The organism is Streptomyces sp. NPDC048434 (genome assembly GCF_043200375.1).
GTDB lineage: Bacteria > Actinomycetota > Actinomycetes > Streptomycetales > Streptomycetaceae > Streptomyces.
On record NZ_JBICXQ010000021.1, the window covers coordinates 115344 to 172742 of the forward strand.

47 protein-coding genes and 1 pseudogene (2 of these 48 running past the window's edge) are annotated in these 57399 nt (G+C 71.5%); 30 read left to right on the forward strand and 18 right to left on the reverse strand.

The features are described 5' to 3' along the window. Both ACGFWI_RS24500 and map read right to left on the reverse strand, forming a co-directional pair. Positions 1-308: the start of a heme oxygenase (biliverdin-producing) gene (locus tag ACGFWI_RS24500; protein WP_393908147.1), read on the reverse strand. The gene continues 373 nt to the left of window position 1, outside the view; only the first 308 of its 681 coding nucleotides appear in the window; it begins with the start codon at positions 306-308; its stop codon lies beyond the left edge, outside the window. 175 nt (positions 309-483) lie between these two features. Next, entirely contained in the window at positions 484-1341 is an 858-nt protein-coding gene (map, locus tag ACGFWI_RS24505; RefSeq protein WP_393908148.1) for a type I methionyl aminopeptidase, read from the reverse strand. Between the two features lie 65 nt (positions 1342-1406). On the opposite strand from map, the gene ACGFWI_RS24510 reads away from it, so the two are divergent. Continuing rightward, complete coding sequence (locus tag ACGFWI_RS24510) at positions 1407-1643, forward strand: hypothetical protein (protein ID WP_393908149.1); 237 nt, start codon at positions 1407-1409, stop codon at positions 1641-1643. A gap of 95 nt (positions 1644-1738) precedes the next feature. On the opposite strand, the gene ACGFWI_RS24515 is transcribed toward ACGFWI_RS24510, so the two are convergent. The 3 genes from ACGFWI_RS24515 to ACGFWI_RS24525 form a co-directional block, all read right to left on the reverse strand. Then, positions 1739-3019 (reverse strand): MFS transporter, encoded by a 1281-nt coding sequence (locus ACGFWI_RS24515; protein ID WP_393908191.1) that lies wholly within the window; start codon positions 3017-3019, stop codon positions 1739-1741. A gap of 229 nt (positions 3020-3248) precedes the next feature. Further along, positions 3249-3878 carry a hypothetical protein gene (locus ACGFWI_RS24520; RefSeq protein WP_393908150.1) on the reverse strand — a complete coding sequence of 210 codons (630 nt, stop codon included), beginning with the start codon at positions 3876-3878 and terminating at the stop codon, positions 3249-3251. 142 nt (positions 3879-4020) lie between these two features. Continuing rightward, a complete protein-coding gene (locus ACGFWI_RS24525) occupies positions 4021-4980 on the reverse strand; it encodes a dihydrodipicolinate synthase family protein (protein ID WP_393908192.1) in 960 nt (319 codons plus the stop codon). A gap of 162 nt (positions 4981-5142) precedes the next feature. Between ACGFWI_RS24525 and ACGFWI_RS24530 the strand changes: the two genes are divergently transcribed. From ACGFWI_RS24530 to ACGFWI_RS24560, 7 genes are all read left to right on the forward strand, one after another. After that, positions 5143-5826 (forward strand): FadR/GntR family transcriptional regulator, encoded by a 684-nt coding sequence (locus tag ACGFWI_RS24530; RefSeq protein WP_393908151.1) that lies wholly within the window; start codon positions 5143-5145, stop codon positions 5824-5826. 292 nt (positions 5827-6118) lie between these two features. After that, complete coding sequence (locus ACGFWI_RS24535; protein WP_393908152.1) at positions 6119-6397, forward strand: hypothetical protein; 279 nt, start codon at positions 6119-6121, stop codon at positions 6395-6397. Then, entirely contained in the window at positions 6394-7728 is a 1335-nt protein-coding gene (locus ACGFWI_RS24540; protein ID WP_393908153.1) for an ABC transporter substrate-binding protein, read from the forward strand. Before ACGFWI_RS24535 ends, ACGFWI_RS24540 begins: the two co-directional genes overlap by 4 nt. After that, complete coding sequence (locus ACGFWI_RS24545; protein WP_393908154.1) at positions 7725-8711, forward strand: carbohydrate ABC transporter permease; 987 nt, start codon at positions 7725-7727, stop codon at positions 8709-8711. The genes ACGFWI_RS24540 and ACGFWI_RS24545 overlap by 4 nt, the downstream gene beginning before the upstream one ends. Then, complete coding sequence (locus ACGFWI_RS24550) at positions 8708-9553, forward strand: carbohydrate ABC transporter permease (RefSeq protein ID WP_393908155.1); 846 nt, start codon at positions 8708-8710, stop codon at positions 9551-9553. Before ACGFWI_RS24545 ends, ACGFWI_RS24550 begins: the two co-directional genes overlap by 4 nt. Before the next feature lie 145 nt (positions 9554-9698). Further along, a complete protein-coding gene (gene npdG / locus ACGFWI_RS24555) occupies positions 9699-10433 on the forward strand; it encodes an NADPH-dependent F420 reductase (RefSeq protein ID WP_393908156.1) in 735 nt (244 codons plus the stop codon). A 101-nt stretch (positions 10434-10534) separates the two neighbouring features. Continuing rightward, positions 10535-10744: a hypothetical protein gene (locus ACGFWI_RS24560; RefSeq protein ID WP_393908157.1), complete on the forward strand. Its 210-nt coding sequence runs from the start codon at positions 10535-10537 to the stop codon at positions 10742-10744. A 10-nt stretch (positions 10745-10754) separates the two neighbouring features. On the opposite strand, the gene ACGFWI_RS24565 is transcribed toward ACGFWI_RS24560, so the two are convergent. Next, a complete protein-coding gene (locus ACGFWI_RS24565) occupies positions 10755-11561 on the reverse strand; it encodes a site-2 protease family protein (protein WP_393908158.1) in 807 nt (268 codons plus the stop codon). Between the two features lie 155 nt (positions 11562-11716). Between ACGFWI_RS24565 and ACGFWI_RS24570 the strand changes: the two genes are divergently transcribed. Next, positions 11717-15301 (forward strand): BTAD domain-containing putative transcriptional regulator, encoded by a 3585-nt coding sequence (locus tag ACGFWI_RS24570; protein WP_393908159.1) that lies wholly within the window; start codon positions 11717-11719, stop codon positions 15299-15301. A 52-nt stretch (positions 15302-15353) separates the two neighbouring features. Here the strand turns inward: ACGFWI_RS24570 and ACGFWI_RS24575 are convergent, their stop codons facing one another. From ACGFWI_RS24575 to panB, 3 genes are all read right to left on the reverse strand, one after another. Further along, entirely contained in the window at positions 15354-16184 is an 831-nt protein-coding gene (locus tag ACGFWI_RS24575; protein ID WP_393908160.1) for an ABC transporter permease, read from the reverse strand. Then, positions 16181-17209, reverse strand: coding sequence for an ATP-binding cassette domain-containing protein (locus ACGFWI_RS24580; protein WP_393908161.1), 1029 nt, complete (start codon positions 17207-17209; stop codon positions 16181-16183). The genes ACGFWI_RS24575 and ACGFWI_RS24580 overlap by 4 nt, the downstream gene beginning before the upstream one ends. Positions 17210-17486: 277 nt before the next feature. Further along, positions 17487-18347, reverse strand: coding sequence for a 3-methyl-2-oxobutanoate hydroxymethyltransferase (gene panB / locus ACGFWI_RS24585; RefSeq protein ID WP_393908162.1), 861 nt, complete (start codon positions 18345-18347; stop codon positions 17487-17489). 192 nt (positions 18348-18539) lie between these two features. On the opposite strand from panB, the gene ACGFWI_RS24590 reads away from it, so the two are divergent. The 4 genes from ACGFWI_RS24590 to ACGFWI_RS24605 all read left to right on the forward strand — a co-directional run bounded on the left by ACGFWI_RS24590 (position 18540) and on the right by ACGFWI_RS24605 (position 23482). Continuing rightward, positions 18540-20159, forward strand: a complete 1620-nt coding sequence (locus ACGFWI_RS24590) for an MFS transporter (protein ID WP_393908163.1) — start codon at positions 18540-18542, stop codon at positions 20157-20159. Beyond that, a complete protein-coding gene (locus ACGFWI_RS24595) occupies positions 20156-20818 on the forward strand; it encodes a TetR/AcrR family transcriptional regulator (RefSeq protein WP_393908164.1) in 663 nt (220 codons plus the stop codon). Before ACGFWI_RS24590 ends, ACGFWI_RS24595 begins: the two co-directional genes overlap by 4 nt. A gap of 259 nt (positions 20819-21077) precedes the next feature. Then, positions 21078-22082: an endonuclease/exonuclease/phosphatase family protein gene (locus tag ACGFWI_RS24600; protein ID WP_393908193.1), complete on the forward strand. Its 1005-nt coding sequence runs from the start codon at positions 21078-21080 to the stop codon at positions 22080-22082. 164 nt (positions 22083-22246) lie between these two features. After that, entirely contained in the window at positions 22247-23482 is a 1236-nt protein-coding gene (locus tag ACGFWI_RS24605) for an MFS transporter (protein WP_393908165.1), read from the forward strand. 272 nt (positions 23483-23754) lie between these two features. On the opposite strand, the gene ACGFWI_RS24610 is transcribed toward ACGFWI_RS24605, so the two are convergent. From ACGFWI_RS24610 to ACGFWI_RS24620, 3 genes are all read right to left on the reverse strand, one after another. Further along, a complete protein-coding gene (locus ACGFWI_RS24610; protein ID WP_393908166.1) occupies positions 23755-25509 on the reverse strand; it encodes an NAD+ synthase in 1755 nt (584 codons plus the stop codon). A 120-nt stretch (positions 25510-25629) separates the two neighbouring features. Beyond that, positions 25630-27264 (reverse strand): multicopper oxidase family protein, encoded by a 1635-nt coding sequence (locus ACGFWI_RS24615; protein ID WP_393908167.1) that lies wholly within the window; start codon positions 27262-27264, stop codon positions 25630-25632. Positions 27265-27358: 94 nt separating this feature from the next. After that, the gene (locus ACGFWI_RS24620; RefSeq protein WP_393908168.1) at positions 27359-27856 is read right to left on the reverse strand and encodes a hypothetical protein; all 498 of its coding nucleotides are present in this window, start codon (positions 27854-27856) and stop codon (positions 27359-27361) included. Between the two features lie 352 nt (positions 27857-28208). Between ACGFWI_RS24620 and ACGFWI_RS24625 the strand changes: the two genes are divergently transcribed. The 3 genes from ACGFWI_RS24625 (at position 28209) to ACGFWI_RS24635 (ending at position 34215) form a co-directional block, all read left to right on the forward strand. Then, positions 28209-29102, forward strand: coding sequence for an alpha/beta fold hydrolase (locus tag ACGFWI_RS24625; RefSeq protein ID WP_393908169.1), 894 nt, complete (start codon positions 28209-28211; stop codon positions 29100-29102). A gap of 699 nt (positions 29103-29801) precedes the next feature. Next, positions 29802-31163 (forward strand): type I glutamate--ammonia ligase, encoded by a 1362-nt coding sequence (gene glnA, locus ACGFWI_RS24630; protein WP_393908170.1) that lies wholly within the window; start codon positions 29802-29804, stop codon positions 31161-31163. Positions 31164-31191: 28 nt separating this feature from the next. Beyond that, the gene (locus tag ACGFWI_RS24635) at positions 31192-34215 is read left to right on the forward strand and encodes a bifunctional [glutamine synthetase] adenylyltransferase/[glutamine synthetase]-adenylyl-L-tyrosine phosphorylase (RefSeq protein WP_393908171.1); all 3024 of its coding nucleotides are present in this window, start codon (positions 31192-31194) and stop codon (positions 34213-34215) included. On the opposite strand, the gene ACGFWI_RS24640 is transcribed toward ACGFWI_RS24635, so the two are convergent. Further along, positions 34203-34835: a TetR/AcrR family transcriptional regulator gene (locus ACGFWI_RS24640; RefSeq protein WP_393908172.1), complete on the reverse strand. Its 633-nt coding sequence runs from the start codon at positions 34833-34835 to the stop codon at positions 34203-34205. The two genes, ACGFWI_RS24635 and ACGFWI_RS24640, sit on opposite strands and share 13 nt — an antisense overlap. A gap of 170 nt (positions 34836-35005) precedes the next feature. Between ACGFWI_RS24640 and ACGFWI_RS24645 the strand changes: the two genes are divergently transcribed. Together ACGFWI_RS24645 and ACGFWI_RS24650 are read left to right on the forward strand one after the other, a co-directional pair. Next, on the forward strand, positions 35006-36565 hold the full coding sequence (locus ACGFWI_RS24645) for an APC family permease (RefSeq protein ID WP_393908173.1): 1560 nt from the start codon (positions 35006-35008) through the stop codon (positions 36563-36565). 59 nt (positions 36566-36624) lie between these two features. Then, positions 36625-38268 (forward strand): amidohydrolase, encoded by a 1644-nt coding sequence (locus ACGFWI_RS24650; RefSeq protein WP_393908174.1) that lies wholly within the window; start codon positions 36625-36627, stop codon positions 38266-38268. Positions 38269-38468: 200 nt separating this feature from the next. On the opposite strand, the gene ACGFWI_RS24655 is transcribed toward ACGFWI_RS24650, so the two are convergent. The 3 genes from ACGFWI_RS24655 to ACGFWI_RS24665 all read right to left on the reverse strand — a co-directional run bounded on the left by ACGFWI_RS24655 (position 38469) and on the right by ACGFWI_RS24665 (position 42174). Then, positions 38469-39308: a phosphatase PAP2 family protein gene (locus ACGFWI_RS24655; RefSeq protein ID WP_393908175.1), complete on the reverse strand. Its 840-nt coding sequence runs from the start codon at positions 39306-39308 to the stop codon at positions 38469-38471. Positions 39309-39426: 118 nt separating this feature from the next. Then, positions 39427-40476, reverse strand: a complete 1050-nt coding sequence (locus ACGFWI_RS24660; RefSeq protein WP_393908176.1) for a LacI family DNA-binding transcriptional regulator — start codon at positions 40474-40476, stop codon at positions 39427-39429. Positions 40477-40500: 24 nt separating this feature from the next. Then, a complete protein-coding gene (locus tag ACGFWI_RS24665) occupies positions 40501-42174 on the reverse strand; it encodes an alpha-amylase family glycosyl hydrolase (RefSeq protein ID WP_393908177.1) in 1674 nt (557 codons plus the stop codon). Between the two features lie 224 nt (positions 42175-42398). Between ACGFWI_RS24665 and ACGFWI_RS24670 the strand changes: the two genes are divergently transcribed. Genes ACGFWI_RS24670 through ACGFWI_RS24695 form a run of 6 tightly spaced genes read left to right on the forward strand, consistent with a single transcriptional unit; the run spans position 42399 to position 48148 of the window. After that, on the forward strand, positions 42399-43685 hold the full coding sequence (locus ACGFWI_RS24670) for an extracellular solute-binding protein (RefSeq protein ID WP_393908178.1): 1287 nt from the start codon (positions 42399-42401) through the stop codon (positions 43683-43685). A 53-nt stretch (positions 43686-43738) separates the two neighbouring features. Next, entirely contained in the window at positions 43739-44617 is an 879-nt protein-coding gene (locus ACGFWI_RS24675; RefSeq protein ID WP_393908194.1) for a carbohydrate ABC transporter permease, read from the forward strand. A gap of 2 nt (positions 44618-44619) precedes the next feature. Further along, positions 44620-45483 (forward strand): sugar ABC transporter permease, encoded by an 864-nt coding sequence (locus ACGFWI_RS24680; RefSeq protein WP_393908179.1) that lies wholly within the window; start codon positions 44620-44622, stop codon positions 45481-45483. Position 45484: 1 nt separating this feature from the next. Then, the gene (locus tag ACGFWI_RS24685; RefSeq protein WP_393908180.1) at positions 45485-47071 is read left to right on the forward strand and encodes a glycoside hydrolase family 13 protein; all 1587 of its coding nucleotides are present in this window, start codon (positions 45485-45487) and stop codon (positions 47069-47071) included. Next, on the forward strand, positions 47056-47922 hold the full coding sequence (locus tag ACGFWI_RS24690; protein WP_393908195.1) for a LacI family DNA-binding transcriptional regulator: 867 nt from the start codon (positions 47056-47058) through the stop codon (positions 47920-47922). Before ACGFWI_RS24685 ends, ACGFWI_RS24690 begins: the two co-directional genes overlap by 16 nt. Beyond that, complete coding sequence (locus ACGFWI_RS24695; protein ID WP_393908196.1) at positions 47822-48148, forward strand: substrate-binding domain-containing protein; 327 nt, start codon at positions 47822-47824, stop codon at positions 48146-48148. The genes ACGFWI_RS24690 and ACGFWI_RS24695 overlap by 101 nt, the downstream gene beginning before the upstream one ends. A 28-nt stretch (positions 48149-48176) precedes the next feature. On the opposite strand, the gene ACGFWI_RS24700 is transcribed toward ACGFWI_RS24695, so the two are convergent. After that, positions 48177-48425: a DUF397 domain-containing protein gene (locus ACGFWI_RS24700; RefSeq protein ID WP_393908181.1), complete on the reverse strand. Its 249-nt coding sequence runs from the start codon at positions 48423-48425 to the stop codon at positions 48177-48179. Beyond that, the gene (locus tag ACGFWI_RS24705; protein ID WP_393908182.1) at positions 48422-49252 is read right to left on the reverse strand and encodes a helix-turn-helix domain-containing protein; all 831 of its coding nucleotides are present in this window, start codon (positions 49250-49252) and stop codon (positions 48422-48424) included. Before ACGFWI_RS24705 ends, ACGFWI_RS24700 begins: the two co-directional genes overlap by 4 nt. Positions 49253-49459: 207 nt before the next feature. On the opposite strand from ACGFWI_RS24705, the pseudogene ACGFWI_RS24710 reads away from it, so the two are divergent. The 6 genes and pseudogenes from ACGFWI_RS24710 to pulA form a co-directional block, all read left to right on the forward strand. Beyond that, a pseudogene (locus tag ACGFWI_RS24710) lies at positions 49460-49932 on the forward strand (ATP-binding protein). 55 nt (positions 49933-49987) lie between these two features. Beyond that, on the forward strand, positions 49988-50293 hold the full coding sequence (locus ACGFWI_RS24715) for a trypco2 family protein (protein WP_393908183.1): 306 nt from the start codon (positions 49988-49990) through the stop codon (positions 50291-50293). Then, positions 50290-53223: a trypsin-like peptidase domain-containing protein gene (locus tag ACGFWI_RS24720; protein ID WP_393908184.1), complete on the forward strand. Its 2934-nt coding sequence runs from the start codon at positions 50290-50292 to the stop codon at positions 53221-53223. The genes ACGFWI_RS24715 and ACGFWI_RS24720 overlap by 4 nt, the downstream gene beginning before the upstream one ends. A 47-nt stretch (positions 53224-53270) precedes the next feature. Beyond that, positions 53271-54089: a DUF6801 domain-containing protein gene (locus tag ACGFWI_RS24725; RefSeq protein WP_393908185.1), complete on the forward strand. Its 819-nt coding sequence runs from the start codon at positions 53271-53273 to the stop codon at positions 54087-54089. 445 nt (positions 54090-54534) lie between these two features. Further along, the gene (locus tag ACGFWI_RS24730) at positions 54535-55938 is read left to right on the forward strand and encodes an alpha-amylase family protein (RefSeq protein ID WP_393908186.1); all 1404 of its coding nucleotides are present in this window, start codon (positions 54535-54537) and stop codon (positions 55936-55938) included. 107 nt (positions 55939-56045) lie between these two features. Continuing rightward, positions 56046-57399, forward strand: partial view of a pullulanase-type alpha-1,6-glucosidase gene (gene pulA, locus ACGFWI_RS24735; protein WP_393908187.1) — the 5' portion only. It continues 1304 nt past the right edge of the window; the window shows 1354 of its 2658 coding nt (coding positions 1-1354); its start codon is at positions 56046-56048; the stop codon falls past the right edge of the window.

Sequence of the window (57399 nt, forward strand, 5' to 3'; positions counted from 1 at the left end):
CGCCAGGACGGGCCGCCGAGGTGGGCGAGATCGCGCTCCAGCGCGGCGGTGCGGGCCAGCTCGGGGCGGATGAAGGGGCCCGCGACCGGGTCGGTGGAGAGTGGCGCGGAGGCGTCCTCCAGCGCGCGGTAGACGAACCACAGCTGCTCGGTGTAGCGCCGGTAGGCCGGGACGCCGAGCCTGCCGCCGAGGAGGTCGCTCATGAAGGAGGAGTTCTCGGCCTCCGTGTGCTGCTCATGGGACGCGGTGCGGATGACCGCGGAAAAGGGGACGGACGCGGTGGACGGGGTCGGGCTGGACGCTTCCAAGGCGGACCTCCGGGGACCGAGGGGAGCGGACGGGAACAGGCCGGCTCCGCCGAGCCGCCGACGCTGGGTTCACCTAACTACTTAGGTTTACCTAAGTCAACCCGTTCCCGACGTCCTGTCGGTAACGAGCCTACGCCTGTTCCCGACGCCCTGTCGGTAAAAGTGCCCGCTTCCGTCAGGGCAGCGTGAGGATCTCGGCCCCGGTCTCCGTGACCACCAGCGTGTGCTCGAACTGCGCGGTCCGCTTGCGGTCCTTGGTCACCACCGTCCAGCCGTCGTCCCACATGTCGTAGTCGTGCGACCCCAGCGTCAGCATCGGCTCGATCGTGAAGGTCATGCCGGGCTTGATGTCGGTGGTGTGGTGAGGGCTGTCGTAGTGCGGGACGATCAGGCCGGAGTGGAAGGAGGAGTTGATGCCGTGACCGGTGAAGTCGCGGACCACTCCGTAGCCGAAGCGCTTGGCGTACGACTCGATGACCCGGCCGATGATGTTGATCTGCCGGCCCGGCTTGACGGCCTTGATGGCGCGGTTGAGCGCCTCACGGGTGCGCTCGACCAGCAGCGTGGACTCCTCGTCCACCTCGCCGCACAGATAGGTGGCGTTGTTGTCGCCGTGCACACCGTTGATGTACGCGGTGACGTCCAGGTTCACGATGTCGCCGTCCTTGAGGACGGTCGAGTCCGGGATGCCGTGACAGATGACCTCGTTGAGCGAGGAGCACAGGGACTTGGGGAAGCTGCGGTAGCCGAGCGTGGACGGGTAGGCACCGTGGTCGCACATGAACTCATGGGCGACCCGGTCCAGTTCGTCCGTCGTCACACCGGGTGCGATCAGCTTGGCGGCCTCCTCCATCGCCTGCGCGGCGATCCGGCCGGCGATCCGCATCCGCTCGATCGTTTCGGCGTCTTGCACCTCGGGCCCCGTATACGGGGTGGGTGCGTCCTTCCCGACGTACTCGGGGCGCGCGATCGAAGCGGGGACGGGGCGGGTGGGGGAGATCTTCCCCGGGACAAGAAGCGACTGGCCAGACATGCCAGCGAGTGTATCCGCGGGCCGTCGGGCAGGATGGTGGCACAGAGTATCCACAGGAGGCGGCAATGGCGCTGTTCAAGAGGCGTACGGTCGGCAAGCCCGGTGAGTGGTTCTACTGCCTCGAACACCAGAAGGTCGAGGAGGGGCCCCAGTGCCGCGCCGCCGACCGCTTGGGCCCGTACGGCACCCGCGAGGAGGCCGCGCACGCCATGGAGATCGCCCGAGAGCGGAATCTGGAGTGGGAGACCGACCCGAAGTGGCACGACGACCCGGGGCAGGGGAAGAGCGCCGGGGAGGACTAGACCGTTTCCTTCGGCCCGGGGCGCGACTTTCGGTGCACCCCGGAGCCGGGGCGGCGTCCGGGGCGGCCCCCGCGTTGCCGCGCCGCGGCCCCGGCTCAGGCCGGTGCCGGGTCCGCGTCCGGGGTCCGGGAGCCGGGACCGTCGCCGCCCCGCTCACCGTCCTCGTCATGGACCCCGGCGGCGGCCCGGCGCTCCCGCAGCCGTCGGCCGTGCTCATCCGTCCTGGCGTCGTACGCCATCAGCTTCGGCAGCCCGAGCGCCAGCAGCCCCACCCCGGCGAAGCACAGCAGGCCGCCCACCGACACCGACGCCCGTACGCTCGTCAGCGCCGCCATGCCGCCGATCCGGACCTGGCCCAGCTGCGGACCCGCCGAGTACGACAGCAGCTCGATGCCGGCCAGCCGCCCGCGCAGCTCGTCGGGGATGGTCTGATTCCACATCGCCGAACGGAAGATGCCGCTGATCATGTCGCACGAGCCGGCCAGGGTCAGCAGAAGCAGCACCAGCCAGACGTTCCGCAGCTGTCCGGCGGCCGCCACCGCCAGCCCCCAGCCGGCGGCGGCCAGCGCGATCGCGCGGCCCTGCCGGTGGATCCGTGCGGTCCAGCCGCTGGTCAGGCTCACCAGGAAGGACCCGGCGGGCAGCGCCGCGTACATCAGCCCCAGCGCCCAGGGGGCGTCGAGGTCATCGGCGAGGAACGGGAAGATCGCCAGCGGGAAGGCGAACAGCATCGCGAGGACATCGATGGCATAGGTGCCGAGCAGTTCCTTACGGCTCCAGGCATAGCGCGCCCCTTCGGCGATCCCGCGCAGTGACGGCCGCTCGGCGTCGTGCGCAGCAGGTGACGGCGCCAGCTTCCGGGCCAGCAGCACCGAGACCGCGTAGGTGACCGCGTCGATGGCGTACGCCCAACGCAGCCCGGCGAGGGCCAGCAGCCCGCCGGCCAGCGCGGGCCCGGCGATGGCGCCGAGCTGCCAGCGCAGGGAGTTGAGGGCGGCGGCCGCGGCGAGCTGATCGTGCCGGACGATCCGCGGCACCATGGCGTCCAGGGCCGGCCGCTGCAGACCGGTCAGCGCACTGGATGCCGCCGCGGCCGCGTAGAGCGGCCACACCAGCGGGTGCGGCAGCAGGCTGTTGAGCAGCAGCAGTACGGAGACCAGGCCGAGTGCGGCCTCGGTCCACACGATCAGCCGGCGGCGGTCGAGGGAGTCCGCGAGTGCACCGCCGTAGAGACCGAAGACGATCAGCGGGATCAGCTCCACCGCGCCCAGCGCCCCGACCGCGAGCGTGGAGCCGGTCAGCAGCTTCAGCTGGAGAGGCAGGGCCACAAAGGTCAGAAAGCTGCCGAAGACCGTGATCGCGCCCGCGCACCACATCAGCCGGAACTCGCGCGAGGAGCGCCAGGGAGCCAGATCCGGCAGCAGCGCGGAGAAGCGCCGGCGGGCCGGGCGTTCAGGCGGTGGAGGGGAGGAGGGGGTGGAAGCGGAGGAGGCGGGTGAAGGGGGTGAAAGCGGGGCGCTGTCCGAGGTCACGGTGCACCATCGTGCGCAGGGACGTCGCGCGGCGCAAAGGGTTTTGCCCGGCCGGCGGGCCCGGCCCGGAGGGCTACCAGCGAGGCGGCGGCGGGGCGGTCAGCCCGTCCGCGAGGCGGGCCAGCCGGTCACGGAAGCGGCGGTGTCTGCGGGGCGCGGGCAGGCTGTTCTCGCCGGCCGCCGCGCTCACCAGATGCTGGACCGTGTCGAGGTCGAGGTCCGCCGGTGCCCCGTCCGTGCCGTCGGGCGGGGCCGGGGGCGCGGCGAGTGCGTCATGGGCCAGGGCGTGCAGATCGCGGTCGCCGCCGTCGAGGGCGAGCACCGTCGCGCCGTTGCGGCGGGCGTCGTGCACCCGCTCCAGCAGGCCGGCGCCCGGCTGCCCCGGCGTCACGACCAGCAGTGTCTCGCCGCGCCCGGCCGCCGCCAACCGGCCGAGCCCCACCGCCAGATGGGCCGGTGCCCCACCGGGGACGCGATGGCGCACCAGGGTCGGCGACAGCTCGGGCAGGCCCGACCAGGCGGCCTCGTCGTCGAGATGGGCGGCCAGATGCCAGGGCTCGTAGGCGGCGCTGCCCACCAGCAGCAGCCCGCCGCCGTGCGGGGCGACGGAACTGCGCAGCGACCCCGCGAAACGGTGGGTGGCCTGAACCCACTCGGTCCCGGCAAGAACCTCGCGCAGCAGGGCGACCCGTACGGCATCCATGGCCCGGATCCTGCCGCAGTACGGTGCCGTTCAGTTGCTGTTTCAACGGGTGTCACCCGTACGGGATTTGGGGCGGAGGGGGCGGGAGGGGCCTGGGTGTATACGCACGGTCCCGCCCGGCCCGTCGCCGCGCCGTGGGGTCTCAGCGGACGGGTTTCAGGCCGGCGGCGGTGAGCCGACGTCCTACCTCCGCCACGGCCTCTTCGCTCAGTGGGCGCTGCGGAAAGGCGGTGGCACCCCGGTCGATCACGCCGAGCAGATGGAGCGCCGCCTTGAACGCGCCCAGTGCGGAGGAGCTGCGGCCCATCTCGGGCTCGGGGCCGACGTCGACCATGGAGAACAGGGTGACCAGACGCTCCTGTTCGGCGGCCGCCTGCTCCCAGTCGCCGGCCCGGGCGGCCTCGTGGAGACGGACGTAGGCCGCCGGGTCGACATTGCCGATGCCGGGGACGACGCCGTCGGCACCCGCCAACAGGGCCGCATCCACGGTCAGTTCGGAGCCGGTGAGGACCGAGAAGCCGGGGACGGGACCGGTGCGCCGGGCGGTGCGGCCACCGAGCTCGACGAGCAGACGGCGCAGCGAGCCCTCGTCGCCGCTGCTGTCCTTGAGCCCGGCGAGCGTGCCGTCCTCGGCCAGCTCCCGCACCAGCGACGGCGGCAGCTTGCTGTGTACGGCGACGGGGATGTCGTAGGCGAACAGCGGGAGGTCCACGGCCGTGCGGAGGTGGCGGAAGTGTGCGGCGATCTCCCGGGGATGGGTGCGGGTGTAGAAGGGCGCGGTGGCGACCAGGGCGTCGGCGCCGAGCGCGGCGGCGGTCCGGGCGTGGTCGAGCACCCGGGGGGTGGTGGTGTCGATGACTCCGGCGAGCACCGGGACCCTGCCGTCCGCGGCCTTGAGGACGGTTTCCAGCACGGTGCCGCGCTGGGCGTCGGTGAGGTAGGCGACCTCACTGGTGGAGCCGAGGGCGAACAGTCCGTGCACCCCGCCGTCGATGAGGTGGTCCACCAGGCGGGCCAGCGAGGCGGTGTCGATCTCGCCGCGTGGGTCGAGCGGGGTGCAGACCGGCGGGATGACGCCGTGCAGGGGTGCGGGCAGTGCCATGGGGGCTCCGGGGGCTCCGAGTCCGACATAGGACATGGGATGTCCTATGTCGAGCACAATAGACCTGTTCACAGGCGGTCGGTCAAGGATCCGCGGCCCCCGCGGGGCGGGTGGCGAACGGGCCGGCGGCATGGCAGACGCGGAGCGGGAGAGGGAGTTTCGATGGCGCGAGGGACGATGGCCGAGGATGTGCAGGCGCAGATCAAGCAGTTGATCCTGCAGCGCGGACTGACGCCGGGCGATCCGCTGCCCACCGAGGCCGAGCTGGTCGGTCTGCTCGACGTCAGCCGCAACTCGGTGCGCGAGGCGCTCAAGGCGCTGCAGGCGATGCGCATCGTGGAGATCCGGCACGGCTTCGGCACCTACGTCGGCCCGCTCACCCTGGAGCCGTTCGTCGAGGGCGTCGCCTTCCGCGCCGCGGTCCGCCACCACCAGGGCGAGTCGAGCCTGTACGAGCTGATGGAGGTCCGCGAGGCGCTGGAGGCGGGCCTGATCGGCACCGTCGCCCGCAATCTGCCCGCCGAGGACCTCGCCGTCCTCAAGGGGCTGGTGCAGCGGATGGCGGAGGAGGCGCGGGGCGGGCAGGTGCAGAGCGCCACCGACCGGGCCTTCCATCTCGCCCTGTACCGCTCGATGGGCAACCACCTGCTGAGCGAGGTGCTGGACGCGTTCTGGGCGGCGCTGCGCCGGGTGCGTGAGGACCTCTCCGACGACGGTCCGGACCCGGACGTGACACATCGCCAGCACCAGGAGATCGTCGAGGCGTTGGAGGCGGGCGACGGCGACCGCGCCGTGGAGGCGATACACCGGCACTTCGACGGCATCCGGCGCCGGCTGACCGAGTAGCGACGGAAACGCTTCAGCCGCCCGTCGGCAATGCGCCCGGCCGTGCGCCCTCGATGCGCCGGGGGTGTCCGCAACGCATCCGACGGTGCGTCACAGGGCGCCTGATGATGCGCCGTAAAGGCACCGTTGTGGGCGATATCGCCCCCGTACACCGGAATTTCACCCGGTGTCGACGGTGCCTTTGCCGGCCGGGAAAAGCGCCATGTGCGGTGTCTTGACGGTCCGTTGGGCACTCCCTATGGTCACCGCAGGACAAGGGACATCCTACGTCCTTGCCCGTTGGGGGTGACCCATGGCGTACGAGAGCTCCGTGCCGTACCGGGCCGGGACCGAGGGGTACACCGGCCCCGGACCCGTGCACCCGTCCGCCCGCGCCCCGATACCCCTGCGCACCGCCCGCGACGTCTGCCCGGCCCGGGGGAGTGCGCCCACCGTCCCCGGGCTCCCGGCCGCCTGCTCCGGCCTCCCGCACCCCGAGCACGGGAGCGTCGGACCGCTCCACGCGACGGGCGGCTTCAGCGTGTACTCGACGATCACCTTCCGCCGCATCCCCGTGGAGGAGCCGACATGACCAACAGCCCCATGCACCGCAGAACGGTCCTGGGCGGGGCGGCCGCCTTCGCCGCCGGTTTGGCACTCGCCGGCTGCGGCGACGGCGGGGACGGCGACGGCAACGCGCCCCAGGAGCGCAAGAAGGGGCAGCAGATCCAGCTGACCTTCTGGTCCTGGGTGCCGGGCATCGACAAGCCCGTCGACCTGTGGAACCGCAAGAACCCCGATGTGCAGGTCAAGGTCGAGAAGGTGTCGGCCGTCAACGGCGAGCAGTACGCGAAGATGCACGCGGCCGTCAAGGCCGGCAACCCGCCCGACCTGGGCCAGATCGAGTTCCCCGTCATTCCCAGCTTTCTGCTCGACGACGGGCTGCTCGACCTCGCCCCGCTCGGCGCCGCCCGCCACAAGAACATGTTCTTCGGCTGGCAGTGGCAGCAGTCCGTCTTCGGCAAGGGCATCTACGCCATCCCCCAGGCCTCCGGCCCCATGGGCCTGTTCATCCGCCAGGACCTCTTCGACAAGTGGGGCGTGCAGACCCCGCGGACCTGGGACGAGTACGAGGCCGCCGCCAAGGCCGTCCGCAAGAAGGGCGCCTGGATCGAGACCTTCGCCCCCACCAACGGCAACCGCTTCTCCGGCCTCGCCTGGCAGGCCGGCGCCAAGTGGTACGGGACGCACGGCGACACCTGGATCGTGCACATCGACGACGAACCCACCCGCAGGGTCGCCGACTACTGGGAATCCCTCGTCAGACAGAAGCTCGTCAAGACCATCCCGGACCGGCAGAACGCCTGGTACAAGGATCTGCAGACCGGCGCCATCCCGGCCTGGGTGGGCGCCAGTTGGGGCGATGCCCTGCTGGTCGGCAATGCGCCGGGCACCAAGGGGAAGTGGCGGGCCGCGCCGCTGCCGCAGTGGAAGGCGGGCGAGCAGGTCTTCGCCAACTGGGGCGGCTCGACCACCGCCGTCTTCGCCAAGGCGAAATATCCCAAGGACGCCCTGGATTTCGCCGTCTGGCTGAACACCGCCCCCGAGTCGATCGCGCTGCTGATCGACGGCGGCTATGGCTTCCCCAGCGCCAAGAAGGGCTATGCCACCGCCGATCTCGATGTCGCCAAGGACTTCTTCGGCGGCCAGGCGTACAGCAAGGTCTTCGCGGCTGCCGGGGCACATGTGGACACCAGCTGGCAGTGGGGCCCCGGCGTGGACACCCTCTACCAGCGGCTCGGCGACGCCTTCACCGATGCGCTCGCGGACGGCAGCTCCTTCCGCTCCGTCCTGACGAAAGTGCAGGGCCAGACCCTCGCCGACCTCAAGGGCAAGGGCCTGAAGGTGGAGAGCGGCGGGTGAGCCGGGACACGCTGAGCCGTCCGGAGCCGGAAACACGGAAGCGGACACGCAAGGGCACCGGCAGCCGCCCGCGCCGCGCCTCCCGTACAGAGGCCCGCAACGCCCGCGCCGCCGCCGGGTTCGTCCTGCCGTTCCTCGCCCTCTTCGGCCTCTGCTTCATCGCCCCGATCGGCTACGCCCTCTACCAGAGCCTGCAGAAGACCGAACGCACCGGCCCGCTCGGCCTCGGCGGCCGGGAACACGAGGCCTTCGCCGGCCTGGCCAACTACGCCCATGCGCTCGCCGACGACCGGTTCCTGACCGGCTTCGGCCGGGTGCTGCTCTTCGGCGCCGTCCAGATCCCGCTGATGATCGTGCTGGCCACCACCCTCGCGCTGCTGCTGGAGAGCGCGAGCGCCCGCGGGATCACCTTCTTCCGCAGCGCCATCTTCCTGCCGTACGGCGTGCCCGGAGTGATCGCCTCGATCCTGTGGGGGTTCCTGTATGTGCCGGGCATCAGCCCGCTGGTGAAGATCGCCGGCTCCGTGGGCTGGGACGTCGACTTCCTCTCCCGCGGCACCGTCCTGTGGTCCATCGCCAACATCGTCACCTGGCAGTTCACCGGCTACAACATGCTGGTACTGATCGCGCAGCTCAAGGCCGTACCGGGGGAGTTGTACGAGGCGGCACGGATCGACGGGGCGAGCGCCTGGCAGGTCGCCCGGCACATCAAGATCCCGCTGATCCGCCCGGCGCTCGTGCTCACCACCGTCTTCAGCATCATCGGCACGCTCCAGCTGTTCGCCGAACCCATGGTGCTGCGCCCGCTGGCGTCCTCCATCGACTCCGGCTTCACCCCCAACCTGCACGCCTACAGCGAGGCGTTCGTCGGCAACAACCAGCATGTGGCGGCGGCCGAGGCGGTACTGCTCGCGCTGGTGGCGTGCGTGCTGTCCTTCGGCTTTCTGCGGCTGGTCGGCGGGCGCGCCGAGGAGCGCGGATGAACCGGCCCCCGGTCCGCTACCGGATCATCACCGCCTCGCTGCTCACCCTCGCCGCGATCTACTTCCTGGTGCCCGTCTACTGGCTGGTGGTCTCCGCCACCAAGAACAGCGCCGACCTCTTCGGCACCTTCGGCTTCTGGTTCTCCGACCCGCATCCGGTCGACTACCTCACCGATGTGCTGACCTACGACCACGGCATCTACGCCCGCTGGTTCGCCAACTCCCTCTGCTACGCCGGGATCGGCGCGCTCTGCGCCACCCTGCTGTCCGCCGCGGCCGGCTATGCGCTGGCCAAATTCCCGTTCCGCGGCCGGGAGGCGGTCTTCAACGTGGTGCTCGCCGGGGTGCTGATCCCCGGCACCGCGCTGGCCCTGCCGCTCTACTTCCTCTTCAGCTCGATGGGACTGTCCAACACCTACTGGGCGGTGCTGATCCCCAGTGTGGTCAGCCCGTTCGGCGTCTATCTGTGCCGGATCTACGCGGCCGCCGCGGTCCCCGACTCACTCCTGGAGGCGGCCCGGATCGACGGCGCGGGCGAGGCCAGGATCTTCGGCGGGCTCGGGCTGCGGCTGATGACCCCGGCACTGGTGACCGTCTTCCTGTTCCAGTTCGTGCACATCTGGAACAACTACTTCCTGCCGTTGGTGATGCTCTCGGACTCCGACCTCTACCCGATCCAGCTGGGCCTGACCTCCTGGACCGGCTACGCCGACCGCCAACCGGTGCTCTACCAGTACACGGTGGGCGGGGCCTTTCTGTCCGTGGTGCCGCTGATGGTGCTGATGACGGTGCTCCAGCGGTACTGGCGCACGGGCCTGACCGAGGGCAGCGTCAAGGCGTGACGGGCGGCGGTGACGGCATGACCGGTTTGTCCGTGACGGTCTGACGGGTGCGTGGTGACACCACGACCGGTTCGTCGTGACGGTCTGACCGGTTCGCTGCCGAGGGCCTGACCGGTTCCCGTCAGCGCGTGACAGGATCGCTGTCATGACTACTCCTGACGATGGCCGGTTCTCCCCGAACGCCGCGACCCGTGCAAAGGCCGCCCTCAAGCGCGATCCCTGGGATCTCCCGGACGTCTCCGGCCTGGTGGTCGGTGTCCTCGGCGGCACCGGCGACCAGGGCCGCGGCCTGGCCTACCGGCTCGCCCGGGTCGGCCAGAAGGTGATCATCGGCTCCCGGGCCGCCGAACGCGCACAGACCGCCGCCGACGAACTCGGCCTGGACATCGAGGGCGCGGAGAACGCCGAATGCGCCCGGCGCAGCGATGTCGTGATCGTCGCCGTGCCGTGGGAGGGCCACGCCAAGACCCTGCAGGCGCTCCGCGAGGAGCTGGCCGGCAAGCTCGTCATCGACTGCGTCAACCCGCTCGGCTTCGACAAGAAGGGCGCCTTTGCGCTCAAGCCGGAGGAGGGCAGCGCCGCCGAGCAGGCCGCGGCCCTGCTGCCCGAGTCCCGGGTCACCGCCGCCTTCCATCATCTGTCCGCGGTGCTGCTGCAGGACCCGGAGACCGAGCAGATCGACACCGATGTGATGGTGCTCGGCGAGTCCCGCGCCGACACCGACCTGGTGCAGGCGCTGGCCGCCCGTATCCCGGGTATGCGCGGCGTCTTCGCCGGCCGGCTGCGCAACGCCCACCAGGTCGAGTCGCTGGTCGCCAATCTGATCTCGGTCAACCGGCGCTACAAGGCGCACGCGGGGCTGCGCCTCACCGACGTCTGAGCCGTACACCGGGGGCGGCGGCCGATGGACCGCCGACCGGTGCACACGGGGCATGGGGGACACTGGGGAGGACCGCACCACTCTCGACAGGAGCCGCTCCCATGCCCCTCTTGCCCCCGTCCGGCCCGGCCCGCCGACTCGCTCTCATGGCCCTCGCCGTGTGTGTCCTCTCCGTCGCCGCGGCCGTGGTCGCGTTCGCCGCGGGCAGCTTCGTCGGCATCGTCTGGATCCTGCTGGCGGGCATCTCCAGCAACATGGCGTGGTTCTACCTGCGCAAGGCGAAGCTTCAGCGGGCGCAGCAGGCCGGCTGAGCCCGGCCCCTCAGAAGAGACCGCCGCTCTGCGGCAGCTGCGGCTCACCCTGCCAGAACCGGAAGAACTCCTGGCCGAGGTAGGTGTCGAGCGAGGAGACGCCGAGGCCGCGCAGGATCGTGTTCACCAGCTCGAAGAACACCTGGTTGACCTCCGGGAGCCACAGCAGTCCGAAGACCGCCAGCAGTCCGAACGGCGCGAACGGCTCGACCTGCCGCCGCAGCTTGTGCGACAGCCACGGCTCGATCACCCCGTAGCCGTCCAGCCCCGGCACCGGCACGAAATTCAGGATCGCGGCGGTCACCTGCAGCAGCGCCAGGAACGCCAGGGCAAAACGGAACGGAGCGGGCACACCGGCCAGCCCGTGCAGCCAGAACGGCGCCGTGCACACCGCCGCGAACACGATGTTGGTCAGCGGCCCGGCCGCCGAGATCAGGCTGTGCCGCCAGCGCCCCTGGATCCGGCCCCGCTCGATGAACACCGCGCCGCCCGGCAGCCCGATCCCGCCCATGATCACGAAGATCACCGGCAGCACGATGCTGAGCAGCGCATGGGTGTACTTCAGCGGGTTCAGCGTCAGATAGCCCTTGGCCTCCACCGAGATATCGCCGCTGTGCAGCGCGGTCCGGGCGTGTGCGTACTCGTGCATGCACAGCGAGACCACCCAGCCGGACACCACGAACAAGAACACCGCGAAGCCGGTGTGCGCCGCGAGCGCTTCGCTCCACACGGCCCATCCCGACACCGCCATGACGGCGACGAGCGCGAGGAAGACCGGGCTGATGCGGCGATCGGCGCGGCGGATTGCAGTGGTCATCGTGCGGGGCTCCCGGGTGTCTGGTGAGGGGCAGCCATGACCGTAACCGCGTCACGGCGGCCGGCGCACGGTGGTGCGCCGACGGGCTCGTTCACGGACCCCTGCCCAGGACCCGATGCCCCGAAAACGACGCTCGGTGCCTGGGGAGTTCCGGCTTGAACGACAATGGGCCGGTGCGCTACGGAATTCTCGGCACCACCCAGGCCGACCGGGCCGACGGCACCCCCGTCGCGCTCGGCGGGCCACGCCTGCGCGCGCTGCTCGCGGCCCTCGCGCTGCGCCCCGGCCGGGCACTGTCCCCGGACGTGCTGATCGCCGACATCTGGGGCCTGGACCCGCCCGCCGACGCGGCCGGTGCGCTGCAGGCGCTGGTCGGCCGGCTGCGCCGTGCCCTGGGGCATGCCGCGGTCGCCTCGGTCGACGGCGGCTACCGGCTCTGCGCCGACGCCGACGCCGTCGATCTGCACCGCTTCGAACGGCTCGCGGCGGAGGGCGGCCGGGCGCTCACCGCCGCGGACGCGTCCGGCGCCGCCGCCCTGCTCGACGCTGCCCTGGCGCTCTGGCGCGGTCCGGCCCTCGCCGATCTTCCGGACGCGGGAGTCGAGGCGGCCCGCGCCGAGAGCCGCCGGATGGACGCCCAGCGCACCCGCCTCGCCGCCGACCTCGCCCTCGGCCGGGCCGACCGGGCGCTGCCCACCCTCCTCGCGCTGTGCCAGGACCACCCGCTCGACGAGCCCCTCCAGGCCCTGCGGCTGCGTGCGCTGCGTGCCGCGGGCCGCACGGCGGAGGCGCTGGCGGCCTACGAGGAGATACGCACCGGCCTCGCCGACCGCCTCGGCGCCGACCCGGGCCCCGAACTGCTCACCCTGCACGCGGAACTGCTCCGGCCGTCGCCGGAGCCGGGCCCGCCGCCCCTGCACCCCGCGCACACCCACCCGGCGCCCGGAGCCGCGGCCACCGCCCCTGCCGCATACGGCGGCACCGGCACGTCGTACGACACGGGGACCACGTACCGCCTCGGGGCCCCCTCCGGAACGGGAATGCCCCAGGCTCCCGGCACCCTCCACGCCCCCGGCACCGCGCACCGCCCCGGCGCCGCCCCCACCGCCGTCCCCGTCCCCTTCCTGACCCCGCCCCACCCCCGCCCCGGCAACCTCCGTGCCCGGCTCACCTCCTTCGTCGGGCGGGACGCCGAGCTGGCGGCGATCCGCGCCGATCTGGCCGAGTACCGGCTGGTGACCCTGCTGGGCCCCGGCGGCGCCGGCAAGACCCGGCTGTCGCAGGAGGGCGCGGAGACCGCAGCGGCCGCGCTGCCGGACGCCTGGCCGCACGGCGTATGGCTGGCCGAGCTGGCACCGGTGGACGATCCGCAGACGGTGCCCGAGGCGGTGCTGACCGCGCTCGGCGCCCGCGAGACCGTCGTCCGCGGCACCACCGCCGAGGGGCTGCGGGCCGCCTCCGATCCGACCGCGCTGGACCCGCTCGGCCGGCTCGCCGAGCACTGCGCGGGGCGCCGGATGCTGCTCGTCCTCGACAACTGTGAGCATGTGATCGGCGCCGCCGCCGAGCTCGCCGAGCGGCTGCTGGCCGACTGCCCCGGTGTGACGGTGCTGGCCACCAGCCGGGAGCCGCTGGCCGTACCGGGCGAGGTGCTCCGGCCGGTCGAGCCGCTGCCGGACCCCGTCGCGCTGCGGCTGCTCGCCGACCGCGGGGCGGCCGCCCTGCCCGGCTTCCGCGTCGACGCCGACGAGGAGACCACAGCGGCCTGCACCGAGATCTGCCGTCGGCTGGACGGGCTGCCGCTCGCCATCGAACTCGCCGCGGCCCGGCTGCGGTTGCTCTCGCCGCGCCAGCTCGCCGACCGGCTCGACGACCGTTTCCGGCTGTTGACCAGCGGCAGCAGGACCGTACTGCCACGGCAGCAGACGCTGCGCGCGGTCGTGGACTGGTCCTGGGAGCTGACCGACGAGCCCGAGCGGGCGGTGCTGCGCCGGCTGTCCGTCTTCGCCGGCGGCTGCGATCTGACCGCCGCCGAAGAGGTGTGCGCGGGCGACGGCGTCGACGGACGCGAGGTGGCCGGGCTGCTCGGCTCGCTGATCGACAAGTCGCTGGTGGTGGCGGCGCCGGTCGGCCAGGAACGCGGCGTCGGCCGCTCCGGTGGAGACGGTGTGGGCACCGGGGGACAGATGCGCTACCGGCTGCTGGAGACGGTGGGGGAGTACGCCGGCGAGCGACTGGACGAGGCGGGGGAGCGGGGCGGTGCCGAGCGCCGTCACCTCGTCGCCTACCGCGAACTGGCCCGTACCACCGACCCGTTGCTGCGCGGCCCCGGGCAGCGCTCCGGCATGGAGCGGCTGGAGCTGGAGCACGACAATCTGCGCACCGCGCTGCGCCGCGCCCTGGCCGCGCGCGACGAGCACGAGGCGCTGTGCCTGGTGTTGTCCCTGCAGTGGTTCTGGTCGCTGCGCGACCACCGCAGCGACGCCCGCCACTGGGCGACGGCGGCCGGCGCGCTCGGCCCCGACCCCTTCGGCCCGACCGCCGAACCGGCCCCCGACCTGCACGAGAGCCCCATCGACACCCCACCGCCGATGGCTCCCGAGCAACTGCTGGAGGCCCGCCGCGAGGTCCGGCTGGTCGCGCTCGCCGGCATGGACAGCGATATCGAGGTGATGCAGGATGCGGCGATGCAGCAGGAGCTGGCCGGGATGCTCACCGTCTACCGCACCGGCATGCCGCAGACCTGCAAGGTGCCCGGCGCGCTGTGGTACTACGCGGTGCTGCTCACCGGGCGGTTCGACGACCTGGCGCAGCTCGTCGACAGCGCGGTGCAGGCCTGCCGCGACTTCGGCTACGAGTGGGAGCTGGCCTACATCCTGCAGCTCCGCTCGAAGATCCTCAACGAACGTCCCCACGGGCTGGCCCAGGCGGCCCGCGATGCCGACGAGGCGCTGCACACCTTCCTCCGGCTCGGCGACGCCTGGGGCGCGGCCGAGGCGCTGTCGGGGCGCGGCGAAACCCATGAGAAGCGGGGTGCGTACGCGCTCGCGGGGCGCGACTACCGGGCGGCGATGGTGCACGCCGAGAACCTGGGGGCGCACGGCCAGACCCTGCTGCTGCGCTGCCGGCTGGGTGCCGTGCTGATCGAGGACGGTCAGGAGGAGACCGGTGAGCGGATGCTGCGCGAGGTGCTGGCCGAGGCCGCGAAGGGCAACAGCGGCCGGGACACCGAGCCGTTCGCGCGGCTGAGCCTCGCGATGTGGCTGACGATGAAGGGACATCTCCAGGAGGCGCGGGAGGAACTGCACGCGGTGCGCGGGATCTTCATCCCGCGCGCCCCCGACCTGTTCGCCGGAATGCTGGAGGCGTCGCTGATCGCACTGGATCTGGACGAGGGGCACCGCGACGAGGGGCTGCTGACCAGGTTCCGGACGGCCATGGACAGCATGCAGGGCTCCCTGACGCAGATGGTCGCGCCGGACCTTCCGGTGGTGCAACTCCTCACCGGCGCCCGGGTGTTGATGGCACTGCGCGGCGAGCCGGCGGGGCGGGACGCGGCGCGCCTGGTGGGGGCGTACGACGCGCTGCGGGCCACCAGCCATGTCCCGCCGCGGATCATCCGCGACAACCGGGCCCGTACCGAGGCGTCCGCGCGGGCGCTGCTGGGTGAGGCGGCCTATGCGCACGCGTACGCCGAAGGCGGCGGCCTCTCCCTCGGAGAAGCCGCCGCCCTCATCTGACGCGAGCCGGGCGAAAGGCCGTCCCGCAGGGAAGCCCCCTGCGGGACGCACGTCAGGTCTTCTTGCGGAACCTCGCCACCGCGAGCGGCATGGTGACGGCCGTGATGGCGACCGCCCAGCAGAGGGTGATCAGCGCCGGATGGGCCACCGCCCCCTGGCCGTTGATCAGGGCGCGGGCCGCGTCCGCCAGGTTGGAGAGCGGGTTGACCTCGGTGAAGCCCTTCAGCCAGCCGGGCATCTTCGTGGTCGGCGTGAAGATCGACGAGCCGAACTGCAGCGGCATCAGCACCAGCATCGCCACGCCCTGGACCGCCTGCGGGGTCTTCATGGAGAGTCCCAGCAGGATGAAGATCCACATCAGGGCGGCGCCGAAGACCGTGGACAGCACGATCGCGGCGAAGAAGGCGATCATGCTCCCCTTGATCTCCAGGCCCAGCAGAAAGCCCATGCCGAGCAGGATCGCGGTGGCGATCAGCATCCGGCCGATCTCGACGACGATCTTGGCGATCAGGACCGAGGACCGGGCTATGGGCATGGTCCGGAAGCGGTCCATGACGCCCTTGCGGAAGTCCTCGTTGACGCCCGTGCCCACCGCCATGGCGATGTTCATGCCCATCATCGCCATCATGCCGGGCACCAGATGCTGGACATAGGCGTGCTGATGGCCCTTGCCGGCGATGGCGCCGCCGAAGACGTAGGTGAACAGCAGGATGAAGATGACCGGCATCAGCAGGGCGTCGAACATCGACTCCGGGTCCTGCTTGATCTGCAGGGCGTTGCGCCGCACCAGCGCGCCGATGTGCCGCAGATTGGCGCGGACACCGATCCGGCCTTCGTCGGCGCCGGCCTTCACCCGTGGCGCCGTCAACGTCGCCGCACTCATGCTGATACCCCCGCGTACTGCTGGTCCCGGTCGTCCTCGGATGCCTCGGCCTCGGAGGTCTTCTGGCCGGTGATGGCCAGGAACACCTCGTCCAGGCTGGGCAGATGGGTGCTGATCCCGGCGAGCGGGATGCCCTCCCGGCCGAGCACATTGACCACCGCGGTCAGCTGCTCATCGCTGATGATCGGTACGTTGACCACACCCCCGTCGTGGTCAGCGGTGGCACCCGCGATGCCGTCCAGACCGGCTCGGGCGATGGCGCCAGCCATCCGGTCCAGCTCGCCGGGTTCCGACGGCCGGATCTGCAGCGTCCGCCCGCCGACCTTGGCCTTGAGCTCGTCGACCTGCCCCTCGGCGATCACCCGGCCACGGTCGATGACCGTCAGCTCGTCGGCCAACTGCTCGGCCTCTTCCATGTACTGAGTGGTCAGCAGCACCGTGGCGCCCTCGCGCACCATCCGCTGGACCTCCTGCCACACCTCGTTACGGGTGCGGGGGTCGAGGCCGGTGGTCGGCTCGTCCAGGTAGAGGACCGCCGGTTGGCCGATCATCGAGGCGGCCAGGTCGAGCCGGCGGCGCATACCGCCGGAGTACTTCGCCGCGGGTCGCTTGGCGGCCTCGGTCAGCGAGAACCGCTCCAGCATCTCGTCCGCGCGGCGGCGGGCGTCCTTGCGGGGCAGATCGAGCAGCCGCCCGATCATGTAGAGGTTCTCCCAGCCGGAGAGCTTTTCGTCGACCGAGGCGTACTGCCCGGTCAGGCCGATGGTGCGGCGCAGCGCGCGGGGCTGGCGCACCACGTCGAAGCCGGCCACGACGGCGCTGCCGGCGTCCGGCACGAGGAGGGTGGACAGGCACCGTACGAGGGTCGTCTTGCCGGCGCCATTGGGGCCGAGCACGCCGAGCACGGTGCCTTCCTTCACGTCCAGGTCCACCCCGTCGACGGCCTTGACCGCGCCGAAGTGCTTGACCAGACCGCGCACCTCCACGGCGTTGCCGCCCTTGGTGGTTATCGTCTGTCGCGTCATGACCCCTAAGGTGCCAGCCGCCACCGACAACGCACCGACAGGCCGCCGACAGCACGACCGACACCGCCGACGGCGCCAACGGCACGACCGTCAGCGGACCGGCACCACCCGTCGGCGCGCCCGGTGTCCCCGGCAGCGGCCCGGCACGGCAGGCCGTCGTCGCGCCGGACCGCCGGAGCCGGCAACCGGCCCCGCATACCCCATGGAACGGCGGCCGGAACAGTGTGTTCCGGCCGCCGGACCGAGTGTGCCGCGCGGTGCCCCGAGCGGTTGCCGCCTAGTGGAAGGTGTGCTCCGGGCCCGGGAAGCCGCCGCCGACGACGTCCTCGGCGAACGCCTTGGCCGCGCCGCCGAGCAGCTCACGCAGCTGGAGGTACTGCTTGACGAACTTCGGGACATGGCCGGCGGTCAGGCCGGCCATGTCGGTCCACACCAGCACCTGGGCGTCGCAGTCCAGGCCGGCGCCGATGCCGACGGTCGGGATGTGCAGCGACCGGGTGACCTCGGCGGCCAGCTCGGCCGGTACGGCCTCCAGGACGACCGCGAAAGCACCGGCGTCCTGCACCGCCTTCGCATCCCGCAGCAGCTGCTGGGCGGCCTCCTCGCCGCGGCCCTGTACGGGGTAGCCGCCGTAGGCGTTGACCGACTGCGGGGTCAGCCCGACATGCGCCATCACCGGGATGCCGGACGAGACCAGCAGCTCCACCTGGTCGGCGGAGCGCTCACCGCCCTCCAGCTTGACCGCGCCCACGCCCGCTTCCTTGACCAGCCGGGTGGCGTTGCGCAGCGCCTGCACCGGCCCTTCCTGGTACGAGCCGAACGGCAGATCGCCGACGACGAGCGCGCGCTTGGTGCCCCGGACGACCGCCGCGGACAGCAGCGTGATCTCGTCCATGGTGACCGGCACGGTGGATTCGTAACCGAGGTGGCAGTTGCCCATCGAGTCACCGACGAGCAGAACGGGGATGCCGGCCTCGTCGAAGACGGAGGCGGTCATCGCGTCGTAGGCGGTGAGCATCGGCCACTTCTCGTCGCGCTCCTTGGCGGCGGCGATGTCCCGGACGGTGATCCGGCGCGACCCCGAGCCCCCGTACAAAGACTTGGCAACCGGCTTCTGGGCAGGCGAAAGCTGCGTCATGGTGACGGCTCCTGTTCGTCATCTCGAGGCACCCTGACGGTGTCCCCGGACTCCCCTCCATGCTGGCACGGCCCGCGTACAAGGAAAAGGGGAGCGGGTGTGACCGGTCTCCCTTCGCCCGGACGACGGGACTCGCCCGGCGGGTTTTCGATACGGAACGGCCCCGTATCGATAGCTGCTTAGGGTGCCGGCATGGCCACCCCCTCCAGTACTCCGGGCGCTGCGCAGGCCCGACAGATCCCGGAACGTATCCACCGCCGCCGCTGGGCGGTCCTGTCCACCCTCATGCTCAGCCTGCTGATCGTGGTGCTGGACAATTCGATCCTCAACGTCGCCATGAAGACGATCGCGACCCCGGCTCCCACCGGCCTCGGCGCCACCCAGAGCGAGCTGGAGTGGGCGATCAACTCCTACACGCTGGTCTTCGCCGGTCTGCTGTTCACCGCGGGCCTGCTCGGCGACCGGCTGGGCCGCAAGAAGACGCTGCTCTTCGGCCTGGCCGTCTTCGGCGCCGGATCGGTGCTCGCCGGAGTGTCCGGATCGCCCGCCGAGCTGGTCGCCTTCCGCGCGCTGATGGGGCTGGGCGGCGCCTTCGTGATGCCGTCCACCCTCGCCATCCTGATGAACGTCTTCGAGCGGGACGAGCAGCCCAGGGCGATCGGCATCTGGGCCGGCGGGGTGGGTCTGGCCATCGCGGTCGGCCCGATCGCCGGCGGTCTTCTCCTCGACCACTTCTGGTGGGGCTCGGTCTTCATGATCAACGCCCCGATCGTGGTGATCTCGCTGATCGCGATGGTGGTCCTGGTGCCCGACTCCCAGGACCCCGGCCCCGGCCGGCTGGACCCGTTCGGGGTGCTGCTGTCCGTCGTCGGACTCGTCCTGCTGGTCTACGGCATCATCAAGGGCGGTCAGCTCGCCGACTTCACCGACCCGCAGGTGGTCGGCGCGATCGCCGGCGGCCTGGTGGTGCTGATCGTCTTCGTGGTGCACCAGAAGCGCAGCGACCACCCGTCCATCGACATCGGCTACTTCCGCAGCCCCGCCTTCTCGGCCGCCATCGTCGCCATCGCGCTGGTCTTCTTCGCGCTGATGGGCGTCGCGTTCTTCACCGTCTTCTACATCCAGAGCGTGCGCGGCTACACCCCGCTGCAGGCCGGAATGCTGTTCCTGCCGCTGGCCGTCGCCCAGACGGTCTTCGCGCCACGGGCCCGGCTCGCCGTGGACCGCTATGGCGCCCGCGCGGTGTGCACCTTCAGCATGTTCGTGGTGGCCACCACCATGTCGGGCCTGCTGCTGCTGGACACCGACACCCCGATCTGGGTCCTGGAGGCGCTGTTCTTCCTGCAGGGCGTCGGCACGGCGCACATCATGCCGCCGGCCACCGTCGCGGTGATGCAGGCGCTGCCCCGGGAGAAGGCCGGCTCCGGCTCGGCCCTCAACAATGTCTTCCGGCAGGTCGGCGGCACCCTCGGCGTCGCCGTCCTCGGCTCGCTGCTGTCCACGAGCTACCGCGACGGTATGCAGGACAAGCTCGACGCGCTGCCGGGCGTACCGGCCGCCGCCCGGCACGCGGCCGGTGAATCCATCGAGGCGACCCACGGCCTCGCGGACTCGATGGGCCCGGCGGGCCGGTCGCTGATCGCCGCCGCCGACGATGCCTTCATCCACGCCATGCACATCACCGCGCTCGGCTCGGCCGCCGTCGCACTGGTCGGGCTCGTGGTGGCCGCGGCCTTCCTGCCCGGCAAAACGGCACCGGTGCCGCAGGCGGCGGAGCCGCAGGAAGAGCGGAAGGCGGGCGTGCAGCGATGAGCCGGGCGGCGGGGGACTCCGAGGTGGCGGCGGCCGGGGAGCGGCCGGGCCCGGCGGCCCCCGGGCGCCGCGGCCGGCCGCGCAGCGCCGCGGCCGACTCCGCCATCATCGAGGCCGTGCTGCGCCTGATCGAGGACGGTGCCTCCATAGGTGAGCTGTCCATGGAGCGCATCGCCCGCGAGGCCGGCGTCGGCAAGGCCACGGTCTACCGCCGCTGGGCCGGCAAGAGCGCCCTGATGCTCGATGTGATGCGCTCCCTGGACGTCCCGAGCCCGCCGCTGGACGGCACCTCGGTACGCGATGACCTCGTCGCCCTGCTGGAATTCCTGCGCCGCCGTGGACTCGCCAAGCGCAGCTCAGCGCTGCTGCGCACCCTCGTCAGCCACGTCCAGGCGCAGCCCGGGCTGTGGGCCGAGTACCACGAGACGGTCCTGCGGGCCCGCCACGAGACGCTGCTCGGGGTGCTCCGGCGCGGGGTGGCGAGCGGCGAGATCCGCACCGACCGGGACCTGGAGACCCTCGCCGATCTCTTCGTCGGCCCGATGCTCGCCCGCGCCCTCCTCCACGAGTGGCAGGAACTGCCCGAGAGCCTCCCGGGGGACATCGTCGACATGATCCTGGAGGGCGTACGGCCGGCGGCGGACCGGGCCGCGGGCTGAACGCCGCGCGCCGGCGGCGGTGTTGGGTGCAGGGGCGGATCGGCCCCCGGAAATCCGTGCGTACACACCGCCGTATGACCGGACCATGCCCGTTCTGTCACAGCCGTTGTCACGAACCCCCGCGGCCGGAACCCCGACCCGTCACCGCGCCGTCCTCACTTCTAAGAAAGCGCATTACGGGCCATCGCCTAGGGTCGGAGACCACAGGTGAGGCGCAGCGAAGCAAGGTAGTGAGGACAGCTAAATGGCGCAGGCATACATGACGGAGCCGGGACAGGGGCACAACCCCGGGCAGGCCGGTTCCCGGGCCGGACGCCTGCGGAACTGGTGGCGTCCCGAGGGCATGTGGCGGCGCGGCATCGTGCTCGCGGTGCTCGCGGTCCTGCTCGGCCTGCTGATGATGCTGCACGCACAGATCCCCAACACCGTGGGAAACCTGGGCAGTCTGCTGGAGACCTTCCTGCCGTGGCTGGGGCTGGGCGTCCCGCTGCTGCTCGTCGCCGCGGTGCTGCGCCGCTCGGCGACCGCGCTCCTCGCGCTGGTGCTGCCCGTCTTCGCCTGGGTCAATCTCTTCGGCGGGCAGCTCACCGACAAGGCCGGCAACGGCGGCAATCTCACGGTCGCCACGCACAACGTCAACGCCGACAACCCCGACCCGGCGGCCACCGCCAGGGACATCGTGGCCTCCGACGCCGATGTGGTGGCCCTGGAGGAGCTGACCGGTGACGCCCTGCCCGCCTACCGGCAGGGTCTGGCGAAGGCGTATCCGTACCACACGGTCGAGGGCACCGTCGGGCTGTGGAGCAAGCGCCCGCTGTCCGATGCGAAGCCGGTGGACATCAAGATGGGCTGGACCCGCGCGCTGCGGGCCACCGTCACCGCCGCCGACGGCCAGAAGTTCGCGGTCTATGTCGCGCATCTGCCGTCGGTGCGGGTCAAGGTCGAGGCGGGCTTCACCGCCAACCAGCGCGACGGCAGCGCCGCGGCGCTCGGCGAGGCGATCGCCGCCGACCCCGAGAAGAAGGTCATGCTGCTCGGCGACCTCAACGGCACCATGAACGACCGCTCGCTGGCCCCGGTCACCTCCCAGATGCGCTCCGCCCAGGGGGCGGCGGGCGACGGCTTCGGCTTCAGCTGGCCGGCCGCGTTCCCGATGGCCCGGATCGACCAGATCATGATGAAGGGGATGGACCCGGTCAAGGCCTGGGTGATGTCCCCGACCGGCAGCGACCATCTTCCGGTCGCGGCGTCGGTGAAGATCTGACCAGCGCCGACGCACTGCCGACGGTGATCTGACGCGCGCTTGTCACGCCCCGTTCCCACGCCGGAATACTGCGCCTGAGAGACTTTGTTCCGTAAGAGAACTTAACCGACTTACGGTCCACGCGCTGCGTGCCCGCCCGCACGCAAAACCCTGGAAGGTCTTTCATGCCCTTGGCTCTGCTCGCGCTCGCGATCTCGGCCTTCGGTATCGGCACCACGGAATTCGTGATGATGGGCCTGCTGCCCAATGTCGCGGACGATCTGGGCACCTCGGTGCCCACCGCCGGCTACCTCGTCTCCGCCTATGCCCTCGGCGTCGTCATCGGCGCCCCGCTCCTGACCGCCCTCGGCTCCCGCATCCCGCGCAAGCGGATGCTGGTCTGCCTGATGGCGGTCTTCACGGTCGGCAACCTCGCCTCCGCCCTGGCCCCCACCTTCGGTCTGCTGATCGCCGGCCGGCTGCTGGCCGGGCTCCCGCACGGTGCCTTCTTCGGCGTCGGCGCGGTGGTCGCCGCCCGGCTGGTGCGCGAGGGCCGCCAGGCCCGCGCGGTCGCCACGATGTTCCTCGGCCTGACCGTCGCCAACATCATCGGTGTCCCCGCCGCGACCCTCATGGGCCAGCAGCTCGGCTGGCGCGCCACCTTCCTCGTCGTGGCCGCCATCGGGCTGGTCGCCATGGCCTCCCTGGCCCGGCTGATCCCCCCGCTGCCGGCCGAGGAGCGCACCGGTCTGGGCAGCGAACTGCGGGCGCTGGGCAACCGCCAGGTGCTGCTCGGCCTGCTCACCACCGTCTTCGGCTTCGCCGGGATCTTCGCCGTCTACAGCTACCTCGCGTCGATGATGACCGAGGTCACCGGCTTCGCGGCGGGCTCGGTCCCGCTGGTCCTCGCCCTCTTCGGCATCGGGATGACGCTCGGCGCACTCGCCGCCGGCCCGCTCACCGACCGGGCCCTGCGACCGACCCTGTACGGCTCGCTGGCCGCGCTGGCCCTCGTGCTGGCCGCCTTCCACTTCACCGCCCAGGTGAAGTGGGCGGCGCTGGTCACGGTCGTCGTCATCGGCGCCGTCGGCTTCCTGACCACCACCCCCCTCCAGATGCTGGTCATGAAGAAGGCGCAGCAGGCCCCGACCCTGGCCGCCGCCTCCAACCAGTCCGCCTTCAACCTCGCCAATGCCGGCGGCGCCTGGGTCGGCGGCCTGGCCCTGGCCGGCGGCTGGGGCTGGACCTCCCCGACCCTGGTCGGCGCGGTGCTGGCCGCCCTGGGCCTGGCCGTCGCCGTCGTGGCCGGTCTCCTGGACCGCGGCGCCCACGACGCCTCCCGGATCGTGGCCCGCAGCGGCGAGGCGGCGGTGGAACCGGCCGCGGGCACCGGCGTGCCGGCCGGTGACCACATCGGCTGACCGCCCGCGGTGGCCGCCGAGCGAGCCGAGTACGGACAACGCGGGACACCCAGGGCCTCCCCGGCCCTGCGGTGTCCCGCGTGACGTCCACCGCCCGGCGCCGGGCCTGACCATGGACCCGGCCGCCGGACCGGGCCCGACCCTGCGGCCCCCTGCCGGACCGGGCGGCCTGCCTGCGGTACGCCCGCACGGGCGGCGTCAGGGGCGGCCGGCCGGGCGGCCCGGCCGCGGGACGACGCCGGCCCGCCCCGGCAGTGAGGCATGACGGCCCGTCAGGCCCCTTCCCGCCAATGGTTGGTGATGGGCAGCCGGCGGTCCTTGCCGAAGCCCTTCGCGGAGATCTTGGGGCCGGGCGGGTACTGGCGGCGCTTGTACTCGGCGTGGTCGACCATGCGCAGGACGCGCGTCACCAGCGCCTCGTCGAAGCCCTGGGCGGTGATGTCCTCCCGGCCGCGGTCGTGGTCGACATAGAGCTCCAGGATGCGGTCCAGGACGTCGTAGTCCGGCAGGGAGTCGGTGTCGACCTGACCGGGGCGGAGTTCGGCGCTCGGAGGCTTGGTGAGGGTGTTCTCCGGGATCGGCGGGGCCTGGCCGCGGTCGGCGGCGGCCCGGTTGCGCCAGCGGGCCAGCCGGTAGACGACCGACTTGTACACGTCCTTGATCGGGCCGTAGCCGCCCACCGAGTCGCCGTAGAGGGTCGAATAGCCGCAGGCCAGCTCGGACTTGTTGCCGGGGGCGAGGACCAGATGGCCCTCCTGGTTGGAGATGGCCATCAGGGTGGTGCCCCGCAGTCGCGACTGCAGATTCTCCTCGGCCAGTCCGGTCAGCGGCAGCGCCGCCATGTAGGCGTCGAACATCGGGCCGATCGGCACCGTACGGAAGGACAGGCCCGTACGGTGCGCGAGTTCGGCGGCGTCGGTGAGGGAGTGCTCCGACGAATAGCGGGAGGGCATCGCCACGGCATGGACGTGCTCCGCCCCCAGGGCGTCACAGGCGAGAGTGGCGACCAGCGCGGAGTCGATCCCGCCGGACAGGCCGAGCACCACGCTGCGGAAGCCGTTCTTGGCGACATAGGCGCGCAGGCCGACGACCAGCGCGGTGTAGATCTCCTCCAGGTCGGTGAGGCGTTCGGCCGCACCGCCGAGGGTCTCGGGGGGATAGGGCGGCAGGGGTTCGGCGGAGAGGGTGAGGTGGTCGACCCGCAGCCCGTCGTCCAGCACGCCCGAGGGGGGCACGGGCGCCGCGGCGGGCAGGTCCAGGTCGACCAGTACACAGCCCTCCGCGAACTGCGGTGCCCGCGCGATCACGCCGCCGTCCTTGTCGACGACGATCGAGTCGCCGTCGAAGACCAGCTCGTCCTGCCCGCCGATCATCGCCAGATAGGCGGTGGTGCAGCCGGCCTCCTGGGCCCGCTTGCGGACCAGCTCCAGCCGGGTGTCGTCCTTGTCCCGCTCGTACGGCGAGGCGTTGACCGACACCAGCAGCCCGGCGCCCGCGCTGCGCGTCGCCGGCACCCGGCCGCCGTCCTGCCACAGGTCCTCGCAGATGGCGAGCGCGACATCCACCCCGTGGACCCGTACGACGGGCAGGGTGTCGCCGGGGACGAAGTAGCGGAACTCGTCGAAGACGCCGTAGTTGGGAAGGTGGTGCTTGGCGAAGCTCAGCGCGACCTCGCCCCGGTACAGCACGGCCGCGGCGTTCTGCGGGGCGCCCGCGGGGCGGCCGTAGCGCGGCTTGGCCTGCGTCCCGCGGTCGAGATAGCCCACGATCACCGGGAGGTCGCCCAGTCCCTGCTCGGCCAGCCGGCCGGCCAGCGTCCGCAGCGCGCCGCGGCTCGCCTCGACGAACGAGGGGCGCAGCGCGAGGTCCTCGACGGGATATCCGGTCAGCGCCATCTCGGGGAACGCGACGAGGTGTGCGCCCTGGTCGGCGGCGTGCCGGGTCCAGCGCAGGATCGTCTCGGCGTTCTGGGCGAGATCGCCGACACAGGAATCGATCTGGTTGAGGGCGAGACGAAGTTGAGGCACTCCGCCAGTGTAATCGTCTTTCTGACGCAATGGGGGTCGGAGGGATCTCGGCGGTGCTTCGGGGGTGTGACGGACGGTCCCGCAGTGGCCCGTGGGCGCTCGCCACACGCCCCGGGGCCGCTACTTCTTGCGGTAGCCGATGATCGTCATCATTCCCGACTCCGAGTGGTAGACGTTGTGGCAGTGGACCATCCACAGCCCGGGGTTGTCGGCGTCGAAATCGACGGAGACCCTGCGGCCGGGCAGCAGGATCGTGGTGTCCTTGCGGGGGCCGCCGTCCGGCAGCGCGAAGGTGTGGCCGTGCAGATGCATCGGGTGCCACATCCTGGTGTGGTTGCGGAAGATGATCCGGACCCGCTCACCGGCTTCGACGGGATACCGCTGGGAGGGCGTGTACGGGCTCCCGTTGATCGCCCAGTCGTACTTCTCCATGGTGCCGGTGAGGGTCATCTCCAGGGTGCGGTCGGGGCGGCGCGACACGGACCGTACCGACTCGGCGGCCCGGAACCGGTCCGCGGTCAGCAGCCTGCCGTACAGGTTCTTGGGCCGGGTGGACGCACTCGGCGCCCCGCCGCTCCCGGTGCGCAGCAAGGCCAGCGCGGAGCGCCCCTTGCCCTCGGCGAGCACGGTGAGCGGGAAGACGCCGTCCCCGGCCGTGACCAGGACGTCGTAGCGCTCGGCCATCCCGAGGAGCAGCGCATCGGTCTCCGCGTGCTCGACGGGGAAGCCGTCGGTGTGCGTCACGGTCATCCGGTGGCCGCCGAGCGCGACGCGGTAGGCGGTCTCGCTGCCCGCGTTGATGAAGCGGATCCGGATGCGGTCGCCGGGCCTGGCGCGGAAGGTCCGCGGGTCGTGGGTGGTACGCCCGTTGACGAGGTGGTACGGGTGGTCCACATCGCCCGCGTCATGGCCGAGCAGCTTGCTCCTGGCGCCCTTCAGGATCCGCGACGGGCCGTCGGCGGGGGCCGCTCCGCCCTGGGCGTGCTGGCCACCGCCGCCGCCGCGCTTTGCCTCGTGGCCCATGTCCCTCTCGGCATGGTTCATGCCGCCGCGGTCCACGCCCCCGTGCAACTCCTTGAGCACCGCGTCGGGAGTGCTGCCGTCCACCCCGTCGAGCCAGTCGTCCAGCAGGACGACCCACTCCTTGTCGTAGGAGAGCGGCTCCCTGGGGTCATCGACGATCAGCGGCGCATACATCCCGCGGTCCAGCTGCAGACCGGAGTGCGGATGCACCCAGTGCGTGCCGGGGGTGGTGACGGCGAAGTGGTAGTCGAACGAGCCGCCGGGCTTGACGGACCGCTGGGTCAGGCCGGGGACGCCGTCCATGTCGTTGCGCACCGTCAGCCCGTGCCAGTGCAGCGTCGTGGACTGCGGAAGGTGGTTGGCGAGGGTCAGCGCGATCCGCTCGCCCGCGGTGACACGCATCTCCTTGCCGGGCAGCTCATCGCCGTACGCCCAGGTCTTGACGGTACGGCCGCCCAGGTCGATCCGGGTCTCGGCGGCTGTCAGCGAGAAGTGGCGTACGGGCCCCGAGCCCCGCCTGCGCTCGGCCTCGGCGACCTCCGGGCCGTCGGGGGACACATAGCCGGACGGAGTGTGGCCGTCGGGGCCGTGGGAGGGGTCCGTGCCGTTCAGATCGTCCGTGGCGGAGTGCGGGACGGAGCCGGTTGTGCCGGTGGCGCAGGCGGACAGCAGGCCGCTGCCGGCGACGGCGATACCTGCGCCGAGCAGGGCGCGGCGGGAGGGCGTACGCATGGGGGAAGCACCTCGTGACGATGTCGGTGGTGATCTGGGTGGGGTGAGGGGCACTGCCGCGGACTCCGGTGGGCGTCGGCGGCGGGGCGCGCTCCTACACGCGCAGCACCGGCAGTCGGGCGGGGAGTTGGGGGCGCGGCGGCCGGGGTATCGGCCCCAGGCTGCGCGGCGGACCGGAACGCGGGGCGCGGCGCGCGCCGGTCTCCCGGCGTCCGGTCGGTGCACCGGCGCCCGGGAGGGCCGGGAGGGCGGGCGCCCGGACCGGGAGGGCGGCGCGGCGGATCCCCCGGGGGGCCATGGCGCCACCGGGAGCATCGGCGCGGGCGTCGGTGGGCTGCGCGGAGGCGGCGCGCGCCTCGCGGGTGACGGCGGTGGCCGGCCCGGCCGCGCGGTACGTCCGGGGAGGTGCGGCCGCCTGCCGCATCGGCTGCGCCATGCGGCGCGCCCTCGGGACCGTCGCGAAGAGCGTGTGGTGCGCCTCGTGTCCGGCCCTCGGGTGCCCGAACGTATGCAGGGTGACGATGCCGAGGACCAGTGCCGTGAACCGCAGCAGCCGACCGCACCACACGGCGGCCCTGCTCTGTTCGTGCATCGCTGACCTCTCGACGGACGGCGAACCGGCGGAAGTGCGGGAGGCCCGCCGCCCGCACCCTACCCCCTAGGGGTATGGCTCCCCGTGGTGGCCCGCCGGGCGGAGTGCCGTTTGCGCCGTTCGCCGCCGGGTCGCGGGCCCGCCAGTATCGGCTGATTGTGGTTCTTTGCGCCGGTATCACCGCTTAACTTTCCCCCATCCGCCTACTCTTGGCACTCCACGCCACCCGCGCGGCCGAGGGCGCCACCGGCGGCAGCCGGGGGAAATCCGGGTGGATCCGGCCGGGTCCACCCGACCGTCCGGACGTCCGTCACGCACGCAGCAGAGGCGACGGAGCCGGAGAAGGAGTCCGATGAGCCAACCCCGCCGCCTCCCCACGCCCGGCCGGTTCCTGCGCATCGACGGTGTGCCGCTGCATGTCCTGACCGAGGGCAGCGGCCCGGTCTGTGTCCTCAGCGGCGGTCTCGGTATGGCGTGGTTCGACTGGGACGCGGTCGCCGCGCTGCTCGCCCCGCACCGCACCGTCGTCCGCTTCGACCGCCCCGGTCTCGGCCTGAGCGCCCCGGCGCCCGAGCCGCCCACCCTCGCCGCCGAGGCCGACCGGATCGCCCGTCTCCTGGAGGCGCTCGGCCATCCGGGCCCGGCCACCGTCGTCGGCCACTCGCTCGCCGGCTTCCACGCCGAGGCGTTCGCCCGGCTGCACCCGGAGCGCTGCGCCGGGATCGTGCTGGCCGACGCCAGCATCGAGGACGCCCCGCGGCCCCGGCTGCCGCGCGCGGTGCGTATCGCCTGGGCGGGCAAGATGGCCGGGCTCGCGTCCGCCGCCGGACTGCCGCGCGCCCTGGGCCCCGCCACCCGCCGGCTGATCGGCCGCGCCTCGACCGTCGGCAGCCATCCGCCGCACCCCTGGGAGCAGGCCGGCTACCGCACCAGCCGGGTGGCGCGGGCCTGTGCCCTGGAGAACGCGAGCTACCCCTACCAGGCCGCTGAGCTCGCCGCGCTGCGCCTGGAACGCCCGCTGCCCGCGGTGCCGGTGGCCGTCCTCGCGGCGTACGACGGCAGCGAATCGGCACGGCAACTGCGCTCGCTGGAGCGGCAGCGGGGGCTGGCCGCGGCACTGGGCGGCCGGTTCGCGGTGGCCGCCCCCGCAGGCCATCTGGTGATGGCCGACGTGCCGGAGTCGGTGGCGCAGGCGGTGCTGGACCTGACGGGGACGGGGCGGGGCGCGGCCGCGCCGTTCGCCTAGACGGGCGAGCGCAGAGACGGCGGCCACCCGTGCCTCCTTGAACGCCGCCCAGGACTTCTTCCCGGCCTTGAACTTCCTGACGGCTTCGATCGGCTTGCGGAGCGTCTTCGCCGGCTCGACGGAGACCTTCTCCACCCTGCCCAGGAAGACCGCCACCTCTCCCTTGCCGTGCCGCCGACCGCCTCGACGATCTTGCCCAGGCCGCGTCCGAAGCCCTCCGAGGCATCGCCCGCCCCGCTCTCGGGCAGCGGGCGGGCGGCCTGCCGCAGCCCGTCCGCCACCTTGTGCAGCGCCGCGGCCTGCGCCCGCCGCTCGTGCGCGTTCCGTGCCGGACGCGCAGCTGAATATCGCGTCCGGGCCGGTCCGGAAACCCTGTCCCACTGCCCGCTCTCCCGCTGCTCCGGGTCGTTCACGGTCCGCGGCCACCCCATGAAGGGCAGGGAACGGGCCCTTCAACATCGGGTCAATGGCCGCTCAGGCCGGCTTCAAGACTGCGCCAAGCCCCCCGTTTGCCCCCGCCCGCTGCGCTGAGCTCGCTCGGCACGGGAAGGATGCCGGGTGAGGGTTACGGGACGGCGGTTCTGATTCAGGCCAAGGGTGCGTAATGTGACGGTAACCCCCTCACGTGATACTGGTGTGCCACGCCGCGTGATCCGGCGCGCGTGGACAGGCCGATTGACCTGCAAGGATTGGTGACCCATGGACAAGCAGCAGGAGTTTGTGCTCCGAACGCTCGAGGAGCGCGACATCCGCTTCGTACGGCTGTGGTTCACCGATGTGCTCGGGTTCCTCAAGTCCGTGGCGGTCGCCCCCGCGGAGCTGGAGCAGGCCTTCGACGAGGGCATCGGTTTCGACGGCTCGGCCATCGAAGGCTTTGCCCGGGTGTACGAGTCCGACATGATCGCCAAGCCGGACCCCGGCACCTTCCAGATCCTGCCCTGGCGTGCCGAGGCCCCCGGCACCGCCCGAATGTTCTGCGACATCCTGATGCCGGACGGCTCCCCTTCCTACGCCGACCCGCGCTATGTCCTCAAGCGCATCCTGGCCAAGACCTCCGACCTCGGGTTCACCTTCTACACCCACCCGGAGATCGAGTTCTTCCTGCTCAAGGACAAGCCCGTGGACGGCCAGCGGCCGACCCCCGGCGACTCCTCGGGCTACTTCGACCACACCCCGCAGAACGTCGGCATGGACTTCCGCCGGCAGGCGATCACGATGCTGGAGTCGATGGGCATCTCGGTGGAATTCAGCCACCACGAGGGCGCGCCCGGCCAGCAGGAGATCGATCTGCGCTACGCCGACGCCCTGTCGACCGCGGACAACATCATGACGTTCCGGCTGGTCATGAAGCAGGTGGCGCTGGAGCAGGGCGTCCAGGCCACGTTCATGCCCAAGCCGTTCTCGGAGTACCCGGGCTCCGGTATGCACACCCACCTCTCGCTCTTCGAGGGCGACCGCAACGCCTTCCACGAGTCCGGCTCGGAGTACCAACTCTCCAAGGTCGGGCGCTCGTTCATCGCCGGTCTGCTGCGGCACGCGGGGGAGATCTCCGCCGTCACCAACCAGTGGGTCAACTCCTACAAGCGCATCTGGGGCGGCGCCAACCGCACCGCCGGCGCCGGCGGCGAGGCTCCCTCGTACATCTGCTGGGGCCACAACAACCGCTCCGCGCTGATCCGCGTCCCGATGTACAAGCCCGGCAAGATGGGCTCGACCCGGGTCGAGGTCCGCTCCATCGACTCCGGCGCCAACCCGTATCTGACGTACGCGGTGCTGCTTGCGGCCGGTCTCAAGGGCATCGAGGAGGGCTACGAGCTGCCGGACGGCGCCGATGACGACGTCTGGGCGCTGTCCGACTCGGAGCGCCGGGCGATGGGCATCGAGCCGCTGCCGCAGAACCTCGGCGAGGCCATCGAGCTGATGGAGCGCAGCGAACTGGTCGCCGAGACCCTCGGCGAGCACGTCTTCGACTTCTTCCTGCGCAACAAGAAGCAGGAGTGGGAGGAGTACCGCTCCGAGGTCACCGCCTTCGAGCTGCGCAAGATGCTGCCCGTGCTCTGAGCCACCGCGCCACCGAGAGGCTGCACCCATGGCACTTCCCGCTCCGCAGGGACGGCGGAGCAGCACCTTCACCCGGCTGCTGAGGCACGGTTTCACCGACCCCTCAGCGGCCGGGCGGCTGCTCGATTCCCCCGAACTCGCGTCCGTACGCGATGACTCGGTGCTGCTCGAAGCGCTGGGCGCCACCGCGGACCCGGATCTGGCGCTGCACAGCCTGGTCCGGCTGGTGGAGGCGCAGGAGCCGGACGAGCAGCAGGCGCTGCTGAGCACGATCGTCGCGGCGAAACCGCTGCGCGACCGGCTGCTGGGGGTGCTGGGTGCCTCCGAGGCGCTCGCCGACCATCTCGTCCGGCATCCGCGCGACTGGCAGTCGCTGGTCACCTACGAGTCGGTGGATCTGCACCCCACCACTCCCGAGTTCGAGCTGGCGCTCGCCGAGGGGATCTGGGGCGGACAGAACGCCGAACGGCCGCGCGCTGACGCGCTGCGCACCGCCTACCGCCGCTCCCTGCTGGGCATCGCGGCCCGCGATGTGTGCGGCACGACCGATGTCGCCGAGGCCGCGGCCGAGCTGGCGGACCTGGCCACCGCCACGGTGCGGGCCGCCCTGGAGATCTCGTACGAGGAGGCGCCCGGGGACGCCGCGGTGTCCCGGTTGGCCGTCATCGGCATGGGCAAATGCGGCGGCCGGGAGCTGAACTACGTCTCGGACGTCGATGTCATCTTCGTCGCCGAGGCCAAGGAGGGCGTGGACGAGGCCCAGGCGCTGCAGGCCGCGACCCGGCTCGCCGCCCGCATGATGCGCCTGTGCTCGGACAACACCATCGAGGGCACGATCTGGCCGGTGGATGCCAATCTGCGCCCCGAGGGCCGCAACGGCCCGCTGGTGCGCACCCTCAGCAGCCATCTCGCCTACTACCAGCGCTGGGCCAAGACCTGGGAGTTCCAGGCGCTGCTCAAGGCCCGCCCGATGGCCGGTGACCTGCAGCTGGGGCAGCAGTATGTGGATGCGCTGGCGCCGATGGTGTGGGAGGTCGCCGAGCGCGAGAACTTCGTCGCCGATGTGCGCCAGATGCGCCGCCGGGTCGTCGAGAACATCCCCGCGGCCCAGGTCGACCGGGAACTCAAGCTCGGCCCCGGCGGACTGCGCGATGTCGAATTCGCGGTCCAGCTGCTGCAGTTGGTGCACGGCCGCAGCGATGCCACGCTGCGCAGCGCCACCACACTGGACGCCCTGGCGGCGCTGGCGGCCGGCGGCTACGTCGGACGCCAGGACGCCGCGGCCCTGGACGCCGCCTACCGCTTCCTGCGCACGCTGGAGCACCGTATCCAGCTCTTCCGGATGCGGCGTACGCACCTGATGCCCGAGGACGAGGGCGAACAGCGGCGCCTGGCACGCTCGTTGGGCCTGCGCACCGAGCCGGTCGACACCCTCCGCAAGGAGTGGAAGTGGCATGCCCGCGAGGTGCGCCGGCTGCACGAGAAGCTCTTCTACCGCCCCCTGCTCGATGCCGTCGCCCATCTGGAGCCCGGCGAGACCCGGCTCTCGGCCAAGGCCGCCGGCCACCGCCTCGAAGCGCTCGGCTACGCCGACCCGGTGGCCGCGCTGCGGCATCTGGAGGCGCTGGCGTCCGGCGTGACCCGCAAGGCCGCCATCCAGCGGACGCTGCTGCCGGTGCTGCTGGCCTGGTTCGCGGACTCCGCCGACCCGGACGCCGGGCTGCTCAACTTCCGCAAGGTGTCCGACGCGCTCGGCAAGACGCCCTGGTACCTGCGCCTGCTGCGCGACGAGGGCGCGGCCGCCGAGAACCTCGCCCGGGTGCTGTCCGCCGGCCGGCTGGCCCCCGATCTGCTGCTGCGCGCGCCCGAGGCGGTCGCGCTGCTCGGCGCCCCCGACGGGCTGCAGCCGCGTGGCCGGGCCGCGCTGAAGCAGGAGGTGCTGGCCGCGGTCGGCCGGGCGGCCGGCGCGGAGGCGGCGGTCGCGGCGGCCCGCGGGGTGCGCCGCAGGGAGCTGTTCCGTACCGCCGCGGCGGATGTGATCGGCGCCTACGGCACGGAGTTCAGCCCGGCGGCCACCGATCACGGCCACTCCGTCGACGCCGTCGGCGCCGCGGTCTCCGACCTCAACGCCGCCACCCTCGCCGGAGCCCTGCGCGCCGCGGTCCGTCAGCAGTGGGGCAACACCCTGCCCACCCGCTTCACGGTGATCGGCATGGGCCGGTTCGGCGGCCGTGAGCTGAGCTATGGCTCGGACGCCGATGTCCTGTTCGTCCACGAGCCGCGCGAGGGCGCCGACGAGCAGGAGGCCGCCAAGGCCGCCCAGGCCGTCGCCAACGAGATGCGCCGGCTGCTCGAACTCCCCTCCGCCGACCCGCCGTTGCCCATCGACGCGGATCTGCGCCCCGAGGGCAGGTCGGGGCCGCTGGTGCGCACCCTCGCCTCCTACGCCGCCTACTACCGGCGCTGGTCGCTGGTGTGGGAGTCGCAGGCCCTGCTGCGCGCCGAACCGGTCGCGGGCGACGCCGAGCTGGGGCAGCGGTTCATCGAGCTGATCGACCCGCTGCGCTATCCGGCCGAGGGCCTGGGCGACGACGCGGTCCGCGAGATCCGCAAGCTCAAGGCGCGGATGGAGGCCGAGCGGCTGCCCCGCGGCGCGGACCCCACCACCCACGCCAAGCTGGGGCGCGGCGGACTGAGCGATGTCGAGTGGACGGTGCAGCTGCTGCAGATGCAGCACGGCTGGGAGATCCCCGGACTGCGCACCACCCGTACCCGCGAGGCGCTGGCCGCCGCGCACGCCGCCGAGCTGATCAGCACGGAGGACGCCCAGACCCTGGACGAGGCATGGGTGCTGGCGGCGCGGGTGCGCAACGCCGTGATGGTGGTGCGCGGCCGCCCCGGCGACACCTTCCCCGTCGACGGCCGGGAGCTGGCGGCGGTGGGCCGCTACCTCGGGTACGAGGAGGGCCACGTCGGGGAGATGATCGACGACTACCGGCGGATCACCCGGCGGGCGCGGAGCGTCGTGGAGGAGATCTTCTACGGGGCCTGAGCCGCACCGGGCGCTTCCGCGGTCAACAGGCCCCGGCAGTGCGCGAGAAAGCCGGCCAGCGTCAGATCGAAGGCCTGGTCGGCGCGGGCCGGTCCGGTCGCCTCCTGCGCCGCCGACAGCCGGGGTGCGCAGACGCCCTCGGAGACCTCCCACATCGTCTCCGGCGCCGACATGTCGAGCGCCGAGCCGAGCACGAGGTTGTCCAGGCCGGTGATGACCGGCATGACCGCGGCCGGTGCGAAACCGGCGTCCAGCAGCATCCCGGCCACCCGCTCGTACTGGGCGAGCACCTTCGGGGCGCGGACCGGTGAGGTCATCAGCATCGGGATCGCGCGGGGATGGGCGGCGAAGGCGGCGCGGTAGGAGCGGGCCCAGGACTCCAGCGCGAGGTCCCAGGCGGCGTCGCCCAGTGTGCCGGGGTCGATGGCATCGGTGACCCGCTCCCGCAGCAGCTCGATCACCCCGGCCCGGCCGTCCACATGGTGATACACCGACGCGGTCTGTACCCCGAGCCTGCGGGCCACCTCCGGAACGCTGAAGTCGCCCTTCTCGTCGACGAGTTTGAGCGCCGTCGCGCCGATGCGCTCCCGGTCCAGCAGGGCTTTGCGGGGCCGCCCCATGTTGTCGCTCCCACCCGACCCCGCCGCAGGGTCTTCCCGGATCGTACGGCGGCGGGTACGTTCCAGAAAACCGAAAGGCTTTAGGTTTTCTCCTCGCGGTCATGCTGCCGTCCCATCCCGCACGTGCCGGGCCGCCTGTCTCCCCTCCTTCCGCAGAAGGGCACCGAGCCATGGCCGTAGAGTCCGGGTCCCGTCATGGGCCGCCACCGCACACCGCACCACCACCCGCCGCCGAGGCCACCTCGCTGCGCCGCGGCACCCTCGGTGTCGCCGATATCGCCTTCTTCGTGATCTCCGCCGCCGCCCCGCTCACGGTGATGGCCGGCACCTCCCCGCTCGCCCTCGGCGCCGGCGGCCCCGGCGCACCCGTCGGCTACCTCCTCGCCGGCGCCACCCTCGCCCTCTTCGCGGTCGGCTTCACGACCATGGCGCGGCATGTCCGCAACGGCGGCGGCTTCTACGCCTTCATCACCCGTGGCCTCGGCCGCCCGGCCGGCTTCGGCGTCGCCACCGTGGCCCTGCTCGCGTACAACGGCATGCAGATCGGCGTCTACGGACTGCTCGCCACCGCCACCCAGGACGCACTGCGCGCCTTCTGGGGCATCCATGTCCCCTGGCCGCCGATCGCCGTCGTGGGCGTCGCCGTCATCTGGTACCTCGGCTACCGCAGCATCGACTTCGGCGCCAAGGTCCTGGGCGTCCTGCTGGTCGCCGAGACCGGCATCCTCGTCCTGCTCGCCGGCGGTGTGCTGCTGCGCGGCGGCGCGCACGGCCTGGCGCTGGACTCGTTCACCCCCGGCAACGTCCTGGTACCCGGCACCGGCGCGGTCCTCGCCTTCGCCTTCGCCGCCTTCACCGGCTTCGAGTCCACCGCCATCTACCGCTACGAGGCCCGCGATCCGGCGCGCACCATCCCCCGCGCCACCTACATCGCGGTCGCCTTCCTCGGCCTCTTCTACGCCTTCACCATCTGGATCGTCATCCAGGCCGTCGGCAGTGACGCCATCGTCCGCGCCGCCCTGCACGACCCGGCGGGCCTGTTCTTCACCGCCACCACGCAGTACGTCGGCACCTGGGCGGCCGATCTGATGCACCTCTTCATCGTCACCAGCATCCTCGCTTCCCAACTGGCCTTCCACAACGCGATCAACCGCTACGCCCTGGCGATGGCACGGGAAGGCGTACTGCCCGCCCTGGTCGGCCGGGTCCACCACCGCCACCGCTCCCCGTACCTCGCCGGCGCGGCCCAGAGCGTTCTTGCGGTCCTCGTCGTCCTCGGCTTCGCGCTGGCCGGCGCCGACCCCTACCAGCAGCTGCTGATGTGGATGAACACCCCGGGAATGCTGGGCCTGTTGGCGCTCCAGGCCATCACCGCCGTCGCCGTTCCGCTCTACTTCCGCCGCTTCGCCCACGACGAGGGGGCGCTGCGCACCGTCGTCACCCCGATCGCCGCCACCGTGCTGATGGCCGGTGCCCTCTGGCTGGTCGTCGCCAAGATCAACCTGATGACCGGCGCGCCGTTCACCACCAACGCCGTTCTGGTCCTCACCGTCCCCGTCGCCTTCGCCCTCGGCCTCCTCCTCGCCCGGCGGGTCCGCCGCGGCCGCCCCGAGGTCTATGCGGGCTTCGCGGCGGAACCGGACGACGACGAGTCCACGGAGACCACCGGCCCGGACGCCACGGAGACCACCGGCCCGGACCCCACGGACCGGGAGGCGGCCGCCCGTTGACCCCCTTACCGCCGAAGACCCGCGCCACCACCGCGCCCCGCACCGCCCGAAGGAGCCCCATGCCGCCCGCCGCCCCCTCCCGCACCACCGCCGACACCGTCCTCACCGGTGCACGGGTCCGCACCCTGGACCCGGCGCGGCCCTGGGCGGAGGCCGTCGCCGTCAAGGACGGGCGGATCGCCGCCGTCGGTGACGGGCGGGACGTACGGGACTGGCGCGGGGCGGCCACCGAGGTCATCGACCTGGCCGGGGCCACCCTCACCCCCGGCCTGGTCGACGGGCACTCCCACCCCGTCTGGGGCGTCGAAATCGCCACCGGGCTCGACCTTTCCGGGATCCGCGACCTCGACGGACTGCGCTCCGCCCTCGCCACCGCCGCCCGCGCGCTCGCCCCCGGCGGATGGCTGACCGGCTGGGGACTGGACCACAACGTCTTCGGCGAACGCCCCCTGCACCATGCGTTGATCGAGGACGCGCTCGGCGGCGCGCCCGCCGTCATCCGCCTCTACGACGGCCACTCGGCGCTGGTCAGCGGCCGTGCGCTGGCGGCGGCCGGCATCGACGGACCACGCACCTTCGCCCAGCGCGCCAGCGTCGTCTGCGACGCCGACGGCCGCCCCACCGGACACCTTGTCGAACACGCCGCCATGGACCTGCTGAAGCCGGTCCTGCCGGGTGCCTCGGCGGCCGACCGCCGCGCCCGGCTGCTCACCCTGCTCGACGAGATGGCCGCCGGCGGACTGACCGGCGCCCATGTCATGGACCTCGAAAGCGCGGACGTCCCCGGGCTGCTGGCCGGCATCGAGGCGGACGGCGAACTCCCCGTCCGGCTGCGCCTGGCGCCCTGGTGCATGCCCGGTACCGACAAGGAGGGCCTCGACCACCTCATCGAGCTGCAGCGCCTCCGCGGCCGCCACTGGCGGGTCGGCGGCGTGAAGTTCTTCATGGACGGCACCGTCGAGGGCGGTACGGCCTGGCTGGAGCACGCCGACTGCCACGGCCAGGGCACCGAGGCCCTCTGGCCGGACCCCGACGCCTACACCCACGCCGTGCACCGTCTCGCGCGGGCGGGTGTCCGCACCGCCACCCACGCCATCGGCGACGCCGCCGTACGGCATGTCCTGGACACCGTCGAACTGCTCGGCGCCGACCGGGTACCGGCCCGCCACCGGCACCGTATCGAGCACATCGAGACGGTGCCGCGCGAGCAACTGCCACGCTTCGCCCGGCTCGGCGTCGCGGCCTCCATGCAGCCCACCCACACCGCCTACACCCGCGCCGACCACACCGACGCCTGGTCCCTGCGGGTCGGCGAGGAACGCGCCGGACGGGCCTGGCGCTGCCGCGGTCTGCGCGACGCGGGCGCGGTGCTGGTGCTCGGCTCCGACTGGCCGATCGCGCACCACGACCCGCGCCAGGTCCTGGCGACCGCCCGGCTGCGCCGCCCGGCGGGTCGGCCGGACATCGCGCCGGTCACCCCGGACCAGGCGCTGACCGGGCTGATGGCACTGGAGGGCTGTACGTCGCACGCGGCCCTCGCCGTCGGCGAGGAGACGGAGGCCGGCCGGATCGCCCCCGGCTTCCGGGCCGACCTCACCGCACTGGCCGTCGACCCCGTGACCGCCCCGGCCGACGAGGTGGGCACCGCCCCCGTACGCCTGACAATGACGGGCGGACGGATCACGTACCGGGCGGTGGGCTAGCTAGGTGTGCTGTCCGGCGCATCGTGGCGCCGGCGCGCCGTCCGGTGGTGTGCCAGGAGGCAGGGACCGTCCGGGCGGGCATCGTTGACATGGTCCCCTGCGTCGGCGCACGCCCTGGGGATGTCGTCACACTCCCGTCCGGGTCGCGGAGTCCGGCAGGGGTTCGGGGGGCGGGGGAGCCGCGTAGCGACGCAGCGGGCTCACCCCGTCGCCGGCAACACCCGGGTCAGCCGGTGCGGCAGTGAGCCGTACCAGAGGCACGTCAGCCCGAAACCGAAGGACAGACACAGCACCCCGCCGAGCGCGTCCAGCCAGAAGTGGTTGGCCGTGGAGACGATGACCAGGAGGGTCGTGGCGGGGTAGAGCAGCCCGACGGCCTTGGCCCACAGCGGCTTGGCCAGCAGCGCGAGGGTGATGCCGCACCACAGCGACCAGCCGATGTGCATCGAGGGCATCGCGGCGTACTGGTTGGACATCGAGGCCAGATTGCCGGACGCCAACGAGCCCCAGGTGCCGTGGTCGATCAGGGTGTCGACGAAGCCGCCGTCCGGCAGCAGCCGGGGCGGTGCCAGCGGGTAGAAGTAATAGCCGATCAGGGCGACGCCGGTGGTGGCGAACAGGGCCGTCCGGGCGGCGGCATAGCGTCCAGGGTGCCGGCGGTAGAGCCAGATCAGCACCCCGATCGTCACGATGAAGTGCAGTGTCGCGTAGTAGTAGTTCATCGACACGATCAGCCAAGTCACGGAGTTCACCGCGTGGTTGACGGTGTGCTCGACGGCGATGCCGAGCGAGTGCTCCGCCTGCCAGATCCAGTCGGCGTTCCGCAGGGCCTTGGCCTTCTGCTCGGGCACCGCGTTGCGGATCATCGAGTACGTCCAGTAGCTGACCGCGATCAGCAGGACCTCGAACCAGAGCCGGGGGGTGCGAGGAGCACGCAGACGGGCCATTCGCCTCTCGGCCACCGGGTGGTCCGCGCGCTCCCCCTTGGGTGGCGGGGTGGTCGGCAGGCCGTCCAAAGTCCTCGTATTCGCATCACCCATAGGCAGACAGTCTGCCAGAAAGGGGTGTGCCGCCGATCATCCTTCGGTCGGGTATTCGAAGCCTCGTATCGGTCTTGCGGGGGACGCCCGACCCCCGTACTTCTGGGGGACACAGCCCTCAGTGAGCCCGCAGCGGCTTCGGGATCCTGGCCGGTTTCGGGGCCGAGGCGGTCGATCCGCGCACCACCAGCTCGGGATGGAAGACGAACTCGCTGTGCGGGGCCGGGGTGCCGCCGACCTCCTCCAACAGCGCACGCACCGCCGCCTGCCCCATGGCCGTGACCGGCTGCCGGATCGTGGTCAGCGGCGGGTCGGTGAAGGCGATGAGCGGCGAGTCGTCGAAGCCGACGACGGAGATCTCGCGCGGGACGTCGAGCCCGCGCTGCCGGGCCGCCCGGATCGCACCGAGCGCCATCATGTCGCTGGCGCAGACGATGGCCGTGGCGCCCCGCTCGATCAGCGCGCCCGCCGCGGCCTGGCCGCCCTCCAGTGTGTAGAGGGAGTGCTGGATGAACGGCTCCGTCTCGGCCGGGCCGGTCTGCAGCCGCTCCTGCATGGCGCGCACAAAGCCCTCGATCTTGCGCTGCACGGGCACGAAGCGCTTGGGGCCGAGCGCCAGCCCGATCCGCCGGTGGCCGAGCGCGCTGAGATGGGTGATCGCCAGATCCACCGCGGCCCGGTCGTCGGGGGAGACGAAGGGCGCCTGCACCTTGTCGGAGAAGCCGTTGATGAGGACGAACGGCACGCCCTGGCCGCGCAGCTGCTCATAGCGCTGCATGTCGGCGGAGGTGTCGGCGTGCAGCCCGGAGACGAAGATGATGCCGGCCACCCCGCGGTCCACCAGCATCTCGGTCAGCTCGTCCTCCGTGGAGCCGCCCGGGGTCTGGGTCGCGAGGACGGGCGTATAGCCCTGGCGGGTCAGGGCCTGCCCGATGACCTGCGCGAAGGCCGGGAAGATCGGGTTCTCCAGCTCCGGCGTGATCAGCCCGACCAGCCCGGCGCTGCGCTGCCGCAGCCGCACCGGGCGTTCGTAACCCAGCACATCGAGGGCGGCAAGCACGGACTGGCGGGTGGTGGCGGAGACACCGGGCTTCCCGTTGAGAACCCGGCTGACGGTGGCCTCGCTGACACCCGCCTGTGCTGCGATATCGGCCAGCCGGGCGGTCATGAGGTGGACTGTACCGGTCTGCTGTCAGATTGCCCACCAGGTACAGCTGTCACCGGGGAGCAGGGCGACGGCGTCGTTGACGGTCACCGGGGCACTGGACAACAGCGGCGTTCCGGGCACCGGCAGTTCGATGTCGTGCCCCAGGGTGTTGACGGTGCACAGCACGCCGGGGCGGGTGAAGGCGAGCACCCCATCGGGTGCGGGCGCCCAGCTCATTCCGCCGTCGCCGAGCCCCGGCAGCCGCCGCCGTAGTTCCAGGGCGGCGCGGTAGAGCTCCAGGGTGGAGGAGGGGTCGCCGGTCTGTGCCGCGACGGTGAGGCCGCCCCAGTCGGCGGGCTGCGGCAGCCAGCTGCCGCCGGGCCCGAAGCCGTACGGCGGCGCCTCGCCGGACCAGGGGAGCGGCACCCGGCAGCCGTCGCGGAAGCCGTCCTGGCCGCTGGTGGCGGCGACGCCGTCAGGGGCGGACTCGGTGTCGGTGCCGGGGCCGGCCGCGCCGGTGGTCCGGCCGCCGCGGAAGAACGCCGGGTCCTGGCGGACCTCGTCGGGCAGGTCGGTGACCTCGGGCAGGCCCAGCTCCTCGCCCTGGTAGAGGTAGGCGGAGCCGGGCAGTGCCAGCATCAGCAGGGTGGCGGCGCGGGCGCGGTCCAGGCTGCCGCCGAGGCGGGTGGTGTGGCGTACGACGTCGTGGTTGGAGAGCACCCAGGTCGTCGGGGCGGCGACCGAGGCGGTGGCGGCGAGCGAGGAGTCGATCACCGAGCGCAGTGCGTCGGTCTGCCAAGGGGCGTTCAGGAACTGGAAGTTGAAGGCCTGATGGAGTTCGTCGGCGCGTACGTAGAGCGCGAGGCGCTCCACGGTGGGCGCCCAGGCCTCGGCGACGCCGATCACCTGCTTGCCGCGGGCGTCGCCGTAGCCGTCCAGCAGCCGGCGCCAGGCACGGTGGATGGCATGCACCCCGTCCTGGTCGAAGAACGGCAGCACCTCGGTGCCGATCAGCTGGGCCTGTCGGCCGTGGCCGATGTCCGGCAGACCGGGCGCCTTGATCATGCCGTGGGCGACATCGACCCGGAAGCCGTCCACCCCGAGGTCGAGCCAGAAGCGCATGATGGCCTCGAATTCGGCGTGCACCTCCGGGTTGTCCCAGTTCAGGTCGGGCTGCTCGGGGGCGAAGAGGTGCAGATACCAGTCGCCGCGTTCGGTGCGGGTCCAGGCCGGGCCGCCGAAGACGGACTCCCAGTCGTTGGGCGGGAGTTCGCCGCTCTCGCCCTTGCCGGGACGGAAGAGGTAGCGCTGCCGGGAGAGTGCCGGGTCCTGGAACCACGGGTGCCGGTCGGAGGTGTGGTTGGGGACGATGTCGACGATCACCCGCAGGTCCAGGTCATGGGCGGCGCGGATCAGGCCGTCGGCGTCCTGGAGGGTGCCGAAGAGCGGGTCGACGGCGCGGTAGTCGGCGACGTCATAGCCGCCGTCGGCCTGCGGTGAGGCATAGAACGGGGTGAGCCAGACGGCGTCCACCCCCAGGTCCTTGAGGTAGGGCAGCCGCTCGCGGGCCCCGCGCAGATCGCCGACGCCGTCGCCGTCGCTGTCGGCGAAGGAGCGTACGTACACCTGGTAGATGACGGCGTCGCGCCACCATCCCGGACCTCGGCCCGATCCGGGGGCCTGGGGGGCGGGGCTGGGGGAAGTGAGCTCCTGGGTCATCTGCCGTCCCTGTTGAGGTCAAGAGGCGTCGGTGCCTTCACGGAATCAACGCTCGGGCGGGCGCGGGGTGACGGTGACGAGGGCGCCCGGAGGGTCCTGTTCCAGCCATCTCGTTGCAATTCGTTCCCACAGTCTTGCAGAAAATTGCCGCAAGGTCTTTCGGTTTGTTTTCAGCGCTGTTACGTTCCTGACCGCCATCTGAGGCATTTCCCTAAGGAGTTCACATGCGGCGTGGCATACGGGGCGCAACGGCCACCGCGCTGGTAGCGGGCCTGGCACTGGCAGCGACGGCGTGCGGCGGAGGTGACAGCGGAGGCGGCGCCAGCAGCGGGGGCGAACTGTCCGGAACCGTTACCTACTGGGACACCTCCAACGACGCCGAGAAGGCGACGTACCGCAAGCTTGCCGAAGGCTTCCAGAAAGAGCACCCGAAGGTCCACGTCAAGTATGTGAACGTGCCGTTCGGTGACGCCAACGCCAAGTTCAAGAACGCGGCCGGCGGCAACTCCGGCGCCCCCGACGTGATGCGCACCGAGGTCGCCTGGGTCGCCGACTTCGCCAACCTCGGCTACCTCGCGCCCCTTGACGGCACCCCCGCCCTCGACAAGGCCGACGACTACCTCCCGCAGGCCGTCGGCTCCACCAAGTTCAAGGGCAAGACCTACGCCGCGCCGCAGGTCATCGACACCCTCGGCCTCTTCTACAACAAGAAGCTCCTCAAGGACGCCGGCGTCGAGGTGCCCAAGACCTTCGCCGAACTGGCCACCGCCGCCAAGAAGATCAAGGCGAAGACCGGCGCCACCGCCCTCTACCTGCGCGGCGACGACCCCTACTGGTTCCTGCCCTACCTCTACGGCGAGGGCGGCGACATGGTGAACGCCCGCGACAAGGTCGTGGAGATCGACGACGGCGCCGGCGTCAAGGCGTTCAAGACCATCAAGAGCCTGGTCGACTCCAAGGCCGCGATCACCGACGCCACCGACGGCCAGGAGAACCAGCTCAAGGCCCTCAAGGACGGCGACGTCGCGATGGCCGTCGACGGCCCCTGGGACATCGAGGGGGCCCGCGCCGGCAAGTCCTTCAAGTCCCCCGCCAACAAGGAGAACCTCGGCGTCGCCCCCGTACCGGGCGGCAGCACTGCCCAGGGCTCCCCGCAGGGCGGCTGGAACCTCTCCGTCTACGCCGGCAGCAAGAACCTCCCGGCCTCCTACGCCTTCGTCAAGTACATGAGCTCGGCCAAGGTCCAGCAGCAGACCAACGAGAAGCTCAGCCTGCTGCCCACCCGCAAGTCCGTGTACGACGTGCCCGCCGTCAAGAACAACGAGATGGTCACGTTCTTCAAGCCCGCCGTCGACGGTGCCGTGCAGCGCCCCTGGATCGCCGAGGGCAACTCCCTCTTCGAGCCGATCAAGGTCCAGATGAACAAGGTGCTCACCGGCTCCGCCACGCCCGAGCAGGCCGCCAAGGCGACCGGCGACGCCTACCGGAAGCTGCTCAAGGACTACAAGTGACCTTTGCTGTACGGGTGCGCCGGGCGCTGGGCACCCACTGGTACGCATGGACGATGGTCGCCCCGGTGGTACTCGTCATCGGGGTGATCATCGGCTATCCGCTGGTGCGCGGCGTCTTCCTCTCGCTCACCGACGCCAATGAGGCCAACGTCGAGCGGAACATCGGCGTCAACCACCTCCCCGCCACCTACAAGTTCACCGGCCTGGACAACTACCAGGCCGTGCTCTCCGACAGCGTCTTCTGGGACCGCCTCGGCTGGACCGTCCTGTGGACCGTCGGCTGTGTCTCGCTGACCTTCCTCATCGGCCTCGCCCTGGCGAACATGCTCAACCGCACGCTGCGCGGCCGCACCGTCTACCGCCTCGCCCTGATCCTGCCGTGGGCCATCCCCGCCTTCATCTCGATCTTCACCTGGCGGATGCTCTACAACGAGAAGAACGGCATCCTCAACAAGCTGCTGGCCGGCGGCGGCATCGACGCGGTCCCGTGGCTCAACGACCCGACCTGGGCCAAGCTCTCGGTCATCGCCGTCAACGTCTGGCTGGGCGTGCCCTTCATGCTCGTCGCGCTGCTCGGCGGACTGCAGTCCATACCGGGCGAGCTGTACGAGGCCGCCGAGATGGACGGGGCGGGCGCCTGGCAGCGGTTCCGCAACATCACCGTGCCCGGACTGCGCGGGGTCAGCAGCACGGTGATCCTGCTCTCCACCATCTGGACCTTCAACATGTTCCCGGTGATCTTCCTGCTGACCCGGGGCGGCCCCGGCGACGCCACCGAGATCCTGGTGACCTACGCCTACCGGCTCTCCTTCATCGACAGCCCCCGCAACTTCTCCGAGTCCGCGGCCTGGGGCGTACTGATCCTGGTCCTGCTCTCGGTCGTCGCGGTCGTCTACCGCCGGGCGCTGCGCAAGCAGGGAGAGGTGTGGTGACCATGACCCGCACGAGCACGAGCACGAGCACGAACCGTAAGCGCAACGAACGGTCCCGTCCGGCCTCCATAGGGCTGCACGCCGCCCTGATCGGCGCCGCGGTCATGGCCGTCTTCCCGCCGCTCTGGCTGCTGGTGACGTCGTTCAAGCCCAAGAACGACGCCTTCTCCACCAGCATCGTCACCCACTTCACCGTCGCCAACTACACCCACGTACTGGCCGACACCGAGTTCCTGACCTGGTTCAAGAACTCCGTGATCATCGTCGGGCTGACCACCGTCCTCGGTGTCTTCATCGCCGCCACCACCGGCTACGCCGTCAGCCGCTTCCGCTTCCCCGGGATGCGCCCGCTGATGTGGCTGCTGCTGATCACCCAGATGTTCCCGGTCGCGGTGCTGATCGTGCCGCTGTACAACCTGCTGGCGAGCCTGGGCCTGCTCAACCAGCCGGCCGGCCTGGTCATCACCTACCTGACCATCGCCGTCCCCTTCTGCGCCTGGATGATGAAGGGCTTCTTCGACACCATCCCGGTGGAGATCGACGAATCCGGACGGGTCGACGGCCTCAACCCCTTCGGCACCTTCTGGCGCCTCGTCCTGCCGCTCGCCAGACCGGGGCTGGCCGTCACCGGCTTCTACACCTTCGTCACCGCCTGGGCCGAAGTCGCCTACGCCTCCGCCTTCATGACCGGCGAGGAGAACCTGACGCTCGCCGGCGGCCTGCAGACCTTCGTCAACCAGTACACCAACGACTGGGGTTCGATGACCGCCGCCGCCGTGATCATCGCCGTGCCGGCCGCGCTCGTCTTCGCCTTCGCCCAGCGCCACCTCGTCGCCGGACTGACCGCCGGCACCACCAAGGGATGACATGACTCCACAGCACCACGTCACTCCCGCCACCGACTGGTGGCGCAACGCGGTGATCTACCAGGTCTATCCGCGCAGCTTCGCCGACGGCAACGGCGACGGCATGGGGGACCTGGCGGGCATCCGCAGCCGGCTGCCGTACCTGCGCGACCTGGGCGTGGACGCCGTCTGGCTCAGCCCCTTCTACGCCTCCCCGCAGGCCGACGCCGGATACGACGTCGCCGACTACCGCACCATCGACCCGATGTTCGGCACCCTGCCCGACGCCGAGGCCGTGATCCACGAGGCCCACCGGCTGGATCTGCGCATCATCGTCGACCTGGTCCCCAACCACTGCTCCGACCAGCACGAATGGTTCCGCCGCGGGCTGGCCGAGGGCCCCGGCTCCACGGCCCGCGAGCGCTTCCACTTCCGCAAGGGACGCGGTGAGAACGGCGAAGAGCCGCCCAACGACTGGGAGTCCCTCTTCGGCGGCCCCGCCTGGACGCGGGTCCCCGACGGCGAGTGGTACCTCCACCTCTTCGCCCCCGAGCAGCCCGACTTCAACTGGGACCACCCCGCCGTCCACGACGAGTTCCGCTCCATCCTCCGCTTCTGGCTCGACCTGGGCGTCGACGGCTTCCGGGTCGATGTGGCCCACGGCCTGGTCAAGGCCCCCGGCCTGCCCGACATGGGCCGGGGCGAGCAGCTGAAGCTGCTCGGCAACCAACTCCTGCCGTTCTTCGACCAGGACGGCGTCCACGACATCTACCGCTCCTGGCGCACCGTCCTCGACGAGTACGCCGGGGACCGGATCGCGGTCGCCGAGGCCTGGACCCCCACCGCCGACCGGACCGCGCTCTACCTCCGCCCCGACGAACTCCACCAGGCCTTCAACTTCCATTACCTGAACACGGGGTGGGACGCGGCCGCCCTCCGCGAGGCGATCGACTCCTCCCTCGACGCCATGCGCCCGGTGGCGGCTCCCACCACCTGGGTGCTGTCCAACCACGACGTCGTACGCCACACCACCCGCCTCGGCGGCAGCCTGGACCGTGCCCGCGCCGCCACCCTGCTGATGCTGGCGCTGCCCGGCTCCGCCTACCTCTACCAGGGCGAGGAGCTGGGCCTGCCCGAGGTCACCGACCTGCCCGACGAGGTCCGCCAGGACCCGTCCTTCTTCCGGGCCACCGGACAGGAGGGTCTGCGCGACGGCTGCCGGGTCCCGATCCCGTGGAGCGGTGACCGGGCCCCCTTCGGCTTCGGCGACGGCGGCAGCTGGCTGCCGCAGCCCGACGACTGGGCCGCCCTCACCGTCGAGGCCCAGACCGGTGACCCCGCCTCCACCCTGGAGCTCTACCGCACCGCGCTGTCGCTGCGGCACACCCACCCCGGCCTCGGCGCGGGCGACGCGGTGGAGTGGCTGGACGCCCCTGACGGCGTCCTGGCCTTCCGCCGCCCCGGCGGCCTGGTCTGCACGGTCAACACGACCGAGGCCCCCGCCCAGCTGCCCGCCCCCGGCCGGATGCTGCTCGCCTCCAGCCAACTGGACGCATACGAGGGGGACTTCGAGCTGCCCGCCGACACCGCTGTCTGGTGGGAGGAGTGACCCTGTCCGACATCCATGCCACCCCCCGGCTCTCCGACATCGCCGCGCAGGCCCAGGTCAGCGAGGCGACCGCCAGCCGGGTCCTGAACGGCAAGGCGGGCGTGGCGGCGGGCACCCGGCAGCGGGTGCTCGCCGCGCTCGACGTGCTCGGCTACGAGCGTCCCGTACGGCTGCGGCGGCGCAGCGCCGGTCTGGTCGGGCTGGTCATCCCCGAGCTGACCAACCCGATCTTCCCGGCCTTCGCCCAGATCATCGAGCAGTCGCTGGCCGGCCACGGATACACCCCGGTGCTGTGCACCCAGATGCCGGGCGGCGCCACCGAGGACGAACTCGTCGAGCAGCTGGAGGAGCGCGGTGTCACCGGCATCGTGTTCCTGTCGGGGCTGCACGCGGACACCCGCGCCGACCCCGGCCGCTACGCCCGGCTGGCGGCCCGGGGCGTGCCGTACGTCCTCATCAACGGCTACCACCCGCAGATCGACGCGCCGTTCGTCTCACCCGACGACGGCGCGGCGGCCCGGATGGCGGTACGCCACCTGGCCGAGCTGGGGCACGAGCGGATCGGGCTGGCCGTCGGCCCGGCCCGCTATGTGCCCTCCCGCCGCAAGGCCGAGGGCTTTGCGGCGGCGCTGGCGGAGTGGGGGGGGGGGGGGGGGGGGGGGGGGGGGGGCGGGGGGGCGCCCCCCCCCCCCCCCCCGCGTCCAGCACACACTGTTCAGCGTCGAGGGCGGCCATGCGGCAGCCGCGGCACTGCTCGACGAGGGCTGCACCGGCGTCGTCTGCGGCAGCGATCTGATGGCGCTCGGCGTCGTCCGCGCGGCCCGCCAGCGCGGCCTGGACGTCCCGGGTGACGTCTCGGTCGTCGGCTTCGACGACTCCCAGCTGATCGCCTTCACCGACCCCCCGCTGACCACCGTGCGACAGCCGGTACAGGCCATGGCCTCGGCGGCCGTCGGCGCGCTCATCGAGGAGATCCACGAACGCGCCCAGGGCCGCCAGACCCCGCCGCAGCGCACCGAGTTCGTCTTCCGCCCGGAGCTGGTGGTGCGGGGGTCGACGGGGCCGGTGCGGCGGTGACCTCCGAGCCCGGCCTCGGGGCAGGCGGTCAGGCGCGCCGGGCGGCGTACGTGACGAATGCCGCCCAGGCGGCGGCCGGGACGGTGAGCTGGGGGCCGGCCTTGTCCTTGGAGTCGCGGATGTGGAGGGTGGTGGGGGAGGCGGCTACTTCGATGCAGCTGTCGCCTTCGGGGCCGCTGTAGCTGGACTTGCGCCAGGAGAGGGCCACTTCTACGCAGCTGTCACCCTCGGAGCCGCTGTAGCTGCTCTTGAACCAGGCCAGTTCATTGGTGCTCATAGCGCTCCTCGCATTCGCTTCAAAAGGCTCGTGGAGTCTTCGGGCGTGAGAGCCTGTGAGCGCATCCTGGCATACCGCTGAAGCAGAACGCTGACCTCTTTGCGTCCGGAGATCAGCTGTCCCGTCTTCTGGCCTTCGCTGTAGCCAAGCCACTGATTCTCAGGGGTCTCCAAGAGCTGCATCGGTCCGTCGAGGCCGGCGTGATGTGGCTGCTGAAGCGGCATGAGCTGCAACTCCACGTTCCACAGTGCGGAGCAGCGCAGCAGGTTGTCGATAAGGTCCTGGGTGACCTCGATGCCACCCGTGCGCCGCTCGATCAGCGCCTGTTCAACGATGAAGCTGAAGGCGATCGGCGGGCTGCGATGCAGCAGTTCCTGTCGCGCCAGCCGCGCGGAGACTCGCTCCTCGACCTGTTCCTCCTCCGGTGGCGGCGGGACGCTCAAGGTCACCGCCCGCGCATACGCCTTCGTCTGCAACAACCCTGGAACCACCCGGCATTCGTACGTACACAGGCTGGTCGCCCGCTCCTCCAGTTCCGCCCACTGCCGGAACCACGCCGCCAACCCCGGCCGCCGGGCCAGATTCCGGCCCGCCGCCCGCAGCACCCCGAACGCGTCCAGCGCCTCCTCCGCCCGCTCGATGAACTCCGGGGGCGGTAGCCGTCGCCCCTGCTCGATCGAGGCGACGGTCTGTGGTGAGAACCGCACCAGCGGCGCGAGTCCCTCCTGGGTCAGCCCCGCCCGCTCCCGGAAGACCTTGACCACGGCCCCGAAGGCCCTGAGGCTCTCCGTGGACTCAGGTTCCCCGCTGCCCGCACTGCCCGCCATATCCGGCTCCCTCCCGTGTGCCTTTCCGGCCTCCGCCAACCCGGCCATGCTCACGGTCCGTTACCCGTACTGTCCACCCTCCGCACTCGTACGCTGACCCTCCGTACGGGATCGAAGCCTGGTCAGGGCCCCAGGGAGACCGTCACCGTAGGGCGCATGCCAGCCCACATCACCCCTCGGACCCTCCAAGGGTCGGTCACCGTACGTATGTTCACGCAACGCTTCAGCGCCACCCCCCGCGGTGCCCGCCTCGCCCGCTATCTCGCCGTTCAGCAGCTCGATCTGTGGGGCTTCCCCAACGGCGGTGAGGTCTCCGACGCCGTCGCCCTGATCGTCGGTGAGCTGGCCGCGAACGCGGCTACCCATGGCCGCGTCCCCGGCCGGGACTTCGAGCTGCGGCTCACGAAACTGCCGGGCTCGGCCCGTCCCGGCACCCTGCGCATCGAGGTCGCCGACACCCGTACGGGAAGCGCCCGCCGGAGCCTGGCGCGCTCGTCTCCGCGCCGTCCGATGCCGAAGGCGGTCGTGGGCTGGTCCTCGTGGCCGCGCTCGCCGCTCGCTGGCAGGTCGTTGACCGGGGCCCGGTCGGCAAAGTGGTCCGAGCCGAACTGGACCTCTGGATGACTGATTCCAAGGGGTTTCGTGGTGATGGGCAGCCAGTGCCCGCATCGCGGGACTAAAGTCCTCGGTAACTGACCGGTTACCGGTGGTGGGCTCGGGGTGAAGGGGAGTGGAGTGAAAAAAATCGAGCTGGCCAGTGTGATCAGGGATCTGCGGGAGGAATTGGAGCAGGCGGTCGTCGCTGCGGAGGATGCGACGCTGCGCTTCGAGTTGGGGACGATCGAACTGGAGGTGTCGGTCGCTCTGGAGCGAACCGGGCACGCGGGGGCGAAGGTTCGGTTCTGGGTGGTGGAGTCCGGTGCCGACGCGACGGCGGGCGCCACCTCGACCCAGCGCATCACACTGGCCCTGCAGCCGACCCTCACCCGGTCGGGCAACCGGCCGTTCGTCTCCGGAACCGCTGGTAAAGACGAGCAATGAACCCCGCCGACAGCAGGGTGTCCGAACCCGACGGGCTTGACTTGCGCCGAGTGGTCCAGGTCGTCACCACGCAGCGGGCAGGCACGGGGCGGCGCGGGTCGGGCTACCGGGTGAGTGGTCAGATGGTGCTCACCGCCGCGCATGTGGTGAGTGACGCGGTGTCAGTGAAGCTGCGTTTCTTCACCGAGGACGGCGACACCACGGAGTTACCCGGCGAGCCGGTCTGGGCGGACGAGGCCATGGATATCGCGGTGCTCAAGATCGCGAGGGACGCGGACGCCGGCGCATTGTGCGCCGCCGAGATCTCGCCGGTGCGGTTCGCCGGGATCACGCAGTCCGTGGCATGCGAGGCGCTGGGATTTCCACGGTTCAGGCTGCGCCCCGATACTGCGTCGACGGACCGTGGCGGCCCCAAGTGGTACCGGGATTCTCACCACGCGCGCGGCACGACCACACCGTTGTCGCATCTGCGCGCGGGCAGCCTGGAGATCTCCGTGGAGCCTCCTGAGCACGATCCGGGCGGTTCCCCGTGGGAGGGGATGTCGGGGGCCGCGGTGTTGAGCAGCGGGTATGTGATCGGAGTGGTCAGCAAGCATCACGGCCCCGACGGGCTCGGCAGGTTCGAGGCAAGCCAGGTGAAACGCTGGTACCGCCTCAGTCCGGACCGGATCAACGCACTCAACGAGCTGATCGGCCTGCCGGCCGATGCCGGCCAACTCACGCAGCTCCCGCTCCCGTCACCTCCGCGGCCGCCGGAAACGCCGGAGCCGGAGGCGCAGGAGTCGGCCAGGAAACTCGCCCACGATGTGTACGAGCAATGGCATCGCGAGGGGCAGTGGCGGCGCGTTGGGGACCCGTTCCCGCTCGCCGTGCGCTTCGGGTGCACCGGCCGGAATGTGTTCGATCACTGGGCCAATATCCGCCAACTTCCGTCCGGGACGCACTCGGCGCCCCTCCCGCTGGACGGTCAGCTCGACCGGATCGTGGGAGTGTACGAGTCCATTCCGTCCCGTCGGCTGGTGGTGCTGGGGGAGGCCGGGTCGGGCAAGACGATCCTGACGCTGCGCTTCGTCCTCGACCGGCTGAGGGCCCGCGCCGCCGGCGACCGGGTACCGGTGATTTTCGGTCTGGGTTCCTGGGATCCGGCCACCACCTCACTCGATGACTGGCTGTGCGGCCAACTGGTACGCGACTACCCCTTCCTGGCAGCTCCCGCCGGGAACGGAGGAAATCTGGCCGGTCTCCTGCTCGACGAGGAGAGGATCCTTCCTGTTCTCGACGGCTTCGACGAGATCGCCGGCGGCCTGCACGGTGCGGCGCTGCGAGCGCTCAACCGCACCACCACGCCGCTGCTGCTCACCAGCCGGCCCGCGGAGTACGGCCGGGCCGTGGAGGAGAACGGCGTGCTCGCCGAAGCCGCCGTCATTGAGCTGGAAGACCTCATCGTGGAGGACTACGCCGACTACCTGCACCGGGGCAGCCGACCGGTCAGGGACAGCGGCGAGGACAGTTCCGCGTGGGAACCGGTCCTGGCCCGGCTGCGCGAAGAGCCGCGCAGTCCGGGCGCGGAGAACGTCGCCAAGGTGCTCGCCACCCCACTGATGGTCGGCCTGGCCCGCACGGTCTACAAAAGAAGCACGGCCGGGCACAAGCCCGCAGATCTTCTGGACACCGGGCAGTTCGCCTCCCCCGAAGCCCTGCAGGACCATCTCCTGGCAGCCTTCCTCCCCGCCGTCTACGACCCCACACCGACCGGCCGCGGCACCAGCCATCGCCGTCGCCGGCACCCCGAACGTGCCCAGCGCTATCTCGGCTACCTCGCCGCGCACCTGCAGGAGCTCGACACCCGCGACCTCGCCTGGTGGGAACTGGGCACCACCATGCGCCGTTCTTCGCGCATGGTGGTGGTCGGGTTCCTCGCCGCACTGGCCTTCGGAGTGACGACCGGGATCGGGAACCTGCCCGTGGACCTGGTCGCGACCGAGCAGGGGCTCGCGTTCGCGCTCGGCCGGGGGCTCCTGGTCGGGCTCCTGCACGGGCTCGTCGTCGGGCTGGTCTTCGGATGCGTGTACGGGTTCGTGTCCGGGGGCGCGCCACGTGAGCCGTCGCGCGTACGCATACAGATCTTCGCGACCAGGCAGACACGTGCCAAGGTCGTCCCCAGGTTCCTGCTGGGGCTCGGCTTCGGGCTCCCGGTCGCGCTCGTGCTGGTGCTCGTGGACCGGTTCGTGGTCGCTCCGCTGGGGTTCGACGACGGAGTGGACGGCGGGCCCGTGGGCGCGCTCCTGTTCCCGCTCGAGGTCGGGCTCGGGGCCGGGCTCGTGCTCGGCATCATGGCCTGGCTGGAAGCTCCCATCGACATCAGCTCCGCGGTCAGCGCCGCGGACCTGTTGAGCACCAACCGCAAGAACGTGGTCTTCCATATGCTCGTGTGGATGCTGGTTATCGGGCTTCCGGCCGGGCTCGGCCTCGGGTTCGTGTCCGAGCCTGTCGGCGGGCTCGTGCCCGGCCCGGTCCGCGGGCTCCTGGCCGGGCTCCTGTTCGGGACCGAGGCGGCGTTCGGGGGCGGGCTCGGGTACGGGCTGAGTTTCACCGCTTGGGGCCAGTGGGTGGCCCTGTCGCGTATGTGGCTGCCGCTGACCGGCCGGCTGCCCTGGGCAGTGATCGCTTTCCTGGACGACGCTCACCAGCGAGGTGTGTTGCGTCAGGCCGGCGCGGTCTACCAATTCCGCCACGCTCGACTTCAAGACCACCTGACCCAGGTTTCCCAGGCGCATCATCTCTCTCACCGATCGAGTGCGCAGGGAAAGGCGGACCCGGAACATCCCGGGAACCGTGCGCGACCGGAAAGGCGTCTTGATTCCGGTAACACCCGCCAGTCGCGTACCGATGAGACACACAGCGGAACAACTCACGGGGGTGTCAGATGACTGCCAGGCGCAGGATGGGAAGGCCAAGGGCGAGGACGGCCCTTGGGATGGTGACGGCATTAGGGGTCGCCGTCGGAATCGTGGGAGTTTCCGGAGCCGGAATCGCGGCCGCACAACCGACTTCGCGCACACTGAAGTACACATGCAAAGTCCCGGTGATCAAAAACCAGCCCTTCACGGTGAAGATCGACGCGAATATTCCGGAGTCGGTCCCGGTCGGCGAATCCAGCCGGAAATTCGCCATCGGTGCGCGGACGACGGTGGACGCGGACCTCACGGCGAAACTCGACCTGATCGGTGTGAAGACCGTTCAGGGCACGGTGGCCGCGAAGATCGGCGTGTCCGCGCCGCAAGGTGACAGCTTGGTCAGGGTGCCCCTCGGCATCACCAGGACCAGCATCCCGGCATCCGGTTCCTTTGACGTCACGGCGACCGGCGCCGCGCCCGCTCTCAGTTTCAGCCGGCCGGGCCACGGGCGGATCACCGCCGGCGACATCGCCCTGCACGTCGTCGGAAAGAAGGCGAGCGGCGAGGTTCTGGGCGAGGCCGACGTGCGGTGCAGGCTGGACGCCGGGCAAAAGAACGTCGTGGGGTCGTTCGAGATCACCGGGACCGGGACGGGGGCGACGACCGGCTCGACCACGTCCGGCACCTCGGGCACGACGGCCTCCGGCGCCACGTCCGAGGGGGCGTCATCCGCGGCCCACGGTAAGGCGACGGGTAAGGCGACGGGTGCCATCGCGGCCACCGGCCAGGACATCAGGGACCTGATTCTGCCGACCCTCGGCATTCTTGCCGCGGGCGTCGTCGCCTTCTGCTTCGGCTTGTGGCTGAAGAGCCGCCGCCGCGCCGCCGACAACGGCTGAGGAGACCGAGTTGCGGATCCCGGCGTTGGGATCCTGCCTCTCCCCGCCAGCTCGCCTCCGCGCACGCACGCCGGGGGCCTTGGCGCGCCGTCACCTCGCAGGTATGCGCCTGACGTGGCGGGTGGCGTCGGCCCACCGCGCGCCGGGCGCATGCGGCCCGGCGGCAACAAGCGGCTGCTGCGGCCGGCCCGCAAGGGCCGGCCGGCGCCGGTCCGACCGACCGGGCGCGTAGGACCCGCGCGAGGGCGGGCCTCCGGCCGGCCGGACCGGGGCTCGTCAGGGAACGTAACACCCTTGCAATGTCTTGCGTAAGGTCTTGCAACAACGGATTGCGGCGGCTAGAACGTCATCAGCATGGGCGCCGTCCCCCCACCGGTGCCGTTCAACGGCCTTCCGGGCACGGCGCGTTGCCGAGCAAGGTCACTCCACCCCCTCAGGAGGAACCGTGCTCCACCGGATCAGAAGCGCCGCGCGCAGACCCGCGGCTGCCGCACTCGCCCTCGTGGCGGGCGCGGCGGCCTTCCTGGCACCGCAGCCGGCGGCGGCCGCACCGCCCGGCGCCAAGGACGTCACCGCCGTCCTCTTCGAGTGGCGCTACGACTCGGTCGCCGCGGAATGCCGCAACACCCTGGGGCCCGCCGGTTACGGCTACGTCCAGGTGTCGCCGCCCCAGGAACACATCCAGGGCGCGCAGTGGTGGACCTCGTACCAGCCGGTCAGCTACAAGATCGCCGGACGGCTCGGCGACCGTACGGCCTTTGCGGACATGGTCGCCGCCTGCCACGGCGCGGGGGTCAGGGTCGTCACCGACACCGTCATCAATCACATGACGTCCGGATCCGGCACGGGCACGGGCGGATCCGCGTACACCAAGTACGACTACCCGGGCACCTACTCGGTCTTCGACTTCGACGACTGCACGGCCCCCGTCTCGAACTACGCCGACCGCTGGAACGTGCAGCACTGCGAACTCGTCGGCCTCGCCGACCTCGACACGGGCGAACCGTACGTCCGCGGCCGGATCGCCGCCTACCTCAACGATCTGCTGTCCCTGGGCGTCGACGGCTTCCGCATCGATGCCGCCAAGCACATCCCGGCCGACGACCTCGCCGACATCAAGAGCAGGCTGAGCGATCCGCAGGTCTACTGGAAGCAGGAAGCCATCTACGGCGCGGGCGAGGCCGTCTCCCCGGCCGAGTACCAGGCCACCGGTGACGTACAGGAATTCCGCTATGCCCGTGACCTCAAGCGGGTGTTCAACGACGAGAACCTCGCGTATCTGAAGAACTACGGCGAGGGCTGGGGGTACCTGCCGAGCGCCGAGGCCGCCGTCTTCGTCGACAATCACGACACCGAGCGCGGCGGCGACACCCTCAGCTACCAGGACGGCGCCGGCTACACCCTGGCCCATGTCTTCATGCTGGCCTGGCCCTACGGCTCACCGGACATCCACTCGGGCTACGAGTTCACCGACCGGGACGCCGGGCCGCCCAACGGGGGGAAGGTGAACGCCTGCTGGCAGGACGGCTGGAAGTGCCAGCACAAGTGGCCCGAGATCGCGAGCATGGTCGCCTTCCGCAATGCCGTCCGCGGCGGCGCCGTCACCCACTGGTGGGACAACGGCGCCGACGCCATCGCCTTCGGCCGCGGCGCCAACGGCTTCGTGGTGATCAACCATGAGACCACCGCACTCAGCCGCACCTTCCAGACCTCGCTGCCGGCCGGTGGCTACTGCGACGTGCAGAGCGGCCGGGCGGTGACGGTGGACGGCTCGGGCCGCTTCACCGCGACGCTGAGCCCGAACACCGCACTGGCCCTGCACACGGGGGCACGCACGGGCTGCTCCTGACCCGGCCGCGGGCCGGCCGTCTGCTGCCCGCCGCTCCGCACACGGGGCGCGCATGCCCGCGCGCCCCGTATCCCCACCACCCGTACGACCTCCGAAGGAGCCTCTTCGTGAACGGCCCCCTCCGCCGTACCGTCGCCGCCGTGGCCATGGTCCTGTGCGCCGCCGCCCTTCCCGCCGCATCCGCCGCGACCGCCGGCCCGGCCGACGCCCGGGCGCAGTGGATCGACCGGGACACCGTCGTCTGGAAGGGCGCGGAACACACCGCGTCCCAGCTGGAGTTCGGGACACACGGCAAGCACATCCGGCTCAGGCCCGGCAGCCTCAGCCCGTCCGAACGCCTCGCCTATCCGCATCTGACGGGCTACCCGGCCTTCACCGTCGACCCCCGCGACCGGGGCCTGGCCCCCGCCGCCCTGCGCGGCAGACTCCTCGCCAGTCAGCGCACCGCCGACGGAGGGCGCACCACCACGGGCGTACAGATACCCGGCGTCCTGGACGACCTCTACGGTGCCCGTGCCCGGCACGCCGCACTCGGCCCGGTCTTCCACCACGGCCGTCCCACCCTCTCCGTGTGGGCGCCCACCGCCCGTACCGTCGCCCTCGAACTCGACGGCCGTACGGTCCCGATGCGGCGCGATGACAGCACCGGCATCTGGCGCGTCCAGGGCGCGCACGACTGGGCCGGAAAGCCGTACCGCTACCGCGTCACCGTCTGGGCGCCCACCGTCGGCAAGACCGTCACCAACAAGGTCACCGATCCCTACTCCACCGCCCTGACCGCGGACTCGGCCCGCAGCCTGGTCACCGACCTAGACGACCCGCAGCTCGCCCCGGCCGGCTGGTCACGGCTGACGAAGCCCGCCGCGGTGCCGCTGCGCCGCGCCCGCATCCAGGAGCTGCAGATCCGCGACTTCTCCGTCGAGGACCGCACCTCCCGCCACCCCGGGAGCTACCTCGCCTTCACCGACCGGCACTCGGACGGCATGCGGCACCTGACCTCGCTCGCCCGGTCCGGCACGTCCTACGTCCATCTGCTGCCGGCCTTCGACTTCGCCACCACACCCGAGCGGCGCGCCGACCAGGCTCGTCCCGGCTGCGACCTGGCCTCGTACGCCCCCGACTCCGACCGTCAGCAGGAGTGCACCGGCAAGACGGCCGCCCGCGACGCCTACAACTGGGGCTACGACCCGCTCCACTACACCGTCCCGGAAGGGTCCTACGCCTCCGACCCCGGCCCTGCTTCCGAAGACTCATCACCGAGCAGGGGCGGAGTGAAGCGGAGCGGCGCGGCCCGCACCGTCGAGTTCCGCCGCATGGTCCAGGGTCTCAACGGCGCCGGGCTGCGCACCGTCATGGACGTCGTCTACAACCACACCGCCGCGAGCGGCCAGGACCCGCACTCCGTCCTGGACCGCATCGTCCCCGGCTACTACCAGCGCCTCATGGACGACGGCAGCGTCG

Excerpts from the sequence above, each read along its gene's own strand:
- map (WP_393908148.1), bottom strand. The coding sequence starts at position 1,341 with ATGTCTGGCCAGTCGCTTCTTGTCCCGGGGAAGATCTCCCCCACCCGC.
- ACGFWI_RS24510 (WP_393908149.1), top strand. The coding sequence starts at position 1,407 with ATGGCGCTGTTCAAGAGGCGTACGGTCGGCAAGCCCGGTGAGTGGTTC.
- ACGFWI_RS24515 (WP_393908191.1), bottom strand. The coding sequence starts at position 3,019 with ATGTGGTGCGCGGGCGCGATCACGGTCTTCGGCAGCTTTCTGACCTTT.
- ACGFWI_RS24520 (WP_393908150.1), bottom strand. The coding sequence starts at position 3,878 with ATGGATGCCGTACGGGTCGCCCTGCTGCGCGAGGTTCTTGCCGGGACC.
- ACGFWI_RS24525 (WP_393908192.1), bottom strand. The coding sequence starts at position 4,980 with ATGGCACTGCCCGCACCCCTGCACGGCGTCATCCCGCCGGTCTGCACC.
- ACGFWI_RS24530 (WP_393908151.1), top strand. The coding sequence starts at position 5,143 with ATGGCGCGAGGGACGATGGCCGAGGATGTGCAGGCGCAGATCAAGCAG.
- ACGFWI_RS24535 (WP_393908152.1), top strand. The coding sequence starts at position 6,119 with ATGGCGTACGAGAGCTCCGTGCCGTACCGGGCCGGGACCGAGGGGTAC.
- ACGFWI_RS24540 (WP_393908153.1), top strand. The coding sequence starts at position 6,394 with ATGACCAACAGCCCCATGCACCGCAGAACGGTCCTGGGCGGGGCGGCC.
- ACGFWI_RS24550 (WP_393908155.1), top strand. The coding sequence starts at position 8,708 with ATGAACCGGCCCCCGGTCCGCTACCGGATCATCACCGCCTCGCTGCTC.
- npdG (WP_393908156.1), top strand. The coding sequence starts at position 9,699 with ATGACTACTCCTGACGATGGCCGGTTCTCCCCGAACGCCGCGACCCGT.
- ACGFWI_RS24560 (WP_393908157.1), top strand. The coding sequence starts at position 10,535 with ATGCCCCTCTTGCCCCCGTCCGGCCCGGCCCGCCGACTCGCTCTCATG.
- ACGFWI_RS24565 (WP_393908158.1), bottom strand. The coding sequence starts at position 11,561 with ATGACCACTGCAATCCGCCGCGCCGATCGCCGCATCAGCCCGGTCTTC.
- ACGFWI_RS24575 (WP_393908160.1), bottom strand. The coding sequence starts at position 16,184 with ATGAGTGCGGCGACGTTGACGGCGCCACGGGTGAAGGCCGGCGCCGAC.
- ACGFWI_RS24580 (WP_393908161.1), bottom strand. The coding sequence starts at position 17,209 with ATGACGCGACAGACGATAACCACCAAGGGCGGCAACGCCGTGGAGGTG.
- panB (WP_393908162.1), bottom strand. The coding sequence starts at position 18,347 with ATGACGCAGCTTTCGCCTGCCCAGAAGCCGGTTGCCAAGTCTTTGTAC.
- ACGFWI_RS24590 (WP_393908163.1), top strand. The coding sequence starts at position 18,540 with ATGGCCACCCCCTCCAGTACTCCGGGCGCTGCGCAGGCCCGACAGATC.
- ACGFWI_RS24595 (WP_393908164.1), top strand. The coding sequence starts at position 20,156 with ATGAGCCGGGCGGCGGGGGACTCCGAGGTGGCGGCGGCCGGGGAGCGG.
- ACGFWI_RS24600 (WP_393908193.1), top strand. The coding sequence starts at position 21,078 with ATGACGGAGCCGGGACAGGGGCACAACCCCGGGCAGGCCGGTTCCCGG.
- ACGFWI_RS24605 (WP_393908165.1), top strand. The coding sequence starts at position 22,247 with ATGCCCTTGGCTCTGCTCGCGCTCGCGATCTCGGCCTTCGGTATCGGC.
- ACGFWI_RS24615 (WP_393908167.1), bottom strand. The coding sequence starts at position 27,264 with ATGCGTACGCCCTCCCGCCGCGCCCTGCTCGGCGCAGGTATCGCCGTC.
- ACGFWI_RS24620 (WP_393908168.1), bottom strand. The coding sequence starts at position 27,856 with ATGCACGAACAGAGCAGGGCCGCCGTGTGGTGCGGTCGGCTGCTGCGG.
- ACGFWI_RS24625 (WP_393908169.1), top strand. The coding sequence starts at position 28,209 with ATGAGCCAACCCCGCCGCCTCCCCACGCCCGGCCGGTTCCTGCGCATC.
- glnA (WP_393908170.1), top strand. The coding sequence starts at position 29,802 with ATGGACAAGCAGCAGGAGTTTGTGCTCCGAACGCTCGAGGAGCGCGAC.
- ACGFWI_RS24635 (WP_393908171.1), top strand. The coding sequence starts at position 31,192 with ATGGCACTTCCCGCTCCGCAGGGACGGCGGAGCAGCACCTTCACCCGG.
- ACGFWI_RS24640 (WP_393908172.1), bottom strand. The coding sequence starts at position 34,835 with ATGGGGCGGCCCCGCAAAGCCCTGCTGGACCGGGAGCGCATCGGCGCG.
- ACGFWI_RS24645 (WP_393908173.1), top strand. The coding sequence starts at position 35,006 with ATGGCCGTAGAGTCCGGGTCCCGTCATGGGCCGCCACCGCACACCGCA.
- ACGFWI_RS24650 (WP_393908174.1), top strand. The coding sequence starts at position 36,625 with ATGCCGCCCGCCGCCCCCTCCCGCACCACCGCCGACACCGTCCTCACC.
- ACGFWI_RS24655 (WP_393908175.1), bottom strand. The coding sequence starts at position 39,308 with ATGGGTGATGCGAATACGAGGACTTTGGACGGCCTGCCGACCACCCCG.
- ACGFWI_RS24660 (WP_393908176.1), bottom strand. The coding sequence starts at position 40,476 with ATGACCGCCCGGCTGGCCGATATCGCAGCACAGGCGGGTGTCAGCGAG.
- ACGFWI_RS24665 (WP_393908177.1), bottom strand. The coding sequence starts at position 42,174 with ATGACCCAGGAGCTCACTTCCCCCAGCCCCGCCCCCCAGGCCCCCGGA.
- ACGFWI_RS24670 (WP_393908178.1), top strand. The coding sequence starts at position 42,399 with ATGCGGCGTGGCATACGGGGCGCAACGGCCACCGCGCTGGTAGCGGGC.
- ACGFWI_RS24675 (WP_393908194.1), top strand. The coding sequence starts at position 43,739 with ATGGTCGCCCCGGTGGTACTCGTCATCGGGGTGATCATCGGCTATCCG.
- ACGFWI_RS24680 (WP_393908179.1), top strand. The coding sequence starts at position 44,620 with ATGACCCGCACGAGCACGAGCACGAGCACGAACCGTAAGCGCAACGAA.
- ACGFWI_RS24685 (WP_393908180.1), top strand. The coding sequence starts at position 45,485 with ATGACTCCACAGCACCACGTCACTCCCGCCACCGACTGGTGGCGCAAC.
- ACGFWI_RS24700 (WP_393908181.1), bottom strand. The coding sequence starts at position 48,425 with ATGAGCACCAATGAACTGGCCTGGTTCAAGAGCAGCTACAGCGGCTCC.
- ACGFWI_RS24705 (WP_393908182.1), bottom strand. The coding sequence starts at position 49,252 with ATGGCGGGCAGTGCGGGCAGCGGGGAACCTGAGTCCACGGAGAGCCTC.
- ACGFWI_RS24720 (WP_393908184.1), top strand. The coding sequence starts at position 50,290 with ATGAACCCCGCCGACAGCAGGGTGTCCGAACCCGACGGGCTTGACTTG.
- ACGFWI_RS24725 (WP_393908185.1), top strand. The coding sequence starts at position 53,271 with ATGGTGACGGCATTAGGGGTCGCCGTCGGAATCGTGGGAGTTTCCGGA.